Raw genomic sequence first — 57,671 nt, 5'->3', positions numbered from 1 at the left:
AACACCTGCTTTTCACCAGTAAATAAAACTATTTACAAATTTTCTTACTTTTCATATCGGCTCTCACCTAACAAAAATTAAGACCTAGTCCTAATTTATTTGTCTTTTATAAGACGCTCCTTTTCAGAAAATGTTTCGCAGAAAGTGAAAATTTTTTTAACCTGAATAGGCGTTTTCATTATTTGTGCTCAGATTGATTTCGTTTTCTGCATGAGCTGCATAATTTATAAATGTATCTTGATTAGATAAAGGTGGTGCTAGATTATGGGCTTTGGCGGTTATTCTGGAGGCTACTGCGGTGGCTACGGTGGCGGTTTTGCAGGCGGATTCGCATTGCTTGTTGTACTGTTCATTTTGTTGATCATCATTGGTGCAAGCTGGATTTGCTAACGTAAAAGGAGCAGGAAACGTCATGGTTTCCTGCTCCTTTTCTTTAATACCAATAAGTCCGGTACTGATACATATAACGTCTGAGCATTTCCTCTTGCTCTCTTTGCATGCGGTATGGATTGCCGTATCCGTGCTTTAAGGAATGCGGAATAGATGCATACCCGTGCCCCACAGACGGAAATCTCATATATGGTGACATCGACATTCATTGATCACCTCACAATCACCTTTTACGGTATCATATGTGCAGGTGATCAATGTGGAGCGTGTCTAAACCTGGTCCTTCTCCATCGTATAACAATCAAGCATGGCAAGCATCATAAACATGTCAATCTCCTCCTTTTCACATTTTTCATTTCCTGTTTTAGTTCATATACTTTAGTTGTTTCTGTTTCATTTCTTCATAAATTGTTTCGACTTCTTGTTCGTAAAGAACGGTCTCAATGTCCTTGTATTTCCGCTTAATCGTCAAAGTAATAAAAAATAAATGGATTGTCATATACGCTCACCTCCCTTCAGTTCGCAGCACGCGAAATAGCCCGCAGATCTTCTTTATCAGTTGACCTGCGGGCACACAAAAATGCAGATCAAAAGACAGTGTCTTCCAACCTGCAATGGATGATACGTGTGAAATCCTCGTTTACTTAAACAGTTTTGAAGCGTGCACCGTATAAGGCAAAGGAAGGACACGAACTCTTCCACAGGCTGATGACATGATGAAATTGTTGGTTGAATTGATCACAAGTAGATACGAATAACATATTCTTCAGCCTCCTTTACGTTTTTTTAATTACTTTGTAAGTATATCCAGCAAGCACCATTTTGTAAACCTGTTTTTAGTAATATAGATGAATTTTGTGTTTTTGACTAAATTTCTACAGTTATTCTTGTCCGATTATCCAATACAATAAAAAAAGCCTCCTCAGGCAAATGAGGAGGCTTTCGAATTAATCTTCATCTAATTCTTGCAGTTTCTTTTGAAAGAAAATCGCGCGTTTAACACAAACAAAAGCTGCTAATAAGAAAACACAATCTATTCCCATCATCAGCATTTTTGGAGATGCTTCGATGTGCTGGTTCGGTAAGATCGTACCAATATATAAAAAGGTGCTGACAGCAAGCAAAATAAAAGCGTACTGCTTGTAATCTGTCACTAAATCACTCCACTTTTTCTTCACTTGTTTCACCTTCCAGTTATCAATGTCTATTCATAGCTTAACATAGTGAGAGAAAGCGAGGAGCATGTAAATCTATCCATTCGCCAGTGCGCTTAGTCCTTGCTTGATATCATGTAGTAAATCATCCACATCTTCAATTCCGACGGAAATACGAATTAAACCATCTGTGATGCCAAGCTCCTCCCGGCGGTCTTTTGGAATGGACGCATGGGTCATCCGGGCAGGGACAGAAATTAAGCTTTCAACCGCTCCAAGGCTTTCTGCGATTGTAAACAGCTTAAGCTGGCTTAAAAATACATCGACATGTTCTTCTTTTCCAATATCAAAAGAGATCATGCCGCCGAAGCCGGATGCTTGTGTTTTCGCAAGTTCATGTCCAGGGTGAGTATCGAGACCTGGATAATAAACACGTGTGACGGCTGCATGCTGCTTTAAAAACTCAGCGATTTTCTGTGCATTTTGTTGATGTGCTTCCATTCGTAGTCCAAGCGTTTTCATCCCTCTCATGAGAAGCCATGAATCCTGCGGTCCAAGAATTCCGCCTGTCGAGTTTTGAACAAAGTGCAGTTCTTCTCCAAGCTCTTTCGTCGCTGTGACGACAAGCCCGCCTACAACATCACTATGGCCGCCTAAATACTTAGTCGCACTGTGCAAGACAATGTCTGCGCCATATTCAATCGGCTTTTGGAAATACGGTGTGAAAAATGTATTGTCGACAATCATCAAGATGTTGGCTTCCTTTGTCAATTCGCCGATGGCTTTTAGATCTGTCATTTTGAGTAAAGGATTGGTTGGCGATTCAATGTAAACGGCTTTTGTTTCAGGTAAAATGGCTTTTTTCACTGCTTCAGGATCACTTGTGTCAACAAAGGTTGCAGTAATGCCAATGCGGTTTAGCACCTTTGTGATGACGCGGTAGGTTCCGCCGTACACGTCATCTGTCAGCACAATATGATCTCCGCTGTTAAACAGCATCATCACAGCCGTAATGGCTGCCATCCCTGAACCAAATGCGTAGCCGCTTGCTCCTCCTTCAAGATCACGAATGACTGTTTCCAGGGCAGTTCTTGTTGGATTTGCTGTTCTGGAGTATTCATACCCCGTATGTTCGCCTGCTTTCGGCTGCTTATAAGTACTTACTTGGTAAATCGGCACAGACACGGCGCCTGTTCTTTCATCACCCGTTGTTCCGCTGTGAATCATCATTGTTTTTGGTTTCATTCTATTTTCCTCCCTCATAAATTCCTTTACTTAAATATCGCTCACTGCTGTCAGGAAAAATGGTGACAATGACTGTCCCAGGTGCTGCTTTCTTTGCTTCCTCTAAAGCGGCATATAAAGCGGAACCAGAAGAGCTGCCGATGAGAACACCTTCTTTTTCAGCTGCTTCTTTCACCATTCGAAACGCATCATCATCACTGACAGTGTAAATCTCATCAAATAAAGCCTGCTCCATATAATCTGGGATAAATTCAAGGCCAATTCCTTCCGTTCTATGCGGACCCGGGTCCCCTCCATTTAAAATTGATCCTTCAGGCTCCACAACCACTGTTTTTAACGCCTGATTCTGCTCTTTTAAATAGGCGGCACAACCTTGAAAAGTTCCGCCAGATCCTGCTCCCGCCACGAATACATCGATATTCCCTTTTAAGTCGGACCATAATTCGGGACCGAGCGTTCTGTAGTAAGTCAATGGATTTACTTGGTTTTTAAATTGTAAAACACAATAGGCATTGTCAAGGCTTGCCTCTAATTCAAGGGCTCGATCAATCGCACCCTTCATGCCTTCTTTTCTCGGCGTATGAATAATCTCTGCACCGAGCGCCTTCATCAGTTGTTGTTTTTCTTGACTAAAATGTTCTGGTACACAAAAAATGGTCTGCAATTGATGCTTTCTTGCACTTAGGGCAAGCCCAATTCCTGTGTTTCCAGCAGTTGCTTCAATAATAGTTCCGCCTGGACGCAGTTTGCCAGATGCTAATGCTTCTCTGATGAGCATGTCACCTAAACGATCCTTAATACTTCCACCTGGATTCATCATCTCAAGCTTTGCATACACCTCAACGCCTTCTGGGACGCCAATCCCTGACAGCTTTAAAAGCGGTGTGCGGCCAATTAATTCAGTAATATCCTTTATGACAGCCATATGATTCCCTTCCTTTGTATGGAAAAGAAGGGGGGAACCCCTTCTTTTATTGTGTTTGCTTTATCATACGCAAGACAAGGTCGGTTGAGTGAATCGCTGCTTGCTCAAGGAATTGATCAAAGGAGATATTGGATTCTTTCCCTGCAATATCTGATAGCGCACGAACGACAACAAATGGCGTACCAAAGAGCTGGCAGACCTGTGCAACGGCTGCGGCTTCCATTTCCACCGCATATAGCTCTGGAAACTTCTCTCTCACAAACGCTACACGATCCGGATCATTCATAAACGAATCTCCTGTTGCAATCGTTCCTTTTGCCACTTGAATATGATCAATTTCTAAAGCAGATTCTTCTGCCAGCTTCACAAGCTTTTCATCTGCAATGAAAGCAGCTGGAAGTCCCGGCACTTGTCCATATTCGTAATCAAAGATGGTCACATCTACATCATGATGTCTCACATCAGTAGAGATGACAATATCACCTACATTTAATGAGTGGTGAAAACCGCCAGCAGATCCTGTATTGATCACATAATCTGGCTGAAAGCGGTCAAGCAGTAATGTTGTGCTGACCGCTGCATTTACTTTTCCAATCCCTGATTTTAATAAAATCACTTCTTTATCTTCATAAACACCTGTTGTAAATTCACACCCAGCGATGTTTTCTTGTGTAGCATTTTTTAGTTGATCTCTTAAAATCGTCACTTCTTCTTCCATTGCACCTATAACTGCGATTTTCAAATCAAAAACATCCTTTCATTCCCTTTTCTTCGCTTCTACGATCCAAACAAAATCATTCATTTGATGAAAGGACGTGCTAAAACCTTCTTCTTCAAAGATTTGCTTTAGCACATCAATGGATGGATAATATTCCGTTTCTAAATCCTCTGCAAGCTGATCGAACCCTGCGGCTCTCGCTTTGTCGATCTGAGCTTGATGTGCTGCTTGATTTTGAAACATTGTATCAGCAAAAACTATTTTACCATCTGAGTGAAGGATGTTGCTATAGGTGTGAATGGCTTGTTTTTTTTCTTCATCCGTTAAATGGTGGAATGCATATGAACTGACGATCGTATCTGGCTCAAAAGGCGGCGCTGGAAATGATAAAAAATCCCCATCATGAAATAGATCTGGCAGTCCTTTTTGAAGAGCCGCTTTCTTCATGGCATCTGATGGTTCAACACCAAACACGTTTTTATCAGCTGCAAGGAGCAGCGCTGTTAGATTCCCCGTACCGCTTCCAAACTCAAGAACATTTTGGCCTGAAAGGCGGACAATCTCTTTTAAAATAGCCGGATACCGGCGAAACACTTCTTTATACTGCTCGTCATGACCACTTACCGTGTCGTCATAAGAGTCAGCCCAATGATCAAATAAAGAAAGAAATTCACGTCCCATTTTCTTTCCCTCCACTTTATCTATTTATTCCTATGCGTATAGTATGTTTTATTCCGTCGAACAGTTCCTATCCTACCACAACTTCTGTTTCTTTCCTACTAAAAAATACTGGGAGAGACCGAAAAACATTTGCCCTTCTGAAGGAGAGAGATTAAGATGAATGAAGAGTATAGAGAGGTGAATCAAATGGATTTTCAGCTGGATTTTTTAAAGGATAAAATAGAATTTTTTGAAGCAACATCTTTAAAAGAACTTGAACAAAAGATCCAAAAACAAATTGAACATAATCAAGCGATTCTGCTGACTGTTCATTCTGTCAGTCATCAAACGACTGTGATTGATGAGCGGATTTTGTATACAGCAGTTGTTCATTTTAAAGCGAATGTCTAAACAAAAAAGATAGCATATCTGCTATCTCAGCGTGTAGACAAACCCTCGCATTCGTTGTCAGTTCTGCGTGCCGGTGCTCACGAATGTCAAATTCGCTCCGCTCCAGTACTCGTCCTTCCTAGACTGCAAAGGTTTTCTATCACGCTGAAAAGAAGACAAAGGGCTAAAATAAACATCATTTTAGCCCTTTGTCAACAATCTGCTATCTTTTTTCGTGTTTATCTTAATTTTTCAACCTTCACAGGTTTCCAGCCTTTTTCATCTACCCACGTAATTTCCACGCGGTAGCGTTCACCTGTTGATTTATCACGGATGGTTCCTTTTGCATCTTGAGGACCTCCGTTATTTCCTAACCAAAGAACGGTCATTTGATCTTCTGAAATTCCTGTCGCATAGGACATGGCTTTGATCATTTCTTTCCAGTCTTTTGAGCTGGAATCATAGGTTGCTGTATGTGAACCGGATTGCTCTGTTCCTACAGGCTCCCAGTCATCATTTTCGTATGTTTTGTCTACATCACTCGTTTTGCCGCCATCTGTTTCTTTGGCGTCTTTTAACGCATCTTTATTAGGTTTTTCTTCATCATCTGTCTTCTTCTTTTCGTCGTCTTGATCAGATGAGTCGTCTTTTTTTGCATCTGAATCATCGGATGTGTCTTTCTTTGGATCTTTCACATCTTCTTGTGAGTTTTGTTTATTTTCACTCGTTGCAGGTGCCGTTTTTGATGGCTCTTTTGCTACATCTGTTTCTTTCGGCTTATTAAAAATTAACAAACTCGATGCGACAACCAAAATAAGCACCACAACTATACCAATTAATATGTTAAGCACCATATTTGCCTTTCTGCGCTTATCACGATGTTCAAATCGAGAATTTCTACTCAAAATCTCTGCACTCCTTTGCCTCTGTTCCCTAAGTCGTTACTATTCTAACATGTCATGAAGGGATGTTCTATGTCTGTTTCTTTTCAATTTCATTGACCTTTTTTACAATATCATAAAACGCATCATTTGTCTTAGCCCGGCCACTTGTCTCATCTAGGTGAACAACGACAAGGGCGTATTTTGGTTTTTCTACCGGAAAGTATCCAGCAAACCACTTATGATAAAGCGGATTCCCCTTTTTGTCTTGACTGCCGGTTTGGGCAGTACCTGATTTTCCCGCTACATCGTATGGCAAATCTTGAAACCTTCTTCCCGTTCCCTTGTCAGAGGTCACCACCTGTCTTAAAAATTTTTGCAGCTTTTGGGCTGTATAGCGGTCTATGCTGCCCCCTTCAGGCCGTTTGTTTTGAAAGGACAGCATCGTTGTTCCGTTTTGATACAGCACTTTTTCTGCGATTTTCACTTCTTTTCGTTCTCCTCCTCTTGCGATCGTAGCCATCATATTCGCGATTTGCAGAGGCGTCGTTTTGACATTTTTTTGTCCTATTGCGGTTTGTGCAATGGCTTTTTTGACATGCTTGTCTCTTTTATCTCCCCACACACTGCCTGTTTCTTCACGATCAAACTGTTTGAAGTGCTGCTTATGATAGACATCCCCTTCCCAGCCAGCTCGATCTAAGAGTCCAAGCTTTGCAGCCGTCTTTTCGATGATTTGATCATCTGTTTGAATGAGCCTTTCAGCAAGTGTCGCAAAGGTATAATTGCAGCTCTCAGAGAAACTGTCCGTCAGATTCAGCACTTCCTGTTTTCCTTCAGGCTCTCCATATAAATTCTTTCGACAGTCATACATGGTTTGTGGCTGGTCAAGATTTTTTTCGATTGCTGCGGCAAGTACAGCCGTTTTAAAGACAGAGCCTGGTGCAATGGCTGTCAGCATGTAATTTCTTGCCTCATGCCGGTTTTTACTTGTGACATTTGGGGTACTCGCCATCGCCAGTACACTGCTTTTTTCAATGTCGAGCAGAACGGCACCGCCTTTTTCAACGCCTTGTTCTTTGAGCACCTTCTCCATTTCAGCCTGCATGTCTTCATCTATTGTTGTCTGTACCTGAAGTGGATAAAAGGAATGAGCTTCTGCTGTATATTTGACGTCCATACCGAACAAAGGGTTTCCCCTTCCGTCCACATGATATAACAATTTTGTGTCTTGCTCGGGTAATAGAAATTCGTCAAAGGTGCTTTCAAGCCCAAATGTGCCGATTTCAGTACGTATGGAAAGCTCTTTTTTGTCAGGATAACGCTTTCTCAATAGTTCTGGATTTTCGCTTGTGAAACCTAATGTGTGGAGGGCAAGTCTTTTTTTGTCCTTCTCTTTCATATATACGCCGTACACACCTGAATATTTCATATCATTGATGTCTTTCAGCTTTTTTTTCGTAATGTCATCTTTTAAAATGAGAGGTTTTTTCGTTTCTGTTAACTGTTTTTTGAGTTCATCCTCTTCCATCTCAAGAATAGAGGCGGTTTGCTGTAAGCGTGGAAGATCATATTGCAGGAAAGGAAATAAGATAACCGCAGGCTGTTCTTTTGTAAGAAGTGCTTGGCCGTTTCGATCTAAAAACTCACCGCGCCCGTCTGAAATAACGACTTCTTCTGTTCGCTGTTTGACACTTTCTTGTATTAAATTGATATCAAGCTTTGAAAACGATTCTGTGAAGAACAGCTGAATTTCTGCCAGTCTCATCAGAAGACCGAGCAATAGTATAAAAATAATCGCACCTGTCCATTGAATTCTTCTTTTTTTGCGCATAAAAACACCTCGTCCCTATTGTGGACGAGGTGTTTACCTGATAAACGTGATTATGAAATTTTTACAATTTGGACGAACATTTCTCCGCCAGGTGTTTGAACGGTTACTTTGTCGTCTACTTGTTTACCTAAAAGGCTTTTTGCAATAGGTGAATCGTTTGAAATCTTGCCTTCAAACGGATCAGCTTCTGCACTTCCAACAATTGTGTAAGACTCTTCTTCCCCGTCTGGTAATTCAACGAATGTCACCGTTTTACCAAGTGAAACCACATTTGAGTTTCCTTCATCTTCGATAATTTTAGCATTACGAATCATATTATCAAGCGTTGTAATACGGCCTTCTACAAACGCCTGCTCTTCTTTAGCAGAATCATACTCCGAGTTTTCAGAGAGGTCTCCAAAACTTCTAGCGATTTTAATACGCTCTACAACCTCTTTACGTTTAACCGTTTTCAAATATTCAAGCTCTTCTTCTAATTTACGTTTTCCTTCTTCTGTCATTGGAAATACTTTCTCTTGTGCCATGAATCATTCACTCCTTCTATTAATCCTCATCATACAAACTTTCTGCACGTGAGTGACGACTGAAATATACAAGAATGAGGACATGTTCAGGCCCTCATTCCTTCTGTACCATATTCGTAAAAGTCCATCTTACATGGCGTCCCTTTTAGATGCAACTATTATGCCTTTTATTAGACAGGACCACTCGCAGCGGTCTAAAATCGCACAAACTGTGGAAAGGCACAGGAAGCTCCTGTACCTCGTTCGGCCATTTCGATCATATGTAGAAGAATAGCTTATCCATTCTCCATCTTCCAATACATAATATGGTCAGTGTACGATATGTCTATGCTATATTATTACAAAATTGCATTTTGATCAAGAATTGTTTGAAAATTTGTGATGATTTGTTTGTCGTTTTTTTAATATACTTTTTCAACTTCATTCTTTCGCTATGTGGTAGTGATTTCTCCATCTCTTCTTTTCTTCATTGTTTTCTTATCATATCAAACCCTTAAGATTTTTTCCGAGAATGCTGCTCTAATAACAGTCTATAATGCTGCAGCAACACGTTATTGGACAGATAACCAGAGTGTTGCTTCTGTTAGCTCTAATGGGCTAGTGACCGTTCATTCACGTGGCGATGCCACTATCACTCTTTATAAAGACAAGTTTTTGTGAGAGTTTGGTAAGATGATGTTGAAAAGACCTTTACACTGTAAAGGTCTTTTTCTTCTCCACCATTTACTCTGCTCGGTTTTGAAGAATGGTTTGAATTTTTGTGACCATTAAGTCGATCGCCACATGGTTTTGGCCGCCTTCTGGGATGATGATATCGGCGTATCGTTTCGTCGGTTCAATGAATTGATTATGCATCGGTCTGACAACAGATACATATTGTTCAATCACAGAATCGATCGACCGGCCTCTTTCCTTCGTATCGCGTAAAATGCGGCGGATGATGCGAAGGTCTGCATCTGTATCAACATACAGTTTAATATCCATTAAGTCTCTCAAACGTTCGTCTTCGAGCGCAAAGATACCTTCAACGATAATGACATCCTTCGGCTCAACATGAACCGTCTCTTCTGAACGTGTATTTAGTTTAAAATCGTATATTGGTTTTTCAATGGATTCGTATCTTAGGAGCTGTTCCAAATGCTCAAACATCAGGTCATTGTCGAATGCAAGCGGATGATCATAGTTCGTGAGCAGGCGCTCTTCAAATGGCATATGACTTTGATTTTTGTAATATAGATCTTGCTGAAGCATGAGGATGGAGTGTCCTTTAAATTTTTCATAGATTGAATTGGTGACGCTCGTTTTACCTGAACCCGAGCCGCCAGCAATACCAATGACAACTGGTTTACTCCTCATGTGGCTGTTATTTCCCCTTTCTCATCATGTTGCTAGGGTATACTTTTTGATCAAGCTTGAATTTGACGATTTGCAGCGGATGACGAGCGGCATCTAGTTCATTTCCTTTTTCATCCCAAATCGTTTCAATTTTGCATGTGAAATTCTCAATCTCTGGACCGAAGAATTCGACTTCGTCGCCTTGCTTAAAGAAGTTACGCTGCTGCAATGTCACGATTTGTTCTTTTTCATCATAATGAAGAACAAGACCTGCGAAATCAAATGTCGTTTTCTTTCCATGAATGCCAAACATTTGTTCATCTGTTCCTGGTACGCCTTCGAAAAAGGCTGGTGCTGTGTCACGGTTTGCGCATTTATCTAATTCATCTAACCATTCCTGCTGAATGACAAAATTGTCTGGATCAGCACAGTACGCATCGATGACTTTACGATACACACTTACAACAGTGGCAACATAATGAATGGATTTCATCCGTCCTTCAATTTTTAAGCTGTCAATTCCCATTTCAATCATTTGAGGAATGGATTCAACAAGCTTCAAATCTTTTGGACTCATCGCAAATGGCGCATCTTCTTCACCAAATAATGGCGCTTCCTCAGAACCTTCTAGTTTATAAAGATCATAATCCCAGCGGCAGGACTGGCAGCAGCCTCCGCGGTTAGAATCTCTTGCCGTCATATGGTTACTGAGCACGCAGCGGCCAGAATATGCGATACACATCGCACCGTGAATGAATGTTTCGATTTCAATATCGACCTTTTCTTTCATTTCTCTAATTTCTAACGCACTAGTTTCACGTGCGAGCACCACACGCTCAAGCCCTTCTTCCTTCCAAAACTGAACAGCTTTCCAATTTGAAAGAGACTGCTGTGTGCTTAAATGGACTTCAAGCTTCGGTGCAACACGTTTACATGTTTCAATGATCAGTGGATCAGCTACGATAATGCCTGCTACTCCAGCGCCTTCGATCCTTTGAAGGTATTCCTCCAGCCCGTCCATGTTTTCATTGTGGGCGAAGATATTTGTTGTCACATAAATGCGTGCGCCATATTTGTTTGCAAATGCGACACCTTCTGCCATTTCTTCAATTGAAAAGTTATCTGCATTTGAGCGAAGTCCAAATTCTTTCCCGCCAATAAAAACAGCGTCAGCTCCGTAATGTACAGCAATTTTCAGTTTTTCCAAGTTTCCTGCGGGTGCAAGCAGTTCTGGTTTTTTTGTAATGACACGTTTCCCATCTATCATTTCAGAAATACCATCTTTCAATAATGCCATTTCCTCTGCCTCCTCTTATCTTAATAAACCGTTTCTTTAAAGAAGAACCCTGTATCAATCGAACGATTCACTGGCTGAATCTCTTCAATCCGCTTCACCCAGTCCTCTTTCTGATCTTCATACGCGTCTTTGTCAGTCGTTAGTAAATCAATTGCTTTTCTATAAAGTGATGTCACCTCTGTCATATAAGAAAGTGACTTTAAAATTCCGTCAATTTTAAATGAGTCAATGCCTGCGTCAACAAACTCTTCTAATTCGTCAATCATACACACATCATTTGGACTCATAATATGTGTTCCGTTTGCATCCTCGAAAATAGGATATTTGTTTTGACGCTCTTGGTCATGCAGGAATAGCCCTTCCTCCATGTTTCTGCCTACGACATCCATTTGTTTGCCCTGGTATTCAAAGTAGTTGCCGATGAGCGTACGTTTCGATTGAAACATACATGTCATGCCATGGACTTGAATTTCAATCTCCACCTCAGCATTTTCTTTGATGTCGATCACACTGTCCATATTCAGCTCTTTTGCAAGAACAGCACGCGATGCGCCTTTTCTGCCCCAGTAGTTACAAGTGTAATAGTTTGTCCCAGTCGTTTCTGTACTCCAGTGAAGGTTCAGGTTCACTCCTGTTTCCTTTGCTGCCATGATCACGGCTGGGTCTCCAAAGACGACGCCGTCCACGCTTAATGAATCGAGAAAGGTTAAATAATCTCCAAGCAGCTGCACGCGGTCATTATGAAAAATCGCATTCATCGCTACATACACTTTTTTGTGATGGGCATGTGCAAGCAGAGCCGTTTGTTTCACATCTTCTCTTGAAAACTCACCTGCAAGACGAATACCGTATGTTTGTTCGCCTATTAAGAATGCATCAGCTCCTGCCTCAATTAATGGCAGTACGTCTGACACGCTGCTTGGCGTCACAAGCAATTCTGGTTTCTTCATGATTGGTCACCTCTTTTTGTACTAATGGCGATCCCGTCTCCAACTGGAATAATGCACGTTTGGAAATCAGGGTTTGACATGAGCCATTGATTGTATCGATCAATTTTTCCAATTAATTGTTTTTTTCGTTTATCTTCAATTTCTTCTTCATAATTCGTTGCCACTAAACCTTTGAATAATACATTGTCTGTGATAATCATTCCGTCGTGAGCGAGCATCGGTTCAAACAATTCAAAGAAACGCTTGTACTGCCCTTTTGCGGCATCAATAAAGATCACATCATAGGGCGCCATCGTTTGGACCGTTTTAGCCGATTCGATCGCATCACCAAAAAACACATGTATTCTTTCTTTTAACTTTAATTCCTCAATGTTCCGTGTTGCTTCTTCATAGCGCTTTGCATTTCGCTCAATCGTATAAATCTCAGCATCTGGAAGAGCTGTTGCCATTCGAATAGCGGAATAGCCAATCGCTGTCCCGACCTCCAGAATTTTCTTCGGCTGTTTCATCGAAAGCAGCTGCAATAAAAGCTCGATGCTCACCTTTTCCATAATTGGTACATGATGCTCTTTTGCATAGATCTCTAATTGAGCGATTGCATCAGAACTTGGGTGAATTAAATGTTCAATATAATCATTTATTCGATCATCTTCGATAGTCATTATCTGTCTAGCTCCTTCATGACCTGAAAAAGAAGAGTCCTGCCTATTGCAGCTCTCTTTCTCGTCAATCTTTCGTTCATCTAAGTAAAAACAACCCGATATATTTTACCACAAAGAAGTAGCAATTGCGAACCTATAAAATGGAGATTCCAACGAAAAAAACTGCAGGCAATCTCGTATTGTCTACAGTCTTTTTCGATTCACTTGTCCATTAATTGCTGCCTGTGATGTATTTCGCTTTTGCTTTATTATGCTCATTTAACGTTTTCGTAAATACGACTTCTCCATTTTTCTTCGCAAGGAAGTAAACGTAATCCGTTTTCTCTGGATGCAGTGCGGCTTTCCAAGAGGATTCACCCGCATTTGCAATAGGTCCAGGCGGCAGCCCTTTGTTGTTATACGTGTTATAAGGAGATTTCACTTTTAGGTCTTTGTAATACACACGGGATTTATGCTCACCAAGTGCATAAAGAACGGTTGGATCAGTTTGAAGCGGCATGTCCTTTTTCAACCGGTTATAGAATACACTTGAGATTTTTGCCCGATCTGTCTTTTCTGTTGCTTCCATTTCAATCAGTGAAGCCATCGTTAACACATCATGTATGGACATGTTTCTCTTTTTCATGTCTTTTTCATACGTTTTCACGTATTGATCTGTTTGTTTAATCATCGTTTCAATGATCGTTTCGAGCGATTCATCCTCACGATAAAATGGATACGTAGCAGGGAATAAATAACCCTCCAACGGATGTTTCACCTGTTTTCCATTCACCTGTGATGTCACGGTTTTCGGATATTTTTTCATTAACGTTTGAATAAAAGCAGGATCATCCAGCTTCGCTTCAACTTCCTTCGCTGAAAAATTCGTCTGATTTGCAATAATGGCTGCGATATCAGACAGCTGTCTTCCCTCTGGAATCACAAGCTGAAAGGCGTAATCTGTCCCGCCAGATGTCAGCTTTTTGATCAGCGTGTCTGCGTCCATTGTTTGTTTTAAATGGAAATATCCCGCTTTAAAGCCGGACGCCTTTTTGTATTTTGCATAATAAGTGAAAATCGTGTCATTCGAAATGAGCCCATTTTCTTTTAAAATGCCCGCAATTTCGCGGACAGATGTCCCATTTGGAATATGAATATTAATGGTTTGTTTGCTTTTTTGATCGACCGGTCCGAGTGCTGATTTAACATATAAAAAGCCTGATAATGCTGCAATGATGATGACAGCAAGGACAGATAACAGGACGATCCCCATTTTTCTCTTGAAGAATGGTCGTTTCTTTTGTTCTGAAAACATGCATGGCCCTCCTCACATCTAGCTTTTATAGTACATGATTCGACGGAGTTCGGCAATTCCTTGCTTATGCATGTCATGACAGAACTTGACATAACACGGCTAAACCAATGCCGCCACCACTTCCAATAGCAGCCATGACATAGCTTCCATTCGGTAAGGCGCGCCCTTCATAAAATAATCTCACCATCATAGCAGCTCCTGACGCGCTGTAAGGATGCCCAAGGCAAAGTGCACCGCCTCTTCTATTGATCCGGTCATATGGTATCCCCAGCGTCCGGGCAATAAGTGCAGCTTTCAGCGCAAACGCTTCATTGATTTCAAATAGCGCCACTTCCTCTGCCTTGATGTTCTCTTGATGTAAAAGCTTCTTGATCGCATCAATTGGTGAAGCAGCTGGAAAATGAGGATGTATCGCTGTCACAGCACTTCCGGCATACCGTAGCATTGCCTTATATCCACTTGCTTCCGCTAGCGATCTTTCCATCACAGCGACAGCGGCTGCTCCGTCCGCTTCCTTACAGCTATTGGCGGCAGTCACAGTTCCTTTTCCCGGTAAAAATACAGGCTTTGCCCGCTTGATCAGCTTTGCCATCGGTCTTATTTTAGCAGCCGCTTCATCTATGTTCATCCCGTCAATCGAAACGATTTCTTCTGAATATGTACCATGTGTGAATGCCGCTAAACTTCTTTCCCAGCTTAAAAGTGCATAGTCATCTTGTTCTTTTCTCGTGACGGAAAATGCCGACGCGGTCAGCTCTGCTGCTTCTCCCATATGCGGATCTCCTATCCGCTCCGGTGAAAAGCGCGCTCTCTCTTTCATTGGTGAGCTGGAAATGCTCTCAGTCCCGCCAGCGATATACATCGTGCCCTCCCCCGATTGAACCATGACGCAAGCTGTTCGGATCGCTTCAAGACCAGAGGCACACTGCCTGTCAATTGTCATACCAGGAACGTGTAAAGGAAGACCTGCTTCTAATGAGGACAGACGGGCCATATTTCCACCGCCTCCGACGACATTGCCTAATATGACGTCATCCGGTGTCATGATCTGAGACAAATGCCGAATAAGGGGAGCGGCTAATTGCTCTGGGCGATAATTTTTCAGCATCCCATTTTTGTCACCGAAGGGTGTTCGTTTTGCTTCTACGATCACTGCTTGCATGACAATTGCTCCTCCGCCCACTTTTTCATGCTCGCGCGGGCTATTTTTCCGCCGGATGTTTCAATCATTTGATCAATCACAAGCCATTTTTTTGGTACCTTGTAGGCCGCCAGCTTTTCTTTAACAGCTTGTCGAACCGCCTTTATTTGCGGCTCTTGCTCCAGTATGGCAACAGGGATTTCACCCCAATATGGGTCAGGAACGCCAACCACAATCGACCGTTTTACCTCTGGCTGTTCATTTAGCACACGCTCAATTTCCTCTGGGAAAATATTCAGTCCTCCATAGACAATCATGCCATTCTCACGACCGCTCATATACAGATAACCGTCTTCATCCAGCCATCCCATATCGTAAACTGTCAGCCACTCCTCCGGCGGTTTCTGCTCATGCAAGTAACCTGAAAACGTCATTGGGCTCTTCACATAAATCCTCCCTGTTTCATTTGGCTGGCAGACAGATTGATCAGGCCGCCTTACTTCTACTTGAATGGAGGAGAAAGGCCGTCCAACAGAAGAAGGTTTTTGCATAAAGTCATTTGAAGACAAATAAGAGACAAAACTTAACTCTGATGTGCCATAAAAATCAAAAAAAGTGACATGTGGATAATTGGTGACGAGCTGTTCTTTTGAAGAGCTGCTCCAATCTGCTCCCGATGACATGACAAGAAGCGGATTGTCTTCTCTAAAAGCTTCGATTTGCAGTAACGTTTCTGTCATTGTTGGGACAGTATACATCACGGTGATATCACCTGTCTCTAAGGCTTTCTTCGCTTTTACTGGCACAAATTTTTCTAAAAGCGTCACTGTGCCGCCAAAGTATAATGTACTGATGGCACCATATAAAAAGTGAGAGGATAAAAGTGTACCTAATATAAGAGCATGATCTTGATGAGTGATTCCAAATGAAGCGGTGGTCATTCGAAAGCTCTCGATCCAAGACTGCTGACGCCTAATAAAGGCTTTCGGTGAGCCTGTTGATCCTGACGTAAATCCCATATAAAAGACAGGATCCTTCTCGGTATCGCAGCTGTTATCTGGACTGTCTGTGAGAAGGCTCATTCTTTCCTTCCATTCAGATAAAGAAATAATCGGTATGTCTACGCTGCTTTGTTCAAATCTTTTCATCAATCGATCCTCTATAATGGCGAGATCCGCCTCACTTAACAAGAGCTTTTCAACACATTCTTCATGACTCCATCTCGGATCAAGCGGAACGGCTGTCCACCCTGCACAAGCAGCGCCCGCAAATAGTTGCAAAAAAGAAGCACCATTTGATAATAAAAAAGCGATTCTTTTTTGCTGATGAGCCGTTCCTTGTAACCACTGCGCTGATCTCTGTACACGTTCGTACCAATCTTGATATGTAATGCTTTCTTGCTCATCTATGATGGCAATCTGATCTGGTTTCATTTCTGCATGTACTGCATAGCTTTCCGTTATTCTGATCAAACCGCACGCCTCCCTTTATGCAGATCCCTTTTTCGATATGACATGGCCTGTATGATTTTAACCGTAAAGACAGCACACATTCCCGCTTTGATGAGATCACCTGGAAGATAAATCAAACTAAGGAAAGCGGCCTGCGACACCTTAATATGCATCATCATGGCTTGAAAGGGGATGCCGCACATATACAAAATCACAATACTGCAAACCGCATAGATCACAAAAAGACGCAGTGCGGTTACTTTTTTCAGCCGGTTCACCCATAAGCTGATCATGAAGGCAGCAACAGGATAAGCAAGAAGAAAACCACCGCTTGGACCAAAGAAGACCCCTATCCCGCCTCTCCCGCCTGACAAAAGAGGTGCGCCTGCTGCCACAACCAAAAGAAAAAGACATAAACTGATCAGTGCTTGTTTTGGCTTTAACAGCCCCCCAGCAAGCAAAAGACCTGCGGTTTGCAATGTAATCGGTACAGGTGTAAATGTAAGTAAAATCGGCGGGATCAAGCCTAACATCCCGATGACCGCTGTCATTAACGCTATTTGCATCATATCTTGTATTTTCAATCTCCATGCCCCTCACTCAATTTATTGTTAAAAACAGAGTAAAAGGTACAATTCATTATGTCAACATAAAATGAAATTAAGTTAACATATTGATCGTAAAAAAAGACCTGTGAAGAAAGATCAAGAAGATCTGTTCACAGGCCTTTTATTTGTTCTATTCTTCGTCTTCTTGATCTAAGAACGTATTTAACGTTTCTTCAATCATGTCCCATTCTTCATCTGTTTCAATCGGCTCTAGCTCGCCATCTTCACCGTCTTCATTCGGTGTAAAGCTTGATGCATGAATTTCAATTTCCTCATTGTCTTGTTCAGAAATTGGGTAGTAAAGGACATACGATTTGTTAAAATGGTCGCTTTCAAAAGTAAATAGTACTTCGCAAAGCTGTTCATTTCCATTATCATCAACGATTGTAATTTGCTTTTCTCCGTGTTCCATTTGATTCACCTCATTTTAATTTAAGCTGTCTAAATATCCTTGCAGGATCATGACAGCCGCCATTTTATCAATGACTTTTTTACGCTTTTGTCTGCTCACATCTGCAGAGATGAGCATTTTTTCCGCTGCCATTGTTGACAGACGCTCGTCCCAAAGCACAACAGGAACATTGTACGTGTTTTCTAGCACTTTCGCAAATGATTGGCTGGCTTCGCCTCTAGGACCGACCGTACCGTTCATATTTTTTGGAAAGCCAAGTACAATTTTATCCGCTCCGTATTCCGCTATGATCTCAGACAGGCGGCTGAGACCAAAGTCTCCGCCTGCTTCATCAATTTTAATTGTTTCAACCCCTTGCGCTGTCCATCCCATTTCATCACTGATCGCAACACCAAGGGTTTTCGTGCCTAAATCTAAGCCCAAAATTCTCATGTTTTACGCCTCTTTATGTGTCTCTAAGTACGATTTAACCAATTCCTCAATTAATTCGTCTCGTTCTAGTTTACGAATTAGGTTGCGTGCATCCTGATGTCTTGGAATATAAGCAGGGTCGCCTGACAGCAAGTATCCGACAATTTGATTGATCGGGTTGTATCCTTTTTCTTGGAGTGCGTCATGAACTGTAATGAGCACTTCATTCACATTGGTTTCAGCTGAATCATCAGAGAAGTTAAACTTCATTGTCTTATCAAATGAACTCACTGCTTCTTGCACCTCTCTTCCAACATTCTACTAGCAAGCTTTTTTCTAACCGCTCATCTAATACCATTATTCTACACTACATTGCCTGATTATAAAACGGATTTGACAGATTCTTCGACAGTTGCCAGTGCTTCTTCAAGCTTTTCTGGTTGTTTTCCGCCTGCTTGTGCCATGTCTGGACGTCCGCCTCCGCCTCCGCCGCAGATTTCAGCTGCCTGCTTCACAAGCTTCCCTGCATGCAGACCTTTTTCGATCACGTCTTTTGTTACTCCTGCTGAAATGTTTACTTTTCCGTTTTGAACGGCTCCAAGGACGATGACAGCTGATCCTAATTTAACTTTTAAGTCATCAACCATTGTTCTTAAATGGTTCATGTCTTTAGCATTTACTTTTTCAGTTAATACTTTCACTCCGCCAACTTCTGTCACTTTCTCTAAAATAGAGCCAGCTTCTGCTTGGCTTAATTTCCCAAGGAGAGATTCGTTTTCTCTTTGAGCCTCTTTTAAATCTGCCTGTAATGAAGCAATCCGTTTTGGTACATCCTTCGTATTTGACTTCAGCTCACTTGCTGCCTGTTCTAAAATCGCCAGCTGGTCATTTAATTCTTCATAAGCGCCTTTACCAGTCACAGCTTCAATACGGCGTGTTCCAGCACCAATACCCGACTCAGATGCAATTTTAAACAAACCGATTTCCGCAGTGTTTTGCACGTGACAGCCGCCGCATAGCTCGATGCTGTAATCGCCCACTTGGACAACACGGACAATATCGCCATACTTCTCGCCAAAGAGCGCCATTGCACCCATTTCTTTTGCTTCAGCAATTGGTTTCAAGTCAATGGCAACAGAGATACCTTCCCAAATTTTTTCGTTGACGATTTTTTCAATTTGAGACAATTCTTCTTTCGTCACTTGTCCAAAGTGAGAGAAATCAAAGCGAAGTCTGTTTTCATTTACCAATGAACCTGCTTGGTTTACGTGGCTTCCTAATACATCTTTGAGCGCCTGATGCAGAAGGTGTGTCGCTGTATGGTTTTTGACAATCCCTTTTCGAAGAGCCGATTCCACTTCTGCAGTGACCTCGAGACCTTTTTGAGCCGTACCGCTTACAACGACTCCTTCATGGACATGCTGACCGTTTGGCGCTTTTTTCACATCTTTGATCTCAATGATGGCTTCTGCACTTTTTAGTGTTCCTTTATCCGCTACTTGTCCGCCGCTTTCCGCATAGAAAGGCGTTTCATCTAACAAGATTTGCACCGTGTCTCCTTCATGTGCTTCAGAGACAAGTTCACCATTTTGAAGCAATTCGATAATGCGAGTTTCCGCAGTTAAATTTTCGTAGCCAACAAAGGTACTTTCCACTTTAATATCGCCTAAAGCGCCGCCTTGAACCTGCATACTGCCGACATCTTGTCTCGCATTTCTTGCCCGTTCACGCTGCTTCTCCATTTCCGCTTGGAAGCCTTCTCGATCAACTGTCATGTTTTCATCTTCTGCGTATTCTTCTGTCAGCTCGACAGGGAATCCATACGTGTCATACAGCTTAAATACATCTTCACCTGAAATCTGTGAGCTGCCTTTGTCTCTTTCTTTTTTGATCACTTCTGACAAAATAGCTAACCCTTCGTTCAGTGTTTCGTGGAAACGTTCCTCTTCGTTTTTGATGACTTTCGCAATAAATTCTTCTTTTGCTTGTACATCTGGGTAGAAATCCTTCATGATCTCAGCAACAACTGGCACTAAATCATACATAAACGGACGGTGGATATGGATCGTTTTTGCATAACGCACAGCTCGGCGCAGCAAACGTCTTAATACATATCCGCGGCCTTCATTGGAAGGAAGCGCACCGTCACTTACAGCAAAGGCAACTGTCCGGATATGGTCAGCAATGACTTTAAATGCTGTATCTTTTTCCTTCGCCAAACCATAGCTTTCTCCAGAAATGGTTTCGACTGCACGAATAATCGGCATGAAAAGGTCTGTATCGAAGTTCGTTGGCACATTTTGAATGACAGATACCATTCGTTCAAGGCCCATCCCTGTATCAATGTTTTTCTTCGGTAGTGGGGTGTATGATCCATCTGGATTATGGTTGAATTCAGAGAACACGAGATTCCATACTTCTAGATAACGCTCGTTTTCTCCGCCTGGATATAATTCTGGATCGTTCATGTCGTCACCGTATGATTCACCGCGGTCATAGAAAATTTCTGTATTCGGTCCGCTTGGGCCCTCGCCAATATCCCAGAAGTTGCCTTCAAGACGGATAATACGTTCTTCAGGCACACCAATTTTATCTCTCCAAAGGATATATGCTTCTTCGTCCTCTGGGTGGACTGTCACAGATAACAAATTCGGATCAAAGCCAATCCACTCTTCACTAGTGAGGAATTCCCACGCCCATTCAATGGCCTCTTCTTTAAAATAATCACCAATAGAAAAGTTGCCAAGCATTTCAAAGAACGTGTGATGACGTGCTGTCTTCCCTACATTTTCAATATCATTCGTACGAATCGATTTTTGTGCGTTGCAAATACGCGGATTGTCAGGTACGACGCGGCCATCAAAGTATTTTTTTAATGTTGCCACCCCACTGTTGATCCATAAAAGTGTCGGATCGTCATGCGGTACAAGTGACGCACTCGGTTCTACAGCATGTCCTTTTTCTTTAAAAAAGTCTAAAAACATTTGACGTACTTGAGCTGAAGTTAAAGTTTTCATTCAAAAATCCTCCCTTATCATTCATCAATCTCCACACAAACGAAAAAAACATCCCGCCCTATGCAAGCACAAAACGACTTACACAGGGACGAGATGTTCTCGCGGTACCACCCTGATTATAGACACATTCGTCTATCACCTTCACATCCGATAACGCCGGAAGAGAGCGGCAGTGTTTATCTGCACTCGGGACTAGCTTCCGTTAAAGGTCTGATAAGGCTTTTCTCAGCAAATAAAGCCTCTCTCTGCAACAGCTTTTTAACGTACTCGGGTCCGTCATTGAATTTCAATATGTATGAATCGAAATTATTATAGACAACTCGGCTCGTCTTGTCAATGAACGCTTCGTCTCATCAGGATATATTGCACAATGATCACCCTGATAATCGCAGCTGCTGGAACGGCTAAAATCATCCCAATTAAGCCAAACAGCTCCCCTCCTGCAAGCAAGACAAGCATAATGACGACAGGATGCATATGAAGACTTCGTCCTACAATGATCGGGCTGAGGACATTGCTCTCTAAAAATTGCAGCACCGCTACTGTGATCAATACGATGATGACCGATTTCACTGAGATGGTAAACGCAATAAAGATGGCAGGAACTGCGCCAATTATCGGTCCAAAATACGGAATCACGTTCGTTGCTCCTATCAGCATGCCAAGAACGAGCGGATACGGGATATGAAAAAGCCAAAGCACAATGGCTGCTGCACCCCCGATTAAAGAACAGACAAGCAGCTGCCCTCGAATATAATCACCAAGCGATTCATCCACTGCTTTCACAAAGGCATGCCCCCTCTTCCTAAATGACGGCGGCGTTAAATACCATGCCGCCCGTTTCATCGTACTCATGTCTTTTACCATATAAAAAACAAGAAAAGGGATGAGTGCAGCGACTAATGCGTAATCAAATAAAACTTTACAGCTAAGAATCATCCGCTCAGCGCTATTGGCTGCATATGTCTCCGATTGAACAATGAAGCGGTCCAAGCGGTCATGAAGTCCGTCAGGCCAGTGGCTCGTATGATGATGAATATGTGATAAAGCGCCATTATACGTTTCAGCGATGACAGGAATTTGTTCTGACAGCTCATTTAACTGTGCGATCATAACAGGCGCTCCTTTATATACCGCAAAACCAATCCCGCCAAAAAACAGGACATAGATGAGTAAGAGACTGACTGTTCTCGGCAGCCCTCGTGCATGCAGTCTTTCCACAATCGGATAAAGCAGATAAGAAATAAAAATAGCGATGAGAAGCGGAATGAGAACCGCCTTCAGCAATAAAAAAACAGGCATCCATAACTCGTCGAGCTGCAGTAAAATGAGCAAGGATGCAAGGACAAGCAGAACCCCTGCAGCATATATCAGAAATTGGATCGGACGTTTCTTCACCTTTTTCACCTCTTTTCTTATTGTTTAACCATTTTCTGCAATTATCCACGTAAATAAAATTTGTCCTAACTTTGTTAAAAATGAATACACATGAAACATACAGCTCCATCCAAAGTCACTGTTTGCTGTAAAATCTCGTCAGAAAATATTCCATCATTTACTTCTTTTTACACAAGTTGTGCTAGAATCCACTTTAGCTTTAGCCAATGAAACACAAGAGGAGGTTCTTCATGATCACATTCGAAGAAGTCAACAAGCATTATGGCCAGTTCCATGTACTTAAGGACATTAACCTACATATTCAAAAAGGGGAGGTTGTTGTGATCATCGGTCCTTCAGGGTCTGGTAAAAGCACGATGCTCAGGTGTATCAATCGTCTTGAAAGCATTGATGCGGGAAAAGTTCTCGTCAACCAAGTGTCTGTTCAGCATCCGAAGACCAACATCAATCTTGTTAGGCAAAATATCGGAATGGTCTTTCAGCATTTTCACCTCTATCCGCATAAGACGGTGCTTGAAAACATTATGCTTGCGCCGATGAAGGTCAAAAAAGTGAGCAAGGAAGAAGCAAAGGAAACAGCTGAATTTTATTTAAATAAAGTCGGCATTCCTGAAAAGGCAGACACCTACCCTTCACGACTCTCGGGCGGACAGCAGCAGCGCGTTGCCATTGCAAGAGGGCTTGCGATGAAGCCGGAGGTGATGCTTTTCGACGAACCGACATCTGCACTTGATCCAGAGATGATCGGCGAGGTATTAGATGTGATGAAGCAGCTGGCTCGTGAAGGCATGACCATGGTTGTCGTCACACATGAAATGGGCTTTGCCCGCGAAGTGGCTGACCGCATTGTCTTTATTGATGAAGGCAGAATTCTTGAAGAATCAACACCGGCTGCATTTTATGAAAAACCGCAAGAGAAACGTGCTCAATTATTTTTAAGCCGTATATTAAATCACTAGGGGGAATGGTTTGATGAAAAAAATGAAACGCTTTGGCCTGCTGCTCTTTATGACTTGCTGCATCGCCGCTTTGGCTGCTTGTGGATCTACTGAAAAAGGCTCAACTGATGCGAAACAAGGAAGTTCTTTAGAAGCCATTAAGAAAGACAAAAAAATCATTTTCGGTGTAAAAAATGACACACGTTTATTCGGTCTAAAAAATCCGAGCAGCGGTGATATTGAAGGATTTGATATTGACATTGCAAAAGCCATCACAAAGGAAATACTCGGCGATGAAGGAAAAGCAGAATTTAAGGAAGTGACATCTAAAACAAGAATTCCTTTGCTTCAAAAAGGGGATATCCATGCGATTGTTGCGACCATGACAATTACAGAAGAGCGTAAAAAAGAAGTCAATTTCTCAGATGTTTACTTTGAAGCAGGACAATCACTGCTTGTGAAAAAAGGAAGCGACATTCAATCCATTGATGATCTTAAAAAAGGAACGAAGGTGCTGGCCGTGAAAGGATCTACTTCTTCTCAAAATATCCGTGAGAAAGCACCTGAAGTATCCGTATTAGAATTTGAGAACTATCAAGAGGCTTTTACAGCTTTAAAATCAAATCAAGGGCAAGTGCTGACAACTGATAATGCGATCTTATTTGGTATGGCAGATGAGGATTCAAATTACGAAGTCGTCGGCGGCACCTTTACAGATGAGCCTTATGGCATTGCTGTGAAGAAAGGGGATCAAGAATTAACAGATGCGATCAATAAAGCTTTAAAAACGTTAAAAGACAATGGAGAGTATGACAAAATTCTTAAAAAATGGATCAAAGAATAACATTTGTTTCGTCAAGATCAATGCCTCAGGTGAGCCGCTCAAAGGCTCCCCTGTTAATCAGGAAGGAAGTGAACTGATTGCTGCGGTTTTCCATTCTCACTGAAAATGTTCATCTTTATTTAGAAGGCTTTAAATATACCATTGGTGCAAGTGTCATTGCTCTGATTGGAAGCTTTTTGATCGGTACACTCATTGCCATTATGAGAATTGCGCCATTTAGGCCGCTCAACTGGTTCGGAACGGCTTATGTTGAATTTATTCGGAATATTCCGTTATTATTGATCACCTTTGTTTTCTTCTTTGGTTTACCGGTGCTGGGTATTGTAGCAGATGGCTTTACTGCTGGTACGATTGCTCTTGCCATTTATACGTCTGCCTTTATTGCTGAAGCCATTCGTGCAGGGATACAAGCTGTACCGCTCGGACAAATGGAAGCAGCCCGCGCCTCAGGTCTGTCATATGGCGGGACGATGCGGTATATCATTTTGCCGCAGGCGATTAAAATCGTCATTCCCCCTCTTGGGAATCAATTTATTAACCTTGTCAAAAACTCCTCGATTTTAGGTGTCATTGCAGGGTTTGATCTCATGTATCAAGGAGACCTTATTGCGTCTAGAACATTTGTGACGTTTGATGTCTACATCTTTGTTGCGATGTTCTATCTGCTATTAACCATTCCGCTCAGTTTAGGTGTTGGTTATTTAGAAAGAAGATTAGCAAGAAGCCACTAGAAAGGAGGAAACATCATGGATTTTATAGGTGCCTACCAACCTGATCATCTCGCCTTTTTACTTGAAGGATTTGCTGTCACCTTAAAAGTGGCTTTTATCTCCATCATTTTGAGCTTTATCATTGGATTAGTCGTTGGCACATTACGGTTCGCTCAAATACCGATTTTATCGAAGGTGCTTGCGGTAGTTGTAGAAACCATTCGGAACCTGCCACTTTTACTGATCATCTTTTTCACGTATTTTGCATTGCCTGAAATCGGCATCAAGCTAAGCATCACAGCCTCTGCCATTGCGGCTTTAACTGTGTTTGAATCCGCGATGCTGTCAGAAATTATTCGGAGCGGCCTTAAATCAATTGATAAGGGCCAGATCGAAGCAGCCAGGTCTTCTGGTTTAACCTATATTCAAACATTGAAAATGATTATTATGCCGCAGGCCCTGCGCAGAATGGTGCCGCCAATTGTCAGTCAATTCATATCTCTTTTAAAAGATACGTCGCTTGCCGTTGTCATTGCGCTTCCAGAATTATTGCATCACGCTCAAATATTAAACGGTCAAAGCCAATCCTATTTACTGCCGATTTTCCTATTGGCAGCTATGATGTATTTTGTCGTCAATTTCAGCTTATCCATTCTTGCAAGACGATTAGAATACAGGCAGGCATAAAAAGAACATCCGCTCTTGGCGAATGCCAGCGTATAGACCGGTTGGCTATCACGCTGAAAAAAACAAAGGGCTAAAATGAAGATCATTTTAGCCCTTTTTGTTTACATCATTCTCATAACACGTTTTCTTAGCTTTTTCATATCCCGCTTTGATGGCATATCATATCGGCTTGCAAAATGATATGCGAGTGCACCTGCACCAAGCGTTAATAGTGAAGAAGTCATTTTGCCCATTCGAAATTCCCCCTTAACACTTATAGTTGAATTGAACGTTCATCGTCACTAAACAGATCATCTAAGCTGCTTAGTGTCCCATCTTCCTCCACTTGGTGTGTAGATATTTTGCCTTTTGACAGCGTCAATTCAATAAAACAGCCCCAGCAATAATATTGATTGACCCCAATTTTTCCGATGTCTTTACATTTGCAATTTGGGCAAATGAGCATAATCAGCACCTCTTTACGTTCGGTTTAGAACCAGTGCTTCCTTTTGAACGTTCATCAAGGTTCCGGCAGCCTGCAGCTGTTTCCGAATCCCTGATAGCTCTGTAAAGAAGCCGTCCGAGAGTTCATATGCTACGATTGTGCCCGAATTTGAGCAAAAGTATACATCTTCCAAAATGCCTAAATTTTCACCATCAGGCGACTGCAACATTTTCTTTTTTAATTTCGAAAATAACAAGAATGGAGCAGAGGAATCCATGCCCACTCCCTCCTGGCAGCTCACATACAAACCTTTGTCTGTCAGCTGATCAAAAGCAGAAAATGGAACGAGTGCACAGTCTTTCTTTTTCCCCTCTAACACATATCCTCCGCAGCTGCCTCCGGCTAAAAAGCAAATATCTTTTATGGAACCAAGCGATTGGGACAGCTCATCTGTATAGATCGTCATTCCTTCAAGTTCTCGGCATGTTCTCAAAATGTGCTCAACCACCTTTTGCGGAACAGTCTTATCGTGTGCGTTTGCTTCATGACTCATACGAAGAAATGGCTTCCATGAACGGAATGGGAGAAACTCTTTTCACGCTAAAAGGCTTCCATATGGAAGCCTTCTACTCATGCATAAAATCAAATGGAGTGATTCCCTCCATGCCAATATTTGCGTCATGTACGCTAAACGGAAGCTCTTTTTGGAGTGCTTCAAGTTCTGCATCCATAATTTGTTCGGTTTGCACTAGCCGCATCGTTAAGGACGTTTGTCTGAGGGAATCCTCATTGTTTTTCACGCCCCACTCCAGCGCTGATTCCTCGCCGCACAGTATTAAAAACTTTTTACTGCGTGTAATGGCTGTGTACAGTAGATTCCGCCGAAGCATTCGGTAGTAGCTCCTGACGACTGGCAGCACAACAATCGGGAATTCACTTCCTTGTGATTTGTGAATAGAGCAGCAATAAGCATGTGTAAATTGATGAAAATCTTTTTTTGTAAAGGTGATTTCATTTCCATCAAAAGAGATCACAGCCATGTCTTCTTTTTCTGTATTTTCTTTTGCATAAAAAATCGAGACAATTTCACCGATATCGCCGTTAAAAATGTTGTTCTCCGGCTGATTCACAAGCTGAAGCACCTTATCACCTGTCCGGTACACCACATCACCAAACGGGATTTCCCTTCCCTTTGGTTTTTTAGGATTCAAAATGTGCTGCAGCATTTTATTGAGCTCATTGATGCCTGCTTTTCCTTTATACATCGGTGCCAGCACTTGAATATCCTTTGCCGAAAACCCTTTTTGAGCAGCATTGCTGACAACTTTCTCAATGACTTCTTTCATTTGATCAGCTGAACACTGAATGAAGGACCGATCCTTTGAGCGTGCAGTGATATCCTTTGGCAGCACACCATTTTTCATATCATGTGCAAGTTCAACAATGGTTGAGCCGTCTGCCTGCCGGTAAATATCTGTCAGGGTAACAGCCGGCACGGCTTTTGAGGCAAGCAAATCCCGTAAAACTTGGCCTGGTCCGACAGATGGCAGCTGATGTTCATCCCCTACCATAATCACTTGGATATGATCAGGAATCGCTTTAAATAAATGATTCGCCAGCCAAATATCCAGCATACTTGATTCATCAATAATGACAAGCTTTCCTTCAATCGGCTGTTCCTCATCATGAGAGAAGCCCTCCGAACCATTCCAGCCTAGCAGCCGGTGAATGGTCACAGCTGGAAGCCCTGTTGATTCTGTCATCCGTTTAGCCGCCCGTCCAGTTGGTGCCGCAAGCACAAATGGGAAGGATTCATCTTTTTTATAATCACTCGGATCAAGAGAAACACCGTGAAGATCACTGTAAAGCTCGACAATTCCTTTAATGACCGTCGTCTTCCCTGTTCCAGGCCCGCCTGTTAAAAGCAGCATCGGGGACATGAGTGCCTTTTGAATCGCTTCCTTTTGTGTCGGTGCATATTGGACGCCTAACCGCTCCTCCAACTCGCCAAGTGCCAGCAGGAATTCTGATTCAGGAAATTGATCTGCATATTCTGTTTGGGAGACGATTTTTTGAATGCGTTTGGCGACACTTTGCTCCGCATAAAATAAGGATGGATGATAGCAGCGGTCATCTTCAATGATCATTTCTTTTCCTTCGCCAAGTGCAATGATCTGATTGGCAACATCCATTTCAGTCACTTTGTAATCATTGCCGGTTTGGTTGAGCAGCTTGCGGGTTTCGACGATCAAATCTTTCGTTTGTATGTACGTATGACCGTCCTGTAGACTGGCTGTCTCCACTGTATATAGCAAGGCGGCGCGAATCCGTTCTGGGTCATTTCCTGAGATGCCTGTTCTAGCCCCAAGCTCATCCGCCTTAATAAATCCGATTCCCTCAACATCCTTAACGAGCTGATAGGGATTTTCCTCGATTTTCTGCAGCGTTTCACTCTCGTATACTTGGTAAATCTTCATGCTGAGCTGCGGACCAAAGCCATACTGATTCAGGCTGATCATGATTTGTTCCAGCCCTTGATGCTCCTGAAGCGCTGCGGCAAGCTTATCCGCCTTCTTTTTTGATAAGCGCGGTACATCATACAAAACAGCTGGGTCACGCATAATCTTATGAAGCGTCTGATTGCCAAGCTGCCCCACGATTTCTTCAGCGGTCTTTTTCCCTATCCCCTCAAATAAATCACTTGAGAGATAATGTATGATTCCTTGCTTCGTTGTCGGCACTTCCTTTTGAAAATGAGTCGCCTGAAACTGTTCACCAAATTTCGGATGGCTTGTCACTTTGCCATAAAAGGTGTAGGTTTCCTCCTCATGAAGTGCTGGGAAGTAGCCTGTGACAGATGCTGTTTTTTCCTCTAAGTTTTCCGATGTTTCAATGACTTTCACCTTTAACACCGAGTATAAATTACTTTCATTATGGAAAATAACGGCTTGAATGGTCCCCTTTAAAAACGGTTCGTCCTCAAGCTTCATTTGATCTGGATGTTCCTGCACAGGTCTTCCCTCCTTCCATCTATTCTGCCTCTTGAATCAGCTTTTGCGCATGTAGTGCCAGCATATGGTCAGGCTGCACGTCAATGGCTTTACCAAGCATCTCAAGTGCTTCGTCTTTTTTCTCTAAGTACGCATACGCAACCCCTAAATTATAAAAGGCATCTGCATGCTGCGGATCACGCGTAATGACTTCAGTAAAAGTTGTCACCGCTTCCTCCAGCATGTGTTCATTGGCTAAACACATGCCAAATTGAAACCTTGCTTCATTATCCTCTTCGTTTAGTTCAACGGCACGCTGAAGATACGGCATCGCAAGCTTTGGCTGCTCTAATTTGATGAGCGTCTGCCCGAGCATATAAAACAAATCACTATTTTCCATGCCCGCTTTTAGTGCTTGTTCAAAGTAGTCTTTCGCTTTCATAAAGTCTTCTTTTAATGTATACACATTTCCTGCCCCGTAATAGGCTGCAGCTGCGGTATGATCAAGTTCAATAGCTTTTTGAAAAAAGTTTAAAGCACGTTCAAATTCATTGATACTTGAAAGTAAGTTCGCAAAGTTAATATATGGAACCGGGTCCTTCGGGCTTTTTTCGATCGCTTTTGTAAAAGCTTCAGCTGCTTTTTCGATATTCCCTTGATTCAAGGCTTCTATGCCGATTTCGTTATGATTCATTCGCTCTCTCATCCTTTCATTAAAAAACCTCAACAGCGACGTTGAGGTTTTGAAACATGCTACACATACGACAGCTTTTGACCATCTTTGAAGACATCGTCAATTGTACCGCCGCCAAGACATTCGTCGCCATCATAAAAAACAACCGCTTGTCCCGGGGTAACAGCACGAACAGGTTCATCAAAGATAACCATCGCTTCTTGCTCACCTGTCATTTTGACCTTCACATGGTGATCTTCTTGACGGTATCTGAATTTTGCTGTGCAGGTTAATTCACCGTTTTCTCCGACAATATGAGGACGAGTCCAGCTGATATTAACGGCTGAAATGCTTTCAGAGTATAAAAGTGGATTGTGGAAGCCTTGTTCAACAAACAAGATGTTTTTCTCCAAGTCTTTTCCAACGACAAACCAAGGATCACCGCTGCCGCCAATGCCAAGTCCTTGGCGCTGACCGATCGTGTAATACATCAGTCCATCGTGCTCCCCTTTTACTTCTCCGTCCATTGTCTGCATCACACCAGGCTGTGCAGGCAAATATTGACTAAGGAACGTTTTAAAGTTTCTTTCTCCGATAAAGCAGATACCTGTTGAATCTTTTTTCGCTGCTGTTGCGAGCTCTGCTTCTTTAGCTAATTCACGAACCCTTTTTTTCTCTAAATCACCGATTGGGAACATGACTTTATCAAGTTGTTCCTGAGTCAGCTGATTTAAGAAATACGTTTGGTCTTTGTTTGCATCAAGACCTCGCAGCATTTTGACTTCATCGCCTGTTCTGTCAACACGGGCATAGTGTCCTGTTGCCAAGTAATCCGCACCAAGTGAAAGTGCATGCTCAAGGAATGCCTTGAACTTAATTTCTTTGTTACACATGACATCTGGGTTTGGCGTTCTGCCCGCTTTATATTCATCAAGAAAATATTGAAACACTTTGTCCCAATATTGCTTCTCGAAATTCACTGCATAATAAGGGATTCCAATTTGGTTACATACGCGGATGACATCCTCATAGTCTTCCGTTGCTGTGCAAACACCATTTTCATCAGTGTCATCCCAGTTTTTCATAAATATGCCGATGACATCATAGCCTTGCTCCTTTAACATAAGAGCGGCAACTGATGAATCGACTCCTCCGGACATACCGACCACAACTCTTGTATCTTCTGGTCTTTTTGTCATCTTCATCAACTCCAATTTCAATGAAACAACATGCGCGTTTCGTTCTTCAGGTGCTTCGCTGTTTCATTTTTCACACACGAACAAAAGGAAGCATTTATTTGGCCAGGCGTTTGACAACAGCCGCTATCTTACGTGCCGCCTGCTTCACATGATCCTCTTCATTCCCAAGACCGAAGCTTATTCTGACTGAGGACGTCAGCTCTTTTGCTTCTTCGCCATACATGGCACTTAACACGTGCGAAGGAAGGACAGATCCAGCCGTACATGCCGATCCGCTTGAAACAGCAATTCCTTCCATATCTAAATTCACAAGCAGCGATTCAATGGAGACGCCCGGGAAATGAACATTTAAAATGTGCGGCAATGTCTCTTTCGGATGTCCATTGATAGAGAAATTGAGAGATTCCTCTTCGAATACTTGCAGCATGGTTTCTTTGAGCTTACCATAATGCATCGCTTTTTCTCTTCTATTTTGCTTCGTTAATTGAACAGCTTCTGCAAGCCCAACAATTCCTGCCACATTTTCAGTGCCAGCACGGCGCTTTCTTTCTTGTTCGCCTCCGAATATTTGCGGAGAAAGCTTCACGCCTTCGTTTACATATAAAAAACCTGTTCCCATCGGACCATTCAGCTTATGGCCAGAAGCAGATAAAAGATCAATATGGAGATCTGCTGCATCAATAGGCACTGTGCCAAACGCCTGCACTGCGTCTGTATGAAAATGAGCCGTGTGATCACGCAGAAGTTCGCCAATGGCTTTGATTGGCTGAATCACACCTGTTTCATTATTGCCGTACATGACGGTCACAAGAACCGTATCATCTCTCAATGCTTGTTTTAATTGATCAAGATGAATCAATCCTGTTTCGTCCACATCTAAATATGTCACTTCAAATCCTAGTTTTTCTAGGCGTTCACATGTATGCAGCACCGCATGATGCTCTGTTTTCACTGTGATGATATGTTTTCCTTCATGCTGTCTTGCCATGGCAACACCTGTAATTGCCAGGTTGTCCGCCTCGGTTCCACCGCTTGTGAGGATGATCTCCTGCGGTTTACAGTGTAATTCTCCTGCAATGACTTCTCTTGCTTCATCGAGCCACTTTCTTGCCTCGCGCCCATATGAATGAATACTAGAGGGATTGCCAAATATCTCTGTAAAGTACGGCATCATCTTGTCCACAATACGCTGATCCATCGGCGTTGTGGCCGCATGATCTAAATAGATTCGTTCCATTTCCGGTACACCTCTGATCTAAATATAGAACATATACGAGTCTTGATCCCCGTCATCTGTGTAGCTTGCCAAGTCTTCAAGAGTTGTATTGTCTAGTACGTCTTTTACTGCATCACGAATACGAATCCATAGTTCACGCTTTGCTGGTTCTTCGTTTTCGATGACTTCAACAGGACTAATGGGTCCTTCTAATACACGAATAATATCACCTGCTGTGATCTCGTTTGGCTCATGTGCAAGAACATAGCCGCCATACGCTCCGCGGATACTTTTTACAAGACGGGCATTGCGGAGTGGTGATACAAGCTGCTCTAAATAATGCTCAGACAAATCATTGTTTTGAGCGATTGATTTTAATGATGTAGGGCCTTCGCCATGTTTTTTGGCTAATTCGATCATGATCGTCAGACCATATCTGCCTTTAGTTGATATTTTCAAGTTAAACACCTCTGCGTTTTCTATTCTATGTCATCAATTATTTTTCTGATTTCATATACGCTGATATATAGACCAAAAGCAATTATATCATACTTTCAGCCAACTTTCATTTACGGGTTCTGAGCATGATAGAAGGACGAATCCCTTTTCTATTTGAAGAAATTTCGGTACTCTATACAAACAAGACATTGCTATAGGAGAGATAATTATGAAACCTTTAGCGTACCGGATGCGCCCAAGTCATATTGAAGACATTATTGGGCAGGAGCATCTTGTTGGAGAAGGTCAAATTATTAGGCGAATGGTCGAGGCAAAACATTTATCCTCGATGATTTTATATGGACCGCCGGGCATCGGCAAAACATCGATTGCAACCGCGATTGCTGGCAGTACAAGCATTGCTTTTCGAACGCTGAATGCGGTCATTCATAACAAAAAGGATATGGAAGCTGTTGCCGCTGAAGCGAAAATGAGCGGCCAGGTGATCCTTATTTTAGACGAAGTCCACCGGCTTGATAAAGGAAAGCAGGATTTTCTTCTTCCTTATTTAGAAAATGGCATGATCATTTTAATTGGGGCAACAACGGCTAATCCCTATCATGCGATCAATCCTGCCATTCGAAGCCGGACACAAATATTCGAGCTGAAGCCGCTTGAAACAGAGCAAATCAAAGCTGCGTTAACAAGAGCCTTACAGGATGAGCATCGCGGGCTTGGCGGCTATGAGGTGACAGTGGACGATGAAGCGATGAATCATTTTGCCAATGGATGCGGAGGAGACGTGCGTTCTGCTTTAAATGCACTCGAGCTCGCTGTCTTATCGACAAAAGCTGATGAGACAGGGCATATCACAATTACTCTTGCCGCAGCAGAAGAATGCTTACAAAAAAAGAGCTTCTCACATGACAAGAATGGTGATGCTCATTATGATGTCCTCTCGGCTTTTCAAAAATCCATTAGGGGATCTGATACAGATGCGGCGCTGCATTACCTTGCCAGACTGATCGAAGCAGGAGACCTTGAAAGCATTTCAAGAAGATTACTCGTGATGGCTTACGAGGACATTGGCTTAGCCAGTCCGCAGGCAGGCCCCCGCGTGTTAAGCGCAGTGCAAACAGCAGAAAGAATCGGTTTCCCAGAAGCACGAATTCCGCTGGCGAACGCAGTGATTGAGCTGTGTCTTTCTCCTAAGTCTAATTCGGCATATAAGGCGATTGATGCGGCACTTGGTGACATTCGTACAGGGAAAATTGGAGAAGTTCCAGTTCATTTAAAAGATGCTCACTACAAAGGCGCCACAGCACTCGGAAGAGGCGTCGATTACTTATACCCACATGATTACGAAAATGGCTGGGTGAAACAGCAATATTTACCTGATCCGCTGAAAAACAAGCAATACTATGTACCGAAACAAACCGGAAAATTTGAAGGTGCATTGAAACAGGTCTATGAAAATTTAAAACGCCAGAAATAAAAAAAGCCCCCTGCATGTTAGCAGGCGGGCTGTTTATTTATCCTTCACACGTGTAATTGGAATATCTTTTAAAAGCTTCATAATGACATGACCACCCATGATTAGTCCGGCAACAGACGGAACGAACGCATTAGATGATGGCGGCATTTGCGCCTTGCGAATCTTCGCTTCATCATTTCCAACTTCTTTTCTGACATCTTCGCGAATGACAATTGGACTTTCATCAGAGAAAATGACTTCAATTCCTTTACGAATCCCTTCCTTACGCAAACGTGTTCTCACAACTTTTGCAATAGGATCAGTATGTGTTTTTGAAATATCATCAATTTTGAAGCGTGTCGGATCTGTTTTGTTCGCAGCTCCCATACTTGAAATGATGTTCACACCTCGTTTCAGACACTCTTTCATTAAATGAATTTTATAGTGAATGGTATCTGAGGCATCAATGACATAATCAAGCGGATACTCAAAAAATTGCTCGTATGTTTCCTCTGTATAAAACATCTTCAGGGCAACAACTTCACATTCTGGATTAATATCAGCGATTCTCGCCTGCATTAAGTCAACCTTTGGCTGGCCAACTGTTGATAGCAATGCTGGAAGCTGACGGTTTACATTTGTAATATCAATATCATCTTTATCAACAAGAACAATACGGCCAACGCCTGAACGCGCGAGTGCCTCTACTGCGAATGAACCAACGCCGCCCACACCAAGCACTGCAACTGTACTGTTTTTTAGTATATTTAAGCCTTCCTTGCCAATGGCAAGCTCGTTTCTTGAAAACTGATGTAACAAGTGCCTCACTCCACCTTTATTTAAAATGAATCGAAAGAATCATATCATATTCAGACTTCTCCGTCATCCTTCTCTAAAAGAAAAAAACACAAAAAAGTCCCGATGACGCCGCCAGCATTTCCTTCGTTTTGAACCCCGCACCATGCAGGTGGGTGCTTTCTTCCTGACTTTATAAGTCCTCTAAAGAGGCATTTATGCAGAAAGGAAAGGCAAGCTCCCGTATAAAAAAATGTTCGGTCAAAACTAGGTAACCACCGTACGTATCAGGACTTTATTTATTGATTGATGAAAGCATATCATAGGCATATTTCTTTTTCAAGCGTTTACATACCTATAAACATGCGCCTATTTTACTGTTTTACTTTTGTTTTAATCGCTAAACTCAGCTCATCAAGCTGCGCCTCGCTTACATGGCCAGGGGCATCTGTAAGAACGCAGCTCGCACTTGCCGTTTTAGGGAATGCAATCGTATCTCTTAAGTTAGAGCGGCCTGCAAGCAGCATCACTAAACGGTCAAGCCCAAGCGCGATTCCGCCATGCGGAGGAACACCATGCTCAAACGCATCCAGCAGGAAGCCAAATTGTTCGTAAGCTTCTTCTTTTGAAAAACCAAGTAAGCCAAACATCTTTTCTTGAATGTCCTTTTCAAAAATACGAATAGAACCTCCGCCAAGCTCGTAGCCATTCAGGACAAGATCGTAAGCCTGAGCCTTCATGTCTTCCGGGCTTGTTTCAATTAATTCAAGATCATCGCGAACCGGCATTGTGAATGGATGATGGGCAGCATAGAAGCGGCCTTCTTCTTCATCTTTTTCAAGCAGCGGCCAATCGACAACCCATAAGAAATTGAATACAGACTCATCAATCAGTTCAAGCTCTTTACCAAGTTTTAAGCGAAGTGCACCAAGCGCATCATGGACAACAGACGTCTTATCTGCAACAAAGAGTAAAAGGTCGCCTTCTTCAACTTGCAGCTGTTCCTTTAATTCAGCTTGCTTTGCTTCATCAAAGAATTTAGCGATCGGACCTTTTAATTCAGTCCCTTCTGCTTTTAGCCAAGCTAGACCTTTTGCACCGTAGTTCGCTGCAAATGCACCAAGTGCATCAATGTCTTTTCTTGAGTAGTTCGCTGCAGCCCCTTTTACATTGATGGCTTTCACAGCTCCACCATTTTTCACAGCTCCGCTAAACACTTTGAAATCGGAGTCTTTTACCGTATCTGAAATGTTCACCAGCTTCATCTCAAAACGTGTATCCGGCTTATCAGATCCATAAGAATTCATCGCTTCATCGTATGTCATACGAGGTAATGGCAATGTAAGGTCTACGCCTTTGACATCTTTCATCACCTTCGCCATCATCTCTTCAGCAAGCGTCATGATGTCCTCTTGACTCATGAAGGACATTTCAATATCGACTTGTGTAAATTCCGGCTGACGGTCAGCACGCAAGTCTTCATCTCTAAAGCAGCGGGCAATTTGATAATAACGGTCCATCCCAGAAACCATCAGCAATTGTTTAAATAATTGCGGAGACTGAGGCAGTGCATAAAATTCTCCCTCGTGTACACGGCTTGGAACAAGATAGTCACGCGCACCTTCTGGCGTACTTTTTGTTAAAATTGGTGTTTCAATGTCTAGAAAGCCGTTGTCGTCTAAGAAATGGCGGAATGCTTTTGTGACTTCATGTCGCATTTTCATTGTTTCAAACATTGCAGGGCGGCGAAGATCCAGGTAACGATATTTTAAACGAACATCTTCTGATACCTCGTCTGCTTGATCTGAAATCACAAATGGAGGAGTCTTCGCTTCATTTAAAACGGTAACCGTTTCGACTTGAATTTCAATTTTGCCCGTTTTTAAATTTGGATTGATCGTTGCTTCTTCTCTTGCGACAACCGTTCCTTTAATATCAAGGACATATTCATTACGGATTGATTCTGCTGTCTCAAGCGCCTCTTTTGATAAGTCTGGATTGAAGACAACTTGTACAATCCCTGTACGGTCGCGCAAATCAATAAAGATTAATCCGCCTAGGTCACGCCTTTTTTGAACCCATCCTTTTAATACAACTGACTGACCAATTTGGTCTTCTGTTACTTCTCCACAATAAAAAGTTCTACCAAACACAAACATTCCACTCCTTCTTTACGCTTTCTGGTGGGCCTTCAACATTTGAATCAGCTCATCAAGCTTCACTTCAATTTGTTCACCCGTTGTCGTATCTTTCACATTCACAATTTGCTGCGCTAGCTCATCTTCACCAAGAACTGCAATAAATTTGGCTTTTAATCGATCAGCCGCTTTAAATTGTCCTTTTAGTTTCTTCCCTGTGTAGTCCATTTCACTTGAGATACCTTCTTTTCTCAGACGGTTTAATAATGAAACAGAATAATCCTTCGCTTCATCTCCGAGAGCAGCAATGTATAGATCAATACCATCCTGGAGAGGAAGCTCAATTCCTTCAGCATCGATCGCAGATAAGAAACGTTCAATACTCATCGCAAATCCAATCCCTGGTGATTCAGGACCGCCAATTCCTTCAACGAGTCCATCATAACGGCCGCCGCCAGCTAATGTTGTAATCGCACCAAAGCCTTCTGCATTACTCATGATCTCAAATGCTGTGTGATTGTAGTAATCAAGACCGCGTACTAAATTTGGATCGACGACATACTCAATGCCTATATCTGATAAGTATTGTTTGACCTTTTCAAAATACGTCCGTGATTCTTCATTTAAATAATCTTGAATGGATGGAGCGGTTGTCATCAGTTCATGATCACGATCCTTTTTACAATCAAGAATACGCAGCGGATTTTGATGTAAACGAGTTTGACAGTCGTGACAGAATTCCTCAATTCTTGGTTCAAAGTGCTTGACCAGTGCTGTGCGGTAGTCTGCACGGCTCTCTTTGTCACCAAGGCTGTTAATGACGAGCTTTAAGTTAGAAAGGCCTGCTTTCTCATACACACTCATCGCAAGCGAAATGACCTCTGCATCAATAGCAGGATCCTTGGAACCAATCGCTTCGATTCCAAATTGATAAAATTGACGATATCTTCCGGTTTGCGGACGTTCATAGCGGAACATTGGTCCGATGTAATAAAGCTTTGTTGGCTGAGCCGGCTGTGCGAACAATTTATTTTCAACATAAGAGCGTACAGTTGAAGCTGTTCCCTCTGGACGAAGTGTGATGCTGCGTCCTTTTTTGTCTTCAAATGTGTACATTTCTTTTTGAACGATATCAGTTGATTCGCCTACTCCCCGTGCAAACAGCTCAGTATGCTCAAAAATCGGTGTGCGGATTTCTTTGTATTGAAAGGCTGCACATGTATCTCTCGCAATTTGTTCAACATACTGCCAGCGTTCTGACTCTCCAGGTAAAATATCCTGTGTGCCTCTTGGAATATTAAAACTCATTTTTCGTCCTCCTACGACCATCATTCATTTTTTATGTGGACATATAAAAAACCCCCGCCTCTACTATGTGTATAGTAGGGACGAGAGTTATACCCGTGGTGCCACCCTAGTTGGAACATGATCAGCATGTTCCCGCTCAAATCCTTAACGCAGATTCACGTTCTCCGCCTATTGACTCATTTTTAGAGCGTTCAGCAGGAAACCTACAGAGTGTTCTTTCGTGATAAATGCCATGCGGATTCGCTTTCAGCCTAAGGCGAGTCCTCTCTGCTCACGCAATTTACCCTACTATTCTCTATCATCAGTTCCACATTTTAAATTTTCAAGTGTGTTGATTTATATTATAATAAGGTCGGTGCTGCCACTCTGTCAACCCTTGCCGTGCCTCTTTTTCTTTTCCAGCTCTTCTTTTGACGTACATCCGTATTCAGATGCGGTCTCTTCAAGGAAGCCTGGCTGATCCATTTCGTCGTGCTGCCAGCGGTCGATATCACGATGTCCATTATATTGCACTCGTCCTAATTTTCTGCTTAATCTCATGTTTGTACATCCTTTTATCACATTTTTATTTAGTATAAACAGATTGATTCATTTTTATTAGGGAAACTGCAAGGAATTCATCCACTACATAACGAATTAACATTCATCGGTTTTACAAGGGAGGGGAAAACACCGTTTTGAATCTGAAAAAACACAATCAAATGATGATGCTGCTTACTTGTTTTGTTCTCATCGCGAGTTCTTTGCCTATGACACATGCTACAGCACAAACAGATCAAGCTGTTGTCGCAACAGATGAAATCAATGTGAGAACGGGCCCTGGTTTAAGCTATGGAATTGCAGCTGTTGTGAAACGCGGCGAAAGTTATCCTATTCTCACAGAACAAGGAGAATGGGTGCAGATCCAATTATCAAACGGACAAAAAGGCTGGGTCGTCTCATGGCTGATTACCACATCATCCGGCGCTCAAAAATCCGCGAAGCCAAAGGCGCAAGGTCAAAGCACGGCTGGAGGCAGTACAATTACATCGACAGCTTCCGATCTTCGCATCCGGACAGGCCCTGGGACTTCCTATCAAGTGATTGGTACTTTCCCGCAAGGCGCTACCGCTAAAAAGCTCGAGACAAGCGGCGAATGGACGAAAATTTCGTATAAACAAGCAGAAGGCTGGGTTCACTCTGATTATGTTTCAGGGGGGCAGAAAACTTCTCAATCAAGTTCCGGCGAGTCCTCTCGCTCTAACCAGACAGGCACAGTTGGCGTATCGAGCTTGAATGTGAGGCAATCGGCCGCACCAAATGCACAAGTCATCGCTTCACTTGCCCGCAACACACAGATCACCATTTTGCGAGAGCAGAACGGCTGGTATGAAATTGAGGGGAAAGGCGTAAAAGGCTGGGTTGCAAGCTATTACATTGTCACAGGCAAAGGAGCAGGCTCTGCACCTGAAAAGAGTTCATCCTCTTCGGCTTCTGAGCAAAAAGCATACATTGTCTATGACGGCACCAACATTCGAAAAAGCGCTTCTACCTCTGCTGGGATTGCAGAAAGAGCAACAAAAGGAGCTGCCTATCAAATTGTTCGGACGCAAGGTGACTGGTACGAGGTGACACTATCAAACGGCGGAACTGGCTACGTGGCGAGCTGGGTCGTTCAAACGAAGAAAAATAGCAGCGAAGCGCCAAGGCCTCAGCAGGATTCATCGTCTGGAACTGGTTCTTTAAAAGGAAAAACGATTGTTCTTGATCCTGGTCATGGCGGAAAAGACAGCGGCACGATTGGCGCAGACGGTGCATTTGAAAAGAACATCACCATCAAAACCGCCAATTTACTGGCAGGCAAATTAAGGGCTTCTGGTGCAAATGTATATTTAACAAGAAGTGATGATACCTTTATCAGCCTTCAATCAAGGGTGGCGACATCTCATTACCGAAATGCAGATGCATTTATTAGTCTTCATTATGATAGTTTTATGGACCAAAGTGTTAGAGGAAGTACAGCGTATTATTATCACGCAGCAAAAGATCAGCAGTTAGCGTCAAGCGTTCATTCCGAAGTCGCAAAACGCTCTCAAATCCCTGATAAGGGTGTCAAATTCGGAGATTACTTTGTTTTAAGAGAAAACAAACGCCCTTCCCTTTTATATGAACTCGGGTACTTAAGCAATCCACAGGAGGAAGCGATCATTTATAGCGCCTCTTACCAAGAACGAGTCACAGAAGGAATGACTGAAGGATTAAAACAATATTTCCGTTAAAAAGAAAGAGGCCTCTGCGCCTCTTTTTTGTTTGACCGCAAAAGAAAAAGACTCTAAACAAACTCCCGCATGAGTTCATCTACAGTCTAAAGAGAATCTATTCTTTGCTGTCCATCAAGATCGTGACCGGTCCTGAATTGGTCAATGACACGTCCATCATCGCACCAAAACGGCCAGTTTCGACATGGATGCCTTTTTCTCTAAGGGTTTTATTGAAACATTCGTAAAGCGAATTGGCTGCATCCGGCTTGGCGGCTTTCATAAAATTCGGCCGTCTGCCCTTTCTCGTATCACCATAAAGGGTAAATTGAGATACAGACAGAACGCTTCCTTTTATGTCCAATAATGAACGATTCATTTTCCCGTTTTCATCTTCAAAAATACGTAAATGTGCAAGCTTTTCAGCTAAGTAGAGCACATCTTCTTCTGTATCTTCGTGTGTGACACCAACAAGCACCATATAACCTTCGCTTATGGCACCTGTGATCTCTTCTTCTACCTTAACAGATGCATTTGTCACACGCTGCACAACAAGCCTCATAGACGATATACTTCCTTTCTAATTCATGAATCGGCGAACAGAGTAAATGTCTTTGATTTGCTTAATGCGTTCGACCACTTTGTGCAAATGGTTAATATTTTGGATAAAGATCGCCATATGGATCGTCGCCACTTTGTTACGATCAGACTTCCCAGAAACAGAGGAGATGTTCGTTTTGGTTTCGTTGACTGCTTGAAGCACCTCATTGAGTAAGCCGCGTCTATCATATCCTAATATTTCAATTTCCACATTGTATTCTTTACGGTTTTGAGCAGGCTGCTCATGCTCCCACTCGACCGGAATTAACCGCTCCTGCGCTTCTCCTGTCTTTACGTTCGGACAGTCCTCGCGGTGAACAGATACACCTCGGCCCTTCGTAATAAAACCGACAATGCTATCACCAGGAACAGGATTACAGCACTTAGATAAGCGGACAAGCAGGTTATCAATCCCTTTGACCCTAACGCCAGCTTCCCGTTTTTTCCCGTGATACGTCTTTGGTTCGACCGTCACTTCTTGAACGGTTTTCTCTTGCTCTTCTTGGTCTCTTTGTTTTCTTTCTTTTTCCGTTAAACGATTGGCGACCTGTAGTGCAGTAATGCCGTTATATCCAACAGCTGCATACATGTCCTCTTCGTTTGAAAAATTAAATTTGTCAGCCACTTTTTGCAGGTTTTCAGCGGTCAGAATGTCTTTGACGTCAAACTCAAGGTTTTTGATTTCTTTTTCCACGAGCTCTCGGCCTTTTTCGACATTTTCTTCACGGCGCTGTTTTTTGAAAAACTGTCTGATCTTGTGCTTCGCTTGGGAGGTTTGGGCAAGCTTGACCCAATCCTGACTTGGCCCGTAGCTGTGCTTTGATGTCAGAATTTCAATAATGTCACCTGTTTTTAGTTTGTGATCGAGTGTGACCATCTTGCCATTGACCTTGGCACCAATCGTCTTATTCCCAATTTCCGAGTGAATCCGGTAAGAGAAATCAATCGGAACTGAGCCCGACGGCAGTTCAATGACGTCTCCTTTTGGCGTAAACACAAACACCATATCAGAGAAGAGATCGATCTTTAACGACTCCATAAATTCTTCTGCATCTGTGGATTCATTTTGGAATTCAAGAATTTCTCTAAACCAAGAGAGCTTCTTCTGGAAGACCGCTTCTTCCGTTGATTCTGCTGACTCTTTGCCTTCTTTGTATGCCCAGTGTGCCGCAATTCCGTATTCTGCAATTTCATGCATTTCCACTGTACGGATTTGAACTTCAAGCGGATCACCTTTTGGCCCAATCACCGTTGTATGAAGAGACTGGTACATGTTCGGCTTTGGCATCGCAATATAATCCTTAAATCTGCCCGGCATCGGCTTCCAGCATGTATGGATAATTCCGAGCACCGCATAACAGTCTTTAATGCTGTCGACCAAAATACGAACGGCAAGCAGATCATAAATTTCATTAAACTGCTTATTTTGCAAGACCATTTTGCGATAAATGCTATAAATATGTTTTGGTCTGCCAGAAAATTCAGCCTTGATGTTCACCTCAGACACGCGGTCTTTTACTTCATTGACAACCTCGTCCAAGTATTCCTCACGTTCCGCTCGTTTGCGCTTCATCAGATTCACAATCCGGTAATATTGCTGCGGATTTAAATAGCGGAGTGCTGTATCTTCAAGCTCCCACTTAATCTTTGAAATCCCTAATCTGTGCGCAAGCGGTGCAAAGATTTCAAGTGTTTCATTTGAAATTCTCCGCTGCTTTTCCTGCGGAAGGTGTTTGAGCGTTCTCATATTATGAAGACGGTCTGCCAGCTTAATCAAGATCACGCGAATATCCTGCGCCATTGCAACAAACATTTTTCGATGGTTTTCGGCCTGCTGTTCTTCTTGTGATTTATATTTAATCTTCCCGAGCTTTGTGACACCATCAACAAGCATTGCTACTTCTTCGTTAAAATGCTCTTTTAAATCCTGTAATGTCACATCTGTATCCTCAACTACATCGTGCAGGAAACCGCCTGCAATGGTTGATGGGTCCATTTCAAGGTCAACAAGAATACCCGCCACTTGAATTGGATGGATAATATAGGGCTCACCAGATTTCCGGTATTGCTCCTTGTGTGCATTTTCAGCATATTCATATGCTCGCTCTATAAATTGAATATGTTCAGCGGACAGGTATTCTCTTGCCTTGTCAATGACCTGCTGCGCCGTTAAAACTTGTTCGTTCGCCATGGAATCACCTTTTTAAATGAAAACTGTATTGTAGTTTATTATCAAGAAAAATTCGATAGATGTAAAGAGAAGAAGTCCGCTAAAAGATTTTTGATAGGAAAAAAGCACCCTTCTTACTGAGTGCTTTTTACGAAAAACTCCATTAGTATTGCATTAACGTCATGATGTCGTAGCCGTCAAGCTTCTTTCTGCCGTCCAGATACGTCAGCTCAATCAAAAATGCAATCCCTGCCACAACGCCGCCTAATTCCTCTACAAGCTTGATGGACGCTTCAATTGTTCCACCAGTTGCCAGTAAGTCATCTGTAATTAGGACACGCTGACCAGGACGAATCGCATCTTTATGAATCGTTAATACATCTTTACCATATTCCAAGCCGTAATCGACTTTAATGACTTCACGAGGAAGCTTTCCTTCTTTACGAACCGGTGCAAAACCTACACCAAGTGCGTATGCTACAGGGCAGCCAATAATGAATCCACGCGCTTCAGGTCCAACAATGAGATCAATGTCTCTTTCCTTCGCGTATTCAACGATTTGATCCGTTGCATAACGGTACACTTCGCCTTTATCCATTAACGTTGTAATATCTTTAAATTGTACACCTTCCTTTGGGTAGTCAGGTACAACTGTCACATATTGTTTTAAATCCATCTTTTCCTTTTCCTCCTCGTACGTCAAAGCACAGGTGAGACTTCGCTCATCATGCTATTCAGCCATTCCTTCAGCTCTTTAGCTGAGGAATATGTTAGTGTTTGATCGAGTTCCATCAATCGTTGTTTTGCTGTATAGGACGCTGACGCCGTTAAATCTTTTTTAGGGGCATCAAGTACTATTGACAGCACACCATTCTCTATTTTAACAAAACCGAGTTCAAAAAACACCTTTGTCATAAAAATGATTGTATCTTTTGTCCAGCCTCTATGTTTGGCAAGCTCCATTCCTTGTTCTTTGATAGGAAAACTTCCTCGTTTAAACAAGAACCCATAAAACCATTTGAATTGATCACGGCTTGGGAAAGAGGACATAAAATGATCTTCTTTTCTTTGAAAAACCGTATAAATTCTTGCAGGCTTTTGATTTTCTAAAAGCTGCTTCAGCAATTGCTCATCTGCGGGAACATCTGCAAAGACCACATACTTTCCTTGTACATCAAATGTTGATACATTTTCTGCATGAACGTGATGAATGGGGAGATCGACGTCCTGTTTTGTTGCTTCATCAAAACAGACAACCAATGATTTTTCTGAATCAAGTGTCGAAACTTTCTTCTCCCAATCCTTTTTCCCGCGCAGATCAAACAGCTGCCATTCATCAACTCGTGCATCTTTTAACATCAGCTGGGGCTTCTTCCGGTTATTCCATTCATTAACCGACATTTCTCCAATCACAGAAATGCGGCTTCCTGGAACAATTTCCTCTTTTAATTTCCCTTGGTGAAAACCAACACAGTCAAGCAGTGTGTCTTCGTCTTTCAGAGACATTTTAATATGGTTGTGATTTGCCCCAATCGTTCGGATATCTTCAAGCTTCGCATCTTCAATCATAATGAACGGTTTTGGGTTTGACATACCAAATGGTGACAGCATCCCCGCTTCTTCAATCGCTTGAACCGTCAATTCGTCTACCTTGCACACGGCATCGACCCGCTGAATTGGAATAAAATCTTCTTCCGTCAATGTTTCATTTGCATATTGATTTAATCTTTCCCTTAGTAAAGATACATCATCCGCTCGAAGTGTCATCCCTGCTGCCATCGGATGCCCGCCGAAATGCGGCAGGATGTCGCGGCATTTGCTTAGATGGAAAAATAGATCGAAGCCAGGAATACTCCGGGCTGATCCTTTTGCCATTTGCGTCTCTTCATCTATTCCAAGCACAATCGCCGGACGAGAAAAAGTATCCGTCAATTTAGAGGCAACAATTCCGACAACGCCCGGATTCCAGCCAGCTTTCGCTACAACAATCGCAGACTGGTCATCACCTGCCTCTTCCACCATTTGAATGGCTTCTTCTGTGATCGTACTGACAATCTTTTGTCGTTCTTTATTCAGTTCCTGGACAAAACGAGCGAGCTCTTCTGCTTCATCCTTATCCTCAGTCATCAGAAGATGAACGGCTGGATCTGCCTGTTCAATTCGCCCAACAGCATTCAGCCTTGGCGCAATTTGAAAGCCGACCGTTTCCTCGTTCGCTTCTTCTAAAGTGGCTCCCGCTTCTTTCAATAACGCTTTTAGTCCCGGTCTATTCGACTGCCGAAGCTGCACAAGACCTTTTTTGGCGAGCCATCTATTCTCATCGTGAAGCGGTACGAGATCCGCGATTGTCCCGATGGCTGCAAGATCTAACAGCTGAACTGGCAGCTTCCCAAGAAGTGCATGCGCCACTTTAAACGCGACACCTACACCAGCAAGTTCTTTAAAGGGATACTCACAGCCCGGCTGCTTAGGATGGACAATGGCAAGTGCCTCAGGAAGCTCCTCACTTGGTTCATGGTGATCTGTAATGATCAGGTCTAACCCTATTTCTTTTGCAATACGTGCTTCATTGACAGCAGCAATGCCTGTATCGACCGTGATGACAAGCGATGCTCCTTGCTCCTTGATATATCGAAATGCCTGTTCATTAGGCCCATAGCCTTCTTTAAATCGATCTGGAATATAAAAGTCTACTATCGCAGACCGCTCTTTTAATGTATGTAAAAGTACAGACGTACTTGTCACACCATCTGCATCATAGTCTCCGAAGATCACAATCGATTCCTGCTCTTCGATCGCTTTGTTGATGCGCTCTACTGCTTCTTTCATTCCTTTTAATAGGAATGGATCATGAAATTCGGCTTTTTGATCAAATAAAAAAGACCTCGCCTCTTCTACTTCTTCAAGTCCTCTTTTTACGAGAAGCGATGCAGTCAGCGCTGAAATATTCAGATTTTCAGAGAGTGATTTCACTTTTTCTTCGCTTGGATGTTCATATTCCCAGCGCATTTTGGATAATAACATAAATTCACCCCTCAACCACACTATTATACTAGAGTGGCCTGAGGGGTTTCAATTTTTATTTTATGAAATTGTGCTGGAAGATTATTTTTCCTTCCGGTCAAATGATGCTGGCTGTTCTTTTAAAGGCGTGACATGAGATTTTTTTTGAAGGTCTTTGTCTGCCTTTTTCGTCGAAGCAGCAGGTGCAGCGGCTGCACGCTCAGATTTTAATGCTTTTAGTTCACGTTTCAGTTTCACAATTTGGAAGATCCCTGCAAATGCCACAATCAGTCCGCCCATTAAAACTGAACCGATAATGACAAGGATCAGCGGCCATTCAGCCGTTCCAAATAAGTAGTGTACCTCGACAGGCCGTACATTAATCACGGCAAATACTGAGACAATTAATACGAAAATAAATGCGAGTATGATGGTCCATTGTTGTTTGTTCATCTACAAATCCCCCAAGCTTTTTCTTTTATTCTTCCCTTTTCACTGCCTTTTTTAAACACCGATAGAAAGCAGTGGAAGAAAACCTATCAGCATGGGCATCATCAGCTGCTGAGTTTTTCTTTAATCAGATTCTTTAATTCTTTTCTTTCTCCAGAAATGACAAGGGTATCCCCTTCTTCGATGATGGTATCTGGTCCTGGATTTAAAATCTTCTCATGTGATTTTCTAACAATGGCGATGACTGTTACTTGATAGTTTTGGCGAACATTGAGGTCACCGATGCTTTTCTGAACAGCTGGTGCATTCTTTTCAATTTTAAACCATTCAATCACCAGTTCATCAATGGCTACCTCTACGGTTTCAAGCGCTTTCGGCTTATAGACCATGCCGCCTAAAATAGCCGCGATTTGTCTTGCTTCTTCATCGTTTAGCAGGATGCCAGAAATCGTTTCTTCGTGGTCGTCCTCCTGAAAATGATACATTTCTCTTCTGCCGTCATCATGTGTAATGATGGCAAGCTTCTCATTATTTCTTGTGATCATTTCGGCTTTATGACCGATACCTGGCAGTTCAGTTTCCCGAACCTTCATAACAGCCCCTCCAATGAATAAAGCCAAATGCCCTAAACAGACACTTGCTTTCTATACTGGTCTAAACGTAAGTCATTATAGCAAAAGACCATTTCAAGATCAATGAAACCCAAAATGTTTTTTCAAAGCGTCTACTTTTCGGGAAAAACGATAGAAAAAGACTGCCGAAAAAGGCAGTCTTTCTAGATTAAATATCTTGATCTGTATCTATCTTAGCTGGTTTTTTCAGCTCACGGCCTTTCCACATCAGCCAAATTTGTGCCGCGATGTAAAGGGATGAGTATACCCCTGTTAATAAGCCGACAAGTAAGGCGATGGAGAAGTTTGTAATCGACGCTGATCCGAAGATAAGCAGTGCGATCACAACAATTACGACAGTGAGTACCGTATTGATAGATCTTGTAAAGGTTTGCTGTAAACTCAAGTTAACGATGTAAGATAGATCTTCTACCGTTTTTGGTTTACGCTTCTTCATTTGCTCACGAACCCTATCGAACGTCACGATCGTGTCATTGATCGAATACCCGATCACCGTGAGGATCGCCGCAATGAAGGTCACATCTACCTCTAATCGTGTGATACTAAAGAATGCCACAATGAAGAATGCATCATATAAAAGGGAAGCAATCGCGGCAATGGCCATTTTATATTCAAACCGAATGGAAACATAAATAATGATCCCAATCGATGCAATGATGATGGCATATAAAGCATTACGTGCAAGTTCTTTTCCAACCGTAGGAGACACCGTGCTGACATTCGGTTCTGTTCCATACTTATCTTTAAAGTAATCTTTCACTTCTGCAATTTTTTCTTTATTTGGCACACCAACAAATCGTGCAGCTGCTTGATTTTCTTTTTGACCAGATAACACAACACTATCTGTATCAAGATCTAATTTTTGAAAGTCTTGCTCGATTTGAGCAGTTGACAGCTTATGGTCACTTTGAATGTCTACTCTTGTACCACTTGCAAAGTCAATACCCGCATTGAGTTTGAAAATCGAAAGGACGATAATCCCCGCAATGGTAATGGCTACTGAGAAAATCATGAAACCTTTTCGCTTGCTGACAAAATCCCATTTGTCAAACGGTGTTTTTGGTTCAGTATTTTCTGTTGTTTCATGAATATCGATGATGTCTTTTTTGCGGACACCAAACCAGCCTTTTTTGCGGTCGAGCGCGCGGCTCTCTACAAGCAGACCAAGAAGGAATCTTGATAGGAATACAGCCGTAATAAAGCTTGTTAAAATGGAAAGGATCAGCATAGTCGCAAACCCTTTTACAGAACTTGTCCCGAAGAAGAAAAGGACGCCCCCTGCAATAATACTCGTTAAGTTTGCATCAAAGATGGTCGCAAATGATCGGCGGTTCCCTGACCTGAAAGCAGAACGGACAGATTTACCGAGCTTAAGCTCCTCTTTGATTCGTTCATATGTGATGATGTTGGCATCAACCGCCATCCCTACTCCAAGAATCAGCGCCGCAATTCCAGGAAGTGTCAGAACAGCCCCCATCCAGTCAAACACCTGTAAGGTAATATAGATATACGTTGATAACGTAATGACAGCAATAAGACCAGGTATTCGGTAATAAAAAAGCATGAATAAGAAAATGAGGGCAATTCCCACAATCCCTGCAAAGACAGTTTCATTTAATGCCTGTTCGCCGAATTGCGCACTCACTGAAGTGGAGTACTTTTCAGTTAATTTCACTGGCAATGCACCAGCATTTAAAATACTTGCAAGGTCTTTTGCCTCTTGGACAGTAAATTTCCCTTCAATTTGTACGTCACTGCTGTTAATCTCTTGATTCACATTTGGTGCAGAGACATACTTGTGGTTCGATTTTGAGACTTCTTTTTTGAAGGAATCTCCTTTATGGTAATCAAGCCAAATGACAAGCTGATTATTTGGTGCCATCGCTGCTACTTTTCTTGTGACGTCACCAAATTTTTTCGCATCTTTTAGTTTAACCGTCACAATTGGCTCATTCGTTTGACTGAAAGTTTGTTTTGCACTGTTTTCGACTAAGTCAGCCCCGTTAAGGAGTTCTTTATCATTCGTATCTCTGAAGGATAGCTGCGCTTCAGTGGAAAGAATCTCCCTAGCTCTGTTTTGATCTTTTACCCCCGCAAGCTGCACGCGGATACGATTATTGCCTTCAATCGAGATGTTCGGCTCACTTACTCCAAGCACGTTCGCTCTTCGGTTAAGAGCCTCCACTGTACTAACGAGAACACTATTTGTGATCTTGTCCTCTTTTTTCACTGGATGTACATCATATAGGACTTCAAATCCACCCTGTAAATCCAGCCCTAGCGTCATATCTTTCGCAACAGGCTTTGTTAGTAAGCCTACGCCAGTTCCGATTAACAGAACCACTAAGAAAAACGCAAGAATGCGCCCTTTTTTCATTATGTATTTCCTCCTTAAACACCTGAATCCATTAAGATGGCTTATTTCAACAGTTCATCAAGCATATTCTTGCCATCTTCACTGTCCAAAAAAGCAGACGTTTTAAACGACTGAACGGTTGCATAGTTCATAAATTCGCCTATTTTCACAGATAAAATATCTGCAACCATTACATGAATCGGATACTCTTGTTTTTTCTTCCACTTCTTATTCTCTAAGTATGACCATAATTCCTCTAAATCTACATCTTTATAGCCCAAAACGATGAATTCTTCAAGCTTACTGAACAGAAAAGGCTTTAAATGGTCTTTGTAAATAGCTGCTGGGTGTTGTGTCATTGCGTAGCTCCCCCTTTTCAGTTTTTTATCGAGAGACTTGTCATGCTTGGACGATATACACGCATATCTTATTGTATATGATTCTATGTCGTTTGAGAAGGCAGGTGATCTGTGATTTGACGAAGCAAACGTTTTTAAAGGGGACCATCATTTTAATTTTAGCAGGTTTTATCACGAGAATATTGGGTTTTGTCAATCGAATTGTCATTGCGAGGTTCATTGGCGAAGAAGGGGTCGGGCTTTATATGATGGCTGCACCTACCTTTTTTCTCGCCGTGACGCTCACGCAATTCGGACTGCCTGTCGCTATTAGTAAGCTTGTTGCAGAAGCAGAAGCCCGGGGTGACAAACAGAAAACAAAACGTATTCTGGTCATGTCCCTTGCGATAACAGGAACACTCAGTCTGATTTTCACGCCGCTCTTTTTATGGTTTGCGCCCATCATGGCAGAAAATATGCTGACAGACCCTAGAACGGTCTATCCACTGCTGGCTATTACACCTGTCGTACCAGTCATCGCCATTTCAAGTGTGTTAAGAGGCTATTTCCAGGGCAGACAGCAAATGAGTCCGCTTGCGATGTCTCAAGTTCTGGAGCAGGTCGCAAGAATTTCGCTAGTGGCGGTATGTACAACGGCTTTCCTTCCTTACGGGATTGAATTTGCGGCAGCAGGTGCGATGGTGTCATCTGTGATTGGAGAGATGATTTCACTTGCTTACTTACTGATCGCCTTTCGCTATAAAAAGACCATTCGTATTCGAAAACGATTTTTTAAAGCGATTCATGACGGGAAGGACACATTTAAACAGCTGATGAGCATTGCCCTGCCAACAACAGGCAGCCGTTTTATCGGGAATATTTCGTGGTTTTTAGAGCCGATTGTTGTCGCGCAAAGTCTTGCCATTGCTGGTTATGCGGCTGTAGAGGCGACAAGGCAGTACGGGGAGTTGACCGGGCTTGCTCTGACCCTTTTGACACTGCCTAGTTTTATTACGTATTCACTCTCCACTGCATTAGTTCCGGCGATTAGTGAAGGAATGGAGCAGAACAAACGTAAAACGGTCGAATACCGTCTGAAGCAGGCGATGCGCCTATGTTTACTCAGCGGAGGCATTTCATGTATTATTCTTTTCGTTTACGCAGAAGATTTAACGCTCTTTATGTATGGTTCATCGCACGCGGCCATTTATGTGAAATTCATGGCGCCATTTTTCCTTCTATATTATTTTCAGGGGCCTCTTCAAGCCGTGCTTCAAGCACTCAATTTAGCTGGTGCGGCGATGACCAACAGCCTGATTGGCGCTATTGTAAAAACAGGGATGATTTTTGTTCTTGCTTCACAGCCAGGCTTTGGCATTATGGGCGCTGCACTGGCGATCTTAATCGGTATCATCCTTGTCACACTGCTCCATGCAGCAACTGTTGGAAAGGTGCTGCCTATTCATTTACCGTTAAAGGAATATGGACTATGCGTCCTTGTGATTATCAGTACAGGTGCTGTCAGCCTTTGGCTGAAATCTCAAGTAAACGGACTTTTTTCTGCTCCTATTGAACTTGTGACGCTCATTTTCATTACGTGCACGCTGTATGTCATTCTATTAATCTGCCTAGGTCTAGTGAAACGAGAAGAGCTGCGCCGCATCCCGTTCATGGGGAAGCTGTTTTAGCTCATCTCTTTTTGATCACTTCATCTTTCAAATCAATATAAAATGTTTTTTGATTAAAGCTGCAGTAAGAGATTTGTTCGATATCATGATAGCCTCTTTTAGCAAGCTCATCTTTCAGCCACTGTTCATTTTGATTGATTTGCTTTAGGTGGTCATGCTGCACTACACCATCCGCAACAAGTGGAAGCTCAAGCGCTGCATGTTTGCGCTTGTTTTCTTTTTCGACGACGGCGAGCTTTCCAGACGGCTCTAAAATGGCGTAAGAGACATCCTGAATGCTGTCGATGTTATTTTCTCTTAATTGAATGAGCAGGTCATCAAAATTGTATCGCTGTTTTCTCATTGCACCTTCGTCTATTTTCCCATTGATGATAAGCAGGGCCGGTTTTCCGTCAAGAAAGCGCCGGACACCTTGAAATTTTAATGAGAGGTAGGCAAGTGTGATTTGAATGAAGGTTAACAGCAGGATTGGCCATACCGTATGTAACATGTTATCCTCTACTTCTTCTATGGCGAGAACCGCAATTTCTGCGATCATCATAAAAATGACTAGATCTAAAATGCTCAGCTCGCCAATTTCCCTTTTGCCCATTAAGCGAAATATAAACCAAATAAGAAAATATAAGATGATGGTTCTCATGGAAATGATCAAGATGTCCTGCATGTGATGTAAACCCTCCTTCTCCAACATAGCTTGTGTCAAAACACTTTATTTATGTAGAAAAGAAACGTCTGAAACATGTCTATTTTTTCTTCACTGTGAATACATTTTAGTAAAAGACAAGCTTCGTTCAATTGGAGAGGAGACGAATCTACATGCAGGAAACGAAACAAATTGGAAAAGGCATTTTATCCGGCTTAATTGCCATTTTTATCGTGATGGTTGTCACAAGTTTACTTGTGTCACTCATGCTTACATTCACAAGTATGCAGGAATCATCATTTAAATGGATGATTATGATTTTGTCCTTTGCTGCCCTTTTATTAGGAGGCATCATTTCTGGCGGGAAAGCAAAGGAGCGCGGCTGGCTGATTGGTGCGGTCACATCTATCATTTTTTCTCTCACTGTATTTTTATTTCAATATTTGGGGTTTGGAAAAACGTTTTCACCAGAGCAGTTTATCTATCATGGAGCATTTTTAGGCATTTGTATGCTGGGGGGAATGATTGGCGTCAATCTTCGAGGCAAATAAAAAAAGAGCGGTCATATCGCTCTTTTTTTATGGCTATGTATCAGAGGATTAGCCTTTGTCAGCTAATTCTCTAATAGCACGACGATCGAAAGTTAAACGGTTGTTTTCGCTTGTTTTGATGACCACTTTTGATTCATCAATTGAGTCGATTTCACCGTGTAAACCACCGATTGTGACGATTTTATCGCCTTTTGATAAAGATTGCTGCATCTGACGCACAGCTTTTTGTTGCTTTTGCTGTGGACGGATTAACAAGAAGTAAAGCACAGCAAACATGACAACAATCATAATGATTGAACCCATACCACCATCCATTCTATTTCACCCCTTTCTAAAGCATTGTAAAGCCTTTCGTTTATGCGTTAAAAGTTTTTCGCATTCGGTTTGTTAAAGCCGTAACGCTCAAAAAACTCTTCTTTAAAATCACCTAAACGATCCTCACGGATAGCTTCTCTCACTTGCTCCATTAATTTTAACAGAAAATGAAGATTATGATAAGTTGTTAATCGAATTCCGAACGTTTCATTTGTTCGAATTAAATGTCTAATATAGGCGCGTGTATAGTTTTTACATGTATAGCAGTCACAGTTTTCATCGATTGGTCTAAAGTCACGCTCATATTTTGCATTTTTCACAACAAGACGGCCTTCACTTGTCATCAAGGTACCGTTTCTTGCAATTCGAGTTGGCAGTACGCAATCAAACATATCTACTCCGCGAATGGCGCCGTCAATTAAGGAATCTGGTGAGCCGACACCCATTAAGTACCTCGGTTTGTCTGCTGGTAAGAATGGTGTTGTAAATTCAAGTACACGATTCATCACATCTTTTGGTTCCCCTACAGATAAGCCTCCGATGGCGTAGCCTGGGAAATCAAGTGAAACAAGGTCTTTTGCACTTTGTTTTCGAAGCTCTTCGTATTCTCCGCCTTGGACAATCCCAAACAGCCCTTGATCTTCAGGACGCTGGTGCGCTGTTAGACAGCGCTCTGCCCACCTGCTTGTCCGCTCCACAGAACGTTTCATGTAATCGTACTCTGCAGGATACGGCGGGCATTCATCAAATGCCATCATAATATCAGAGCCAAGTGCATTTTGGATGTCCATCGCTTTTTCAGGAGATAGGAACAGCTTGTCTCCGTTTAAATGATTACGGAAGTGAACGCCTTCTTCTTCAATTTTTCTAAATTCACTCAATGAAAAAACTTGGAATCCGCCCGAATCAGTTAGAATGGCTCGATCCCAGTTCATAAATTTGTGCAGACCGCCTGCTTCTTTTACGATATCGTGACCTGGACGGAGCCATAAGTGGTACGTATTGCTTAAGATGATGCCTGCATCCATAGCCTTTAATTCTTCAGGCGCCATTGTTTTGACTGTAGCCAGTGTACCTACTGGCATAAATACAGGTGTTTCAAAGGAGCCGTGCGGTGTATGAACGCGGCCAAGACGTGCACCTGTCTGTTTGCATGATTTAATGAACTCATAACGTATCGGTGATTGCGACAAAAATGAGCCCTCCTGTCTTCGTTGTATAATGTTATTGAATCAGCATGGCATCGCCAAAGCTGAAGAATCGGTATTCCTCTTTCACAGCCTCATTGTACGCTTTTAGTACGTGCTCTCGTCCAGCTAATGCGCTGACAAGCATAATTAACGAGGATTTTGGCAGATGGAAATTCGTGATCATGCCATCAATTGCCTTGAATGTGTAGCCAGGGTAAATAAAGATCGACGTCCAGCCGCTTGAGGCTTTGAACTCACCATCATGTGCACTTGCAATGGTTTCAAGCGTTCTAGTTGACGTTGTGCCGACTGAAATAATCCGTCCGCCTTCCTTGCGCACGCGATTAAGCTCATCAGCTGTTTCTTCATTCATTTCATAAAACTCTGCGTGCATTTCGTGTTCTTCAATACGTTCTGCACTTACCGGGCGAAACGTGCCAAGCCCTACGTGCAGCGTAATGAAAGCAATGTGTACACCTTTCGCTTTCAGCGCATCCAGCAACTCGGTTGTAAAGTGGAGACCGGCAGTTGGCGCAGCAGCGGAGCCAACCTCTTTTGAATAAACGGTTTGATAGCGTTCACGGTCGTCAAGCTGCTCTTTAATATATGGAGGCAGCGGCATTTCACCAAGGGATTCAAGCACTTCATAAAAAATGCCTGTATATTGAAACTCGACTTTTCTTCCGCCATGTTCCATTTCCTCTGTACATACAGCTTGGAGCCGTCCATCACCAAACGTGATAACCGTCCCTTTTTTCACCCGTTTGGCTGGTTTGACAAGTGTTTCCCAGTTATCTCCTTCTTCTTGTTTCAATAGAAGAAGTTCAACTTTGGCACCTGTATCCTCTTTCATCCCAAACAGGCGTGCAGGCAGAACGCGCGTGTTGTTTAGAACGAGACAGTCACCCTTTTGAAAATAATCGATGATTTGTGAGAATGTATCATGTGTAATCGCACCCGTTTGTTTGTTTAAGACCATCAGTCTTGATGCATCTCTTTTTTCAAGCGGCACTTGTGCAATTAATCTTTCTGGTAAATCAAAATCAAATAGTTCTAGCTTCATTTCCTTCACCTATTCTGTAGTTAACTAGTTAACGTTATTTCATCCGTCCAAAGATATTCAGTAATATAGTCAGTACGATACTAATGACAATGCATGTAATGACAGGAAAAAAGAACGTTACATTCCCTTTTTTCACAAAAATATCACCTGGAAGCTTACCAACCAATTGAAACACTAATCCTGCGGCAAAAAGGACACCACCTAAAATCATTAATATTTTAGGGAATTCAGTCACGAATCGGAACCTCCATTTGAAAATGTTCATACGCTTCTCTTGTGACGACCCGCCCTCTTGGTGTTCTTTGCAGGAAACCAATTTGCAGCAAGTACGGTTCGTACACATCTTCAATCGTATGTGATTCTTCTCCAATTGTCGCTGAGATCGTATCAAGCCCAACAGGACCGCCTCTAAATTTTTCGATCATACTTAAAAGGAGCTTATGGTCTATATGATCGAGGCCTAGCCTGTCGACTTGAAGACGCTCAAGGGCATCTTCCGCAATGTCCTGCGTAATGGCATGGTTCCCAAGCACCTGCGCAAAATCTCTTACTCTTCTGAGCAAACGATTGGCAACCCTCGGTGTTCCCCGGGAACGTCTCGCAATCTCTTCGGCAGAGCGAATGTCGATCCCAATCTCAAACAGCTCGGCTGTTCTTGCCACAATGTGAGCCAAATCTCTTTGCTCATAGTATTCCAATCTTGCATGTACTCCAAACCTATCACGAAGCGGCGCTGTTAATAGCCCGACACGGGTCGTTGCACCTACAAGCGTAAATGGCGGTAAATCAAGCCGTACAGAGCGTGCTGTATCTCCTTTTCCAATAACAATATCTAAACAAAAATCCTCCATTGCTGGGTACAGCACTTCTTCTATTGAGCGCTGCAAGCGGTGAATTTCATCAATAAACAATACATCACCTGGCTCAAGAGATGTTAAGATGGCCGCCAAATCACCAGGACGCTCAATCGCTGGTCCTGACGTTGTACGCAGCTGAACATTCATTTCATTGGCAATGATCGACGCAAGCGTTGTTTTCCCAAGTCCAGGAGGTCCATATAAAAGGACGTGATCAAGCGTTTCCTGCCGCATGCGGGCAGCTTCAATAAATACGCTGAGGTTATCCTTTACTTTTTGCTGACCGATATATTGGCTAAGTGTCTGTGGCCGCAGACTTTGCTCAATGGCTGATTCATGGTTGTCTGCTTCAGTTGAGACGAGCCGTTCATCCATGAGACATCACCCTATTTCAACATTTTTTGTAATGCTTTTTTCACATATTGATCGGTTGTAAGATTCTTTTCTTCTTTTAATAATGGAAGAACCTTTTTGATTTCACGATCACCGTATCCAAGGACACTTAAGGCTTCAAGCGCTTCATCTAATGCAGTTTGCTGCGTTTCGACCTGAATGTGGTCCTCGTGATTAAATAAGTTGCCAATCATTTCTGGCACCACATCTGCCAGTTTTCCTTTTAGATCCAGAATGATTTGACGTGCTGTTTTTTTGCCCACACCAGGGAATTTAATCAGGAAGGCTTCATCTTCACGCTCTATCGCTGAAATGACAGCGCCAGGATCACCGGAAGCAAGAATCGCGAGTGCACCCTTTGGCCCAATTCCTGTGACATTTAACAGTTTTGTGAACAGCGCTTTTTCTTCTCGTGTTTGAAAACCGTATAATGAAAAGGCGTCTTCCTTTATGTAATGATACGTATAAATCGTTTCTTGTTTATTTACTCGATAGATAAACGGGTTTGGGGTATAGACTTGATATCCCACTCCGCCGTTTTCAATGACAACATATTGCGGGCACACATAATCAATGGTCCCTTTTACAAACTCTATCACCGTTTTCACCTCTTTGACTGTTCTTCATTGTAACATAAATCGAAGAGAAAACCGC

At 42.5% G+C, this 57,671-nt stretch carries 60 protein-coding genes, 1 other RNA gene, 1 pseudogene and 2 other annotated features; of the genes and pseudogenes, 11 read left to right on the top strand and 51 right to left on the bottom strand.

Annotated elements, in window-relative coordinates:
• The first annotated feature begins 264 nt into the window (after positions 1–264).
• A complete protein-coding gene (locus M1D84_RS06785) occupies positions 265–390 on the top strand; it encodes a YjcZ family sporulation protein (protein WP_008342643.1) in 126 nt (41 codons plus the stop codon).
• Between the two features lie 43 nt (positions 391–433).
• Here M1D84_RS06785 and M1D84_RS06780 read toward each other — a convergent pair whose 3' ends face one another.
• The 7 genes from M1D84_RS06780 to M1D84_RS06750 form a co-directional block, all read right to left on the bottom strand.
• Positions 434–595 carry a hypothetical protein gene (locus tag M1D84_RS06780; protein WP_155267112.1) on the bottom strand — a complete coding sequence of 54 codons (162 nt, stop codon included), beginning with the start codon at positions 593–595 and terminating at the stop codon, positions 434–436.
• A gap of 159 nt (positions 596–754) precedes the next feature.
• On the bottom strand, positions 755–889 hold the full coding sequence (locus tag M1D84_RS06775; RefSeq protein WP_065214597.1) for a YrzI family small protein: 135 nt from the start codon (positions 887–889) through the stop codon (positions 755–757).
• 448 nt (positions 890–1,337) lie between these two features.
• The gene (locus M1D84_RS06770; RefSeq protein ID WP_034279976.1) at positions 1,338–1,568 is read right to left on the bottom strand and encodes a YrhC family protein; all 231 of its coding nucleotides are present in this window, start codon (positions 1,566–1,568) and stop codon (positions 1,338–1,340) included.
• A gap of 72 nt (positions 1,569–1,640) precedes the next feature.
• A complete protein-coding gene (locus M1D84_RS06765) occupies positions 1,641–2,789 on the bottom strand; it encodes a bifunctional cystathionine gamma-lyase/homocysteine desulfhydrase (protein ID WP_024423100.1) in 1,149 nt (382 codons plus the stop codon).
• A gap of 1 nt (position 2,790) precedes the next feature.
• Positions 2,791–3,714 (bottom strand): PLP-dependent cysteine synthase family protein, encoded by a 924-nt coding sequence (locus M1D84_RS06760; RefSeq protein ID WP_151040126.1) that lies wholly within the window; start codon positions 3,712–3,714, stop codon positions 2,791–2,793.
• Positions 3,715–3,760: 46 nt separating this feature from the next.
• The gene (gene mtnN, locus M1D84_RS06755; protein WP_024423101.1) at positions 3,761–4,456 is read right to left on the bottom strand and encodes a 5'-methylthioadenosine/S-adenosylhomocysteine nucleosidase; all 696 of its coding nucleotides are present in this window, start codon (positions 4,454–4,456) and stop codon (positions 3,761–3,763) included.
• 15 nt (positions 4,457–4,471) lie between these two features.
• Positions 4,472–5,113 (bottom strand): class I SAM-dependent DNA methyltransferase, encoded by a 642-nt coding sequence (locus M1D84_RS06750; protein ID WP_024423102.1) that lies wholly within the window; start codon positions 5,111–5,113, stop codon positions 4,472–4,474.
• A gap of 186 nt (positions 5,114–5,299) precedes the next feature.
• Here M1D84_RS06750 and M1D84_RS06745 point away from each other — a divergent pair, with 186 nt between their 5' ends.
• Complete coding sequence (locus M1D84_RS06745) at positions 5,300–5,503, top strand: YrzA family protein (protein WP_024423103.1); 204 nt, start codon at positions 5,300–5,302, stop codon at positions 5,501–5,503.
• Positions 5,504–5,721: 218 nt separating this feature from the next.
• On the opposite strand, the gene M1D84_RS06740 is transcribed toward M1D84_RS06745, so the two are convergent.
• The 3 genes from M1D84_RS06740 to greA all read right to left on the bottom strand — a co-directional run bounded on the left by M1D84_RS06740 (position 5,722) and on the right by greA (position 8,721).
• Positions 5,722–6,387, bottom strand: coding sequence for a YrrS family protein (locus tag M1D84_RS06740; protein WP_151040128.1), 666 nt, complete (start codon positions 6,385–6,387; stop codon positions 5,722–5,724).
• A 67-nt stretch (positions 6,388–6,454) separates the two neighbouring features.
• Entirely contained in the window at positions 6,455–8,197 is a 1,743-nt protein-coding gene (locus M1D84_RS06735; protein WP_151040130.1) for a peptidoglycan D,D-transpeptidase FtsI family protein, read from the bottom strand.
• Between the two features lie 50 nt (positions 8,198–8,247).
• Entirely contained in the window at positions 8,248–8,721 is a 474-nt protein-coding gene (greA, locus tag M1D84_RS06730; protein WP_008358505.1) for a transcription elongation factor GreA, read from the bottom strand.
• 525 nt (positions 8,722–9,246) lie between these two features.
• Here greA and M1D84_RS06725 point away from each other — a divergent pair.
• A pseudogene (locus tag M1D84_RS06725) lies at positions 9,247–9,381 on the top strand (Ig-like domain-containing protein); the annotation flags it as partial.
• A gap of 63 nt (positions 9,382–9,444) precedes the next feature.
• Here the strand turns inward: M1D84_RS06725 and udk are convergent.
• The 13 genes from udk to M1D84_RS06660 all read right to left on the bottom strand — a co-directional run bounded on the left by udk (position 9,445) and on the right by M1D84_RS06660 (position 22,697).
• The gene (gene udk, locus M1D84_RS06720) at positions 9,445–10,077 is read right to left on the bottom strand and encodes a uridine kinase (protein WP_024423106.1); all 633 of its coding nucleotides are present in this window, start codon (positions 10,075–10,077) and stop codon (positions 9,445–9,447) included.
• 7 nt (positions 10,078–10,084) lie between these two features.
• Positions 10,085–11,353, bottom strand: a complete 1,269-nt coding sequence (locus tag M1D84_RS06715; RefSeq protein ID WP_375850929.1) for a peptidase U32 family protein — start codon at positions 11,351–11,353, stop codon at positions 10,085–10,087.
• Between the two features lie 20 nt (positions 11,354–11,373).
• Positions 11,374–12,303, bottom strand: a complete 930-nt coding sequence (locus M1D84_RS06710; protein WP_034622436.1) for a peptidase U32 family protein — start codon at positions 12,301–12,303, stop codon at positions 11,374–11,376.
• Positions 12,300–12,965, bottom strand: a complete 666-nt coding sequence (locus M1D84_RS06705; RefSeq protein WP_281237028.1) for an O-methyltransferase — start codon at positions 12,963–12,965, stop codon at positions 12,300–12,302. Before M1D84_RS06705 ends, M1D84_RS06710 begins: the two co-directional genes overlap by 4 nt.
• Positions 12,966–13,176: 211 nt before the next feature.
• Positions 13,177–14,259 (bottom strand): endolytic transglycosylase MltG, encoded by a 1,083-nt coding sequence (mltG, locus tag M1D84_RS06700; RefSeq protein WP_025092416.1) that lies wholly within the window; start codon positions 14,257–14,259, stop codon positions 13,177–13,179.
• Between the two features lie 73 nt (positions 14,260–14,332).
• Entirely contained in the window at positions 14,333–15,421 is a 1,089-nt protein-coding gene (locus M1D84_RS06695; protein ID WP_073206466.1) for an acetyl-CoA C-acyltransferase, read from the bottom strand.
• Entirely contained in the window at positions 15,409–16,869 is a 1,461-nt protein-coding gene (locus M1D84_RS06690) for an acyl-CoA synthetase (protein WP_185854542.1), read from the bottom strand. Before M1D84_RS06690 ends, M1D84_RS06695 begins: the two co-directional genes overlap by 13 nt.
• On the bottom strand, positions 16,869–17,435 hold the full coding sequence (locus M1D84_RS06685) for a biotin transporter BioY (protein ID WP_041107025.1): 567 nt from the start codon (positions 17,433–17,435) through the stop codon (positions 16,869–16,871). Before M1D84_RS06685 ends, M1D84_RS06690 begins: the two co-directional genes overlap by 1 nt.
• Positions 17,436–17,589: 154 nt before the next feature.
• Positions 17,590–17,871 carry a DUF1292 domain-containing protein gene (locus M1D84_RS06680; RefSeq protein ID WP_024423112.1) on the bottom strand — a complete coding sequence of 94 codons (282 nt, stop codon included), beginning with the start codon at positions 17,869–17,871 and terminating at the stop codon, positions 17,590–17,592.
• Positions 17,872–17,886: 15 nt separating this feature from the next.
• The gene (gene ruvX, locus M1D84_RS06675) at positions 17,887–18,303 is read right to left on the bottom strand and encodes a Holliday junction resolvase RuvX (RefSeq protein ID WP_025092420.1); all 417 of its coding nucleotides are present in this window, start codon (positions 18,301–18,303) and stop codon (positions 17,887–17,889) included.
• A gap of 3 nt (positions 18,304–18,306) precedes the next feature.
• Entirely contained in the window at positions 18,307–18,573 is a 267-nt protein-coding gene (locus M1D84_RS06670; RefSeq protein WP_008358522.1) for an IreB family regulatory phosphoprotein, read from the bottom strand.
• Between the two features lie 89 nt (positions 18,574–18,662).
• A complete protein-coding gene (gene alaS / locus M1D84_RS06665) occupies positions 18,663–21,299 on the bottom strand; it encodes an alanine--tRNA ligase (protein WP_185853721.1) in 2,637 nt (878 codons plus the stop codon).
• 81 nt (positions 21,300–21,380) lie between these two features.
• Positions 21,381–21,588, bottom strand: a binding site (T-box leader).
• Positions 21,589–21,632: 44 nt separating this feature from the next.
• Entirely contained in the window at positions 21,633–22,697 is a 1,065-nt protein-coding gene (locus M1D84_RS06660) for an AI-2E family transporter (protein WP_044331701.1), read from the bottom strand.
• Between the two features lie 230 nt (positions 22,698–22,927).
• Between M1D84_RS06660 and M1D84_RS06655 the strand changes: the two genes are divergently transcribed.
• From M1D84_RS06655 to M1D84_RS06640, 4 genes are all read left to right on the top strand, one after another.
• Positions 22,928–23,656, top strand: coding sequence for an amino acid ABC transporter ATP-binding protein (locus tag M1D84_RS06655; protein WP_024423116.1), 729 nt, complete (start codon positions 22,928–22,930; stop codon positions 23,654–23,656).
• Between the two features lie 13 nt (positions 23,657–23,669).
• Positions 23,670–24,479, top strand: coding sequence for a transporter substrate-binding domain-containing protein (locus tag M1D84_RS06650; RefSeq protein WP_103131897.1), 810 nt, complete (start codon positions 23,670–23,672; stop codon positions 24,477–24,479).
• 77 nt (positions 24,480–24,556) lie between these two features.
• Complete coding sequence (locus M1D84_RS06645) at positions 24,557–25,210, top strand: amino acid ABC transporter permease (protein ID WP_024423118.1); 654 nt, start codon at positions 24,557–24,559, stop codon at positions 25,208–25,210.
• A 15-nt stretch (positions 25,211–25,225) separates the two neighbouring features.
• Positions 25,226–25,876 carry an amino acid ABC transporter permease gene (locus M1D84_RS06640; protein WP_024423119.1) on the top strand — a complete coding sequence of 217 codons (651 nt, stop codon included), beginning with the start codon at positions 25,226–25,228 and terminating at the stop codon, positions 25,874–25,876.
• A gap of 101 nt (positions 25,877–25,977) precedes the next feature.
• Here the strand turns inward: M1D84_RS06640 and M1D84_RS06635 are convergent, their stop codons facing one another.
• From M1D84_RS06635 to cymR, 8 genes are all read right to left on the bottom strand, one after another.
• A complete protein-coding gene (locus M1D84_RS06635) occupies positions 25,978–26,109 on the bottom strand; it encodes a YrzQ family protein (protein ID WP_003216198.1) in 132 nt (43 codons plus the stop codon).
• Between the two features lie 20 nt (positions 26,110–26,129).
• Positions 26,130–26,321, bottom strand: a complete 192-nt coding sequence (locus M1D84_RS06630; protein ID WP_003216308.1) for a hypothetical protein — start codon at positions 26,319–26,321, stop codon at positions 26,130–26,132.
• A 13-nt stretch (positions 26,322–26,334) separates the two neighbouring features.
• A complete protein-coding gene (locus M1D84_RS06625; protein ID WP_051170124.1) occupies positions 26,335–26,853 on the bottom strand; it encodes a PRC-barrel domain-containing protein in 519 nt (172 codons plus the stop codon).
• A 73-nt stretch (positions 26,854–26,926) separates the two neighbouring features.
• Positions 26,927–29,311: an SF1B family DNA helicase RecD2 gene (gene recD2 / locus M1D84_RS06620; RefSeq protein WP_024423121.1), complete on the bottom strand. Its 2,385-nt coding sequence runs from the start codon at positions 29,309–29,311 to the stop codon at positions 26,927–26,929.
• A gap of 19 nt (positions 29,312–29,330) precedes the next feature.
• Positions 29,331–29,984, bottom strand: coding sequence for a tetratricopeptide repeat protein (locus M1D84_RS06615; protein ID WP_056767976.1), 654 nt, complete (start codon positions 29,982–29,984; stop codon positions 29,331–29,333).
• Positions 29,985–30,043: 59 nt separating this feature from the next.
• A complete protein-coding gene (gene mnmA, locus M1D84_RS06610; protein ID WP_024423123.1) occupies positions 30,044–31,162 on the bottom strand; it encodes a tRNA 2-thiouridine(34) synthase MnmA in 1,119 nt (372 codons plus the stop codon).
• A gap of 94 nt (positions 31,163–31,256) precedes the next feature.
• Complete coding sequence (locus M1D84_RS06605; protein WP_024423124.1) at positions 31,257–32,399, bottom strand: cysteine desulfurase family protein; 1,143 nt, start codon at positions 32,397–32,399, stop codon at positions 31,257–31,259.
• A gap of 18 nt (positions 32,400–32,417) precedes the next feature.
• On the bottom strand, positions 32,418–32,837 hold the full coding sequence (gene cymR, locus M1D84_RS06600) for a cysteine metabolism transcriptional regulator CymR (RefSeq protein WP_024423125.1): 420 nt from the start codon (positions 32,835–32,837) through the stop codon (positions 32,418–32,420).
• A gap of 208 nt (positions 32,838–33,045) precedes the next feature.
• Here cymR and M1D84_RS06595 point away from each other — a divergent pair, with 208 nt between their 5' ends.
• Complete coding sequence (locus tag M1D84_RS06595) at positions 33,046–34,311, top strand: replication-associated recombination protein A (protein ID WP_044331684.1); 1,266 nt, start codon at positions 33,046–33,048, stop codon at positions 34,309–34,311.
• 33 nt (positions 34,312–34,344) lie between these two features.
• Here the strand turns inward: M1D84_RS06595 and M1D84_RS06590 are convergent, their stop codons facing one another.
• From M1D84_RS06590 to M1D84_RS06570, 5 genes are all read right to left on the bottom strand, one after another.
• Positions 34,345–35,109, bottom strand: coding sequence for a tRNA threonylcarbamoyladenosine dehydratase (locus tag M1D84_RS06590; protein ID WP_024423127.1), 765 nt, complete (start codon positions 35,107–35,109; stop codon positions 34,345–34,347).
• Between the two features lie 92 nt (positions 35,110–35,201).
• A non-coding RNA gene (ssrS, locus tag M1D84_RS06585) (6S RNA) lies at positions 35,202–35,382 on the bottom strand.
• 77 nt (positions 35,383–35,459) lie between these two features.
• Positions 35,460–37,238, bottom strand: coding sequence for an aspartate--tRNA ligase (gene aspS, locus M1D84_RS06580; RefSeq protein WP_024423128.1), 1,779 nt, complete (start codon positions 37,236–37,238; stop codon positions 35,460–35,462).
• A gap of 18 nt (positions 37,239–37,256) precedes the next feature.
• The gene (hisS, locus tag M1D84_RS06575; protein ID WP_024423129.1) at positions 37,257–38,531 is read right to left on the bottom strand and encodes a histidine--tRNA ligase; all 1,275 of its coding nucleotides are present in this window, start codon (positions 38,529–38,531) and stop codon (positions 37,257–37,259) included.
• A gap of 73 nt (positions 38,532–38,604) precedes the next feature.
• Positions 38,605–38,842, bottom strand: a binding site (T-box leader).
• A gap of 58 nt (positions 38,843–38,900) precedes the next feature.
• Positions 38,901–39,071, bottom strand: coding sequence for a YrzK family protein (locus M1D84_RS06570; protein WP_003216250.1), 171 nt, complete (start codon positions 39,069–39,071; stop codon positions 38,901–38,903).
• Positions 39,072–39,208: 137 nt separating this feature from the next.
• On the opposite strand from M1D84_RS06570, the gene M1D84_RS06565 reads away from it, so the two are divergent.
• Positions 39,209–40,789, top strand: coding sequence for an SH3 domain-containing protein (locus M1D84_RS06565; RefSeq protein WP_122631820.1), 1,581 nt, complete (start codon positions 39,209–39,211; stop codon positions 40,787–40,789).
• Between the two features lie 97 nt (positions 40,790–40,886).
• On the opposite strand, the gene dtd is transcribed toward M1D84_RS06565, so the two are convergent.
• The 8 genes from dtd to M1D84_RS06525 all read right to left on the bottom strand — a co-directional run bounded on the left by dtd (position 40,887) and on the right by M1D84_RS06525 (position 50,338).
• The gene (gene dtd / locus M1D84_RS06560) at positions 40,887–41,330 is read right to left on the bottom strand and encodes a D-aminoacyl-tRNA deacylase (RefSeq protein ID WP_024423131.1); all 444 of its coding nucleotides are present in this window, start codon (positions 41,328–41,330) and stop codon (positions 40,887–40,889) included.
• A gap of 18 nt (positions 41,331–41,348) precedes the next feature.
• On the bottom strand, positions 41,349–43,559 hold the full coding sequence (locus M1D84_RS06555; protein WP_024427858.1) for a RelA/SpoT family protein: 2,211 nt from the start codon (positions 43,557–43,559) through the stop codon (positions 41,349–41,351).
• Between the two features lie 142 nt (positions 43,560–43,701).
• A complete protein-coding gene (locus M1D84_RS06550) occupies positions 43,702–44,214 on the bottom strand; it encodes an adenine phosphoribosyltransferase (protein WP_024423133.1) in 513 nt (170 codons plus the stop codon).
• Positions 44,215–44,237: 23 nt separating this feature from the next.
• On the bottom strand, positions 44,238–46,562 hold the full coding sequence (gene recJ, locus M1D84_RS06545; RefSeq protein WP_268414551.1) for a single-stranded-DNA-specific exonuclease RecJ: 2,325 nt from the start codon (positions 46,560–46,562) through the stop codon (positions 44,238–44,240).
• Between the two features lie 81 nt (positions 46,563–46,643).
• Positions 46,644–46,994 (bottom strand): LapA family protein, encoded by a 351-nt coding sequence (locus tag M1D84_RS06540; protein WP_103131890.1) that lies wholly within the window; start codon positions 46,992–46,994, stop codon positions 46,644–46,646.
• Positions 46,995–47,095: 101 nt separating this feature from the next.
• Positions 47,096–47,584, bottom strand: a complete 489-nt coding sequence (locus tag M1D84_RS06535) for a cation:proton antiporter regulatory subunit (protein WP_024423136.1) — start codon at positions 47,582–47,584, stop codon at positions 47,096–47,098.
• Between the two features lie 187 nt (positions 47,585–47,771).
• Positions 47,772–50,000 carry a protein translocase subunit SecDF gene (gene secDF, locus M1D84_RS06530; protein ID WP_283859523.1) on the bottom strand — a complete coding sequence of 743 codons (2,229 nt, stop codon included), beginning with the start codon at positions 49,998–50,000 and terminating at the stop codon, positions 47,772–47,774.
• Between the two features lie 41 nt (positions 50,001–50,041).
• The gene (locus tag M1D84_RS06525) at positions 50,042–50,338 is read right to left on the bottom strand and encodes a post-transcriptional regulator (protein WP_103131888.1); all 297 of its coding nucleotides are present in this window, start codon (positions 50,336–50,338) and stop codon (positions 50,042–50,044) included.
• Positions 50,339–50,454: 116 nt separating this feature from the next.
• On the opposite strand from M1D84_RS06525, the gene spoVB reads away from it, so the two are divergent.
• Positions 50,455–52,005, top strand: coding sequence for a stage V sporulation protein B (gene spoVB / locus M1D84_RS06520; protein WP_025092429.1), 1,551 nt, complete (start codon positions 50,455–50,457; stop codon positions 52,003–52,005).
• A gap of 1 nt (position 52,006) precedes the next feature.
• On the opposite strand, the gene M1D84_RS06515 is transcribed toward spoVB, so the two are convergent.
• Positions 52,007–52,669 (bottom strand): DUF421 domain-containing protein, encoded by a 663-nt coding sequence (locus tag M1D84_RS06515; RefSeq protein ID WP_024423139.1) that lies wholly within the window; start codon positions 52,667–52,669, stop codon positions 52,007–52,009.
• 152 nt (positions 52,670–52,821) lie between these two features.
• Here M1D84_RS06515 and M1D84_RS06510 point away from each other — a divergent pair, with 152 nt between their 5' ends.
• Entirely contained in the window at positions 52,822–53,199 is a 378-nt protein-coding gene (locus M1D84_RS06510; RefSeq protein WP_024423140.1) for a TIGR04086 family membrane protein, read from the top strand.
• Between the two features lie 48 nt (positions 53,200–53,247).
• On the opposite strand, the gene yajC is transcribed toward M1D84_RS06510, so the two are convergent.
• From yajC to ruvA, 6 genes are read right to left on the bottom strand one after another with little or no spacing between them, the layout of a single operon-like run.
• A complete protein-coding gene (gene yajC, locus M1D84_RS06505; RefSeq protein ID WP_008360993.1) occupies positions 53,248–53,514 on the bottom strand; it encodes a preprotein translocase subunit YajC in 267 nt (88 codons plus the stop codon).
• Between the two features lie 47 nt (positions 53,515–53,561).
• Entirely contained in the window at positions 53,562–54,707 is a 1,146-nt protein-coding gene (tgt, locus tag M1D84_RS06500) for a tRNA guanosine(34) transglycosylase Tgt (RefSeq protein ID WP_025092430.1), read from the bottom strand.
• A gap of 31 nt (positions 54,708–54,738) precedes the next feature.
• Positions 54,739–55,767 (bottom strand): tRNA preQ1(34) S-adenosylmethionine ribosyltransferase-isomerase QueA, encoded by a 1,029-nt coding sequence (gene queA, locus M1D84_RS06495; protein ID WP_024423142.1) that lies wholly within the window; start codon positions 55,765–55,767, stop codon positions 54,739–54,741.
• A 34-nt stretch (positions 55,768–55,801) separates the two neighbouring features.
• Positions 55,802–56,002 (bottom strand): DUF2905 domain-containing protein, encoded by a 201-nt coding sequence (locus M1D84_RS06490; RefSeq protein ID WP_012010741.1) that lies wholly within the window; start codon positions 56,000–56,002, stop codon positions 55,802–55,804.
• Positions 55,995–56,999 carry a Holliday junction branch migration DNA helicase RuvB gene (gene ruvB, locus M1D84_RS06485; RefSeq protein WP_024423143.1) on the bottom strand — a complete coding sequence of 335 codons (1,005 nt, stop codon included), beginning with the start codon at positions 56,997–56,999 and terminating at the stop codon, positions 55,995–55,997. The genes M1D84_RS06490 and ruvB overlap by 8 nt, the downstream gene beginning before the upstream one ends.
• 11 nt (positions 57,000–57,010) lie before the next feature.
• Positions 57,011–57,616, bottom strand: a complete 606-nt coding sequence (ruvA, locus tag M1D84_RS06480) for a Holliday junction branch migration protein RuvA (RefSeq protein ID WP_024423144.1) — start codon at positions 57,614–57,616, stop codon at positions 57,011–57,013.
• Positions 57,617–57,671 lie beyond the last annotated feature (55 nt).

Source organism: Bacillus sp. PK5-006, from assembly GCF_054161415.1.
The sequence above is the reverse complement of the archived record's forward strand: the minus strand, read 5'-3'. Positions and strand labels throughout refer to the sequence as shown.

What these genes read in the sequence shown, in the direction of transcription:
- M1D84_RS06655 (WP_024423116.1), top strand. Translation starts at nt 22,928, where the DNA reads ATGATCACATTCGAAGAAGTCAACAAGCATTATGGCCAGTTCCATGTA.
- udk (WP_024423106.1), bottom strand. Translation starts at nt 10,077, where the DNA reads ATGAGGAGTAAACCAGTTGTCATTGGTATTGCTGGCGGCTCGGGTTCA.
- M1D84_RS06515 (WP_024423139.1), bottom strand. Translation starts at nt 52,669, where the DNA reads ATGCAGGACATCTTGATCATTTCCATGAGAACCATCATCTTATATTTT.
- M1D84_RS06555 (WP_024427858.1), bottom strand. Translation starts at nt 43,559, where the DNA reads ATGGCGAACGAACAAGTTTTAACGGCGCAGCAGGTCATTGACAAGGCA.
- M1D84_RS06595 (WP_044331684.1), top strand. Translation starts at nt 33,046, where the DNA reads ATGAAACCTTTAGCGTACCGGATGCGCCCAAGTCATATTGAAGACATT.
- M1D84_RS06735 (WP_151040130.1), bottom strand. Translation starts at nt 8,197, where the DNA reads ATGCGCAAAAAAAGAAGAATTCAATGGACAGGTGCGATTATTTTTATA.
- M1D84_RS06680 (WP_024423112.1), bottom strand. Translation starts at nt 17,871, where the DNA reads ATGGAACACGGAGAAAAGCAAATTACAATCGTTGATGATAATGGAAAT.
- secDF (WP_283859523.1), bottom strand. Translation starts at nt 50,000, where the DNA reads ATGAAAAAAGGGCGCATTCTTGCGTTTTTCTTAGTGGTTCTGTTAATC.
- M1D84_RS06760 (WP_151040126.1), bottom strand. Translation starts at nt 3,714, where the DNA reads ATGGCTGTCATAAAGGATATTACTGAATTAATTGGCCGCACACCGCTT.
- M1D84_RS06750 (WP_024423102.1), bottom strand. Translation starts at nt 5,113, where the DNA reads ATGGGACGTGAATTTCTTTCTTTATTTGATCATTGGGCTGACTCTTAT.
- M1D84_RS06510 (WP_024423140.1), top strand. Translation starts at nt 52,822, where the DNA reads ATGCAGGAAACGAAACAAATTGGAAAAGGCATTTTATCCGGCTTAATT.
- M1D84_RS06765 (WP_024423100.1), bottom strand. Translation starts at nt 2,789, where the DNA reads ATGAAACCAAAAACAATGATGATTCACAGCGGAACAACGGGTGATGAA.
- M1D84_RS06630 (WP_003216308.1), bottom strand. Translation starts at nt 26,321, where the DNA reads ATGCTCATTTGCCCAAATTGCAAATGTAAAGACATCGGAAAAATTGGG.
- M1D84_RS06525 (WP_103131888.1), bottom strand. Translation starts at nt 50,338, where the DNA reads ATGACACAACACCCAGCAGCTATTTACAAAGACCATTTAAAGCCTTTT.
- M1D84_RS06540 (WP_103131890.1), bottom strand. Translation starts at nt 46,994, where the DNA reads ATGAACAAACAACAATGGACCATCATACTCGCATTTATTTTCGTATTA.
- queA (WP_024423142.1), bottom strand. Translation starts at nt 55,767, where the DNA reads ATGAAGCTAGAACTATTTGATTTTGATTTACCAGAAAGATTAATTGCA.
- mltG (WP_025092416.1), bottom strand. Translation starts at nt 14,259, where the DNA reads ATGTTTTCAGAACAAAAGAAACGACCATTCTTCAAGAGAAAAATGGGG.
- M1D84_RS06635 (WP_003216198.1), bottom strand. Translation starts at nt 26,109, where the DNA reads ATGGGCAAAATGACTTCTTCACTATTAACGCTTGGTGCAGGTGCACTC.
- ruvX (WP_025092420.1), bottom strand. Translation starts at nt 18,303, where the DNA reads ATGAGAATTTTGGGCTTAGATTTAGGCACGAAAACCCTTGGTGTTGCG.
- M1D84_RS06625 (WP_051170124.1), bottom strand. Translation starts at nt 26,853, where the DNA reads ATGAGTCATGAAGCAAACGCACACGATAAGACTGTTCCGCAAAAGGTG.
- ruvB (WP_024423143.1), bottom strand. Translation starts at nt 56,999, where the DNA reads ATGGATGAACGGCTCGTCTCAACTGAAGCAGACAACCATGAATCAGCC.
- M1D84_RS06705 (WP_281237028.1), bottom strand. Translation starts at nt 12,965, where the DNA reads ATGACTATCGAAGATGATCGAATAAATGATTATATTGAACATTTAATT.
- M1D84_RS06650 (WP_103131897.1), top strand. Translation starts at nt 23,670, where the DNA reads ATGAAAAAAATGAAACGCTTTGGCCTGCTGCTCTTTATGACTTGCTGC.
- M1D84_RS06775 (WP_065214597.1), bottom strand. Translation starts at nt 889, where the DNA reads ATGACAATCCATTTATTTTTTATTACTTTGACGATTAAGCGGAAATAC.
- M1D84_RS06615 (WP_056767976.1), bottom strand. Translation starts at nt 29,984, where the DNA reads ATGAATCATAACGAAATCGGCATAGAAGCCTTGAATCAAGGGAATATC.
- M1D84_RS06785 (WP_008342643.1), top strand. Translation starts at nt 265, where the DNA reads ATGGGCTTTGGCGGTTATTCTGGAGGCTACTGCGGTGGCTACGGTGGC.
- alaS (WP_185853721.1), bottom strand. Translation starts at nt 21,299, where the DNA reads ATGAAAACTTTAACTTCAGCTCAAGTACGTCAAATGTTTTTAGACTTT.
- dtd (WP_024423131.1), bottom strand. Translation starts at nt 41,330, where the DNA reads ATGAGGCTTGTTGTGCAGCGTGTGACAAATGCATCTGTTAAGGTAGAA.
- M1D84_RS06745 (WP_024423103.1), top strand. Translation starts at nt 5,300, where the DNA reads ATGGATTTTCAGCTGGATTTTTTAAAGGATAAAATAGAATTTTTTGAA.
- M1D84_RS06715 (WP_375850929.1), bottom strand. Translation starts at nt 11,353, where the DNA reads ATGGCATTATTGAAAGATGGTATTTCTGAAATGATAGATGGGAAACGT.
- M1D84_RS06605 (WP_024423124.1), bottom strand. Translation starts at nt 32,399, where the DNA reads ATGGAACGAATCTATTTAGATCATGCGGCCACAACGCCGATGGATCAG.
- hisS (WP_024423129.1), bottom strand. Translation starts at nt 38,531, where the DNA reads ATGAGTTTTAATATTCCAAGAGGCACACAGGATATTTTACCTGGAGAG.
- M1D84_RS06640 (WP_024423119.1), top strand. Translation starts at nt 25,226, where the DNA reads ATGGATTTTATAGGTGCCTACCAACCTGATCATCTCGCCTTTTTACTT.
- M1D84_RS06535 (WP_024423136.1), bottom strand. Translation starts at nt 47,584, where the DNA reads ATGAAGGTTCGGGAAACTGAACTGCCAGGTATCGGTCATAAAGCCGAA.
- M1D84_RS06695 (WP_073206466.1), bottom strand. Translation starts at nt 15,421, where the DNA reads ATGCAAGCAGTGATCGTAGAAGCAAAACGAACACCCTTCGGTGACAAA.
- mnmA (WP_024423123.1), bottom strand. Translation starts at nt 31,162, where the DNA reads ATGACAAAAAGACCAGAAGATACAAGAGTTGTGGTCGGTATGTCCGGA.
- yajC (WP_008360993.1), bottom strand. Translation starts at nt 53,514, where the DNA reads ATGGATGGTGGTATGGGTTCAATCATTATGATTGTTGTCATGTTTGCT.
- M1D84_RS06710 (WP_034622436.1), bottom strand. Translation starts at nt 12,303, where the DNA reads ATGAAGAAACCAGAATTGCTTGTGACGCCAAGCAGCGTGTCAGACGTA.
- M1D84_RS06570 (WP_003216250.1), bottom strand. Translation starts at nt 39,071, where the DNA reads ATGAGATTAAGCAGAAAATTAGGACGAGTGCAATATAATGGACATCGT.
- recJ (WP_268414551.1), bottom strand. Translation starts at nt 46,562, where the DNA reads ATGTTATTATCCAAAATGCGCTGGGAATATGAACATCCAAGCGAAGAA.
- M1D84_RS06550 (WP_024423133.1), bottom strand. Translation starts at nt 44,214, where the DNA reads ATGGATTTAAAACAATATGTGACAGTTGTACCTGACTACCCAAAGGAA.
- M1D84_RS06780 (WP_155267112.1), bottom strand. Translation starts at nt 595, where the DNA reads ATGTCGATGTCACCATATATGAGATTTCCGTCTGTGGGGCACGGGTAT.
- greA (WP_008358505.1), bottom strand. Translation starts at nt 8,721, where the DNA reads ATGGCACAAGAGAAAGTATTTCCAATGACAGAAGAAGGAAAACGTAAA.